The sequence below is a fragment of the Promicromonospora vindobonensis genome (assembly GCF_042685865.1).
Taxonomy (GTDB): Bacteria; Actinomycetota; Actinomycetes; order Actinomycetales; family Cellulomonadaceae; genus Promicromonospora; species Promicromonospora vindobonensis.
In genome coordinates, this window is the sequence record NZ_JBHUOG010000002.1 from 56,889 (window position 1) to 112,685 (window position 55,797).

The following is a 55,797-nucleotide window of genomic DNA, read 5'->3' on the forward strand; positions in this document are numbered from 1 at the left end:
GTCGTTCCCGGCGCTCGAAGGCCGCACGAAGGTCGTTAGGGGCGTTCTCGACTGCCTCGCCGAGGTGCTGGAGCACCCGCCGTTCCAGCGTCCAGCGGTCGTGGAAGGAGTCGATCGATACCTCGGCCGCCGCCTGTGTGACCGTCGCATTCAGGAACTGGCTCAGCCGGCCGTCCATCTCGATCGTGTCGGTGTCGTCGTAGCCCGCGAGGTCGTCGAATTCCTCGTCGAGGTCGATGTCCGCGATGAAGCGCAGGCAGTGCCAGGTGCCGTCCTCGCCCAGGAGCGCCAGGCTCTGTTCGACCTCGGCGTCTTCGCTGCCGTCCATCTTCGTCCACAAGGCGAGGGTCGGTCGAACGGCGTTCACGATGGCGATGGTGGCCCCGACCGAGCCCTCAGGCTCCAGGGAGATCGACACCAGCAGTTCTCCGCCCGCTTCGCCCTCGGCGACATGGACACCCCGCTCGGTCAGGTGCGCGGTCACGTGTTCCCTCCACACGGCCGGTGTGGTGTCCTCGCTGCTGTCGATGCTCGCTACAGCCATGCTCTCTCCCAGGTCGTCGTGCTTGGTACCAGCTCAGGGCAGGTTCGGTGACACCGTACGGACCACCACTGACATCTGACCTGCGTGCTGACGCTCGGTCGGCCGCAGCCGATCGCCGGTTGCTTCACCGCGAAGCCACGCAGCACTCCACCAGCACCAATAGACTCGCCCGGTGATCACTGGAGAGCTCAAGGGCAAGGTGGACCGCGTCTGGGACGCGTTCTGGTCGGGCGGTATCAGCAACCCGCTGGAAGTGATCGAGCAGATCACCTTCCTCCTGTTCATCCGCCGCCTGGACGACCTCCAGACCGCGAAGGAGAACCGGGCCAACGCCACCGGCGAACCGATCGAGAACCCGCTCTTCCCCGATGGGAACACTCCGTCCGGCGTGCCGTACAGCCACCTGCGCTGGAAGTACCTCAACGACCAGCCGCCTGCCGTGGCGTACAACCTGGTCGCCAACCACGTCTTCAAGTTCCTCCAGGCGATGGGTGGGCAGGACTCCACCTACGCGGGGCACATGAAAGACGCGCGCCTGACGATCCCGACGCCGGGCCTTCTTATCAAAGTCATGGAACTTCTGTCGGACATCCCGATGAACAAGCGGGACACCAGCGGCGACCTGTACGAGTACATGCTCAGCAAGATCGCATCGGCCGGGCAGAACGGTCAGTTCCGGACACCGCGGCACATCATCGAGCTCATGGTCCACCTGACGGAGCCGAAGCCGACCGACGAGATCTGCGACCCCGCGTGCGGCACAGCCGGCTTCCTCATGGCTGCCTCGGAGTACGTCCGCGCGGAACATCCCGACGTCATGCGCGACGCTGCGCAGCGCACCCACTTCCATTCCACGATGTTCCACGGCTACGACTTCGACAACACCATGCTGCGCATCGGCTCGATGAACATGCTGATGCACGGCGTCGACCGCCCCGACATCCGCTACCGCGACTCGCTATCGCAGTCGGCTGGGGAGGATGCCGAGAAATACTCCCTAATCCTGGCAAACCCACCGTTCGCCGGGTCGCTCGACCATGACACCGTCGCGACGGACCTGCTGAAGATGGTCAAGACGAAGAAGACCGAGCTGCTGTTCCTCGCCCTGTTCCTGAGGTTGCTGCGGCCGGGTGGCAGAGCGGCGGTAATCGTGCCAGACGGCGTTCTGTTCGGCTCGAGCGGCGCACACAAGGCACTTCGGCGCACGCTTGTCGAGGATCACAAGCTTGACGCGGTTATCAAGCTTCCCGCCGGTACCTTCAGGCCCTATGCAGGCGTGTCTACCGCGATTCTCGTGTTCACAAAGACCGGTACGGGCGGCACGGACGACGTCTGGTTCTACGACATCCGGGCTGACGGATTGTCTCTAGACGACAAGCGCCAGCCACTCCTGCCCGAGGGGCAACTTGGCGCCGCGCCGCGTGAGCCCTTCGTCGTGGCGAACCACGAGAAGAACAACTTGCCCGATGCTCTGAAGCGGTGGAAGCAGCGCGCGACGTCAGAGAGGTCCCGTGCGCGCACCGAGCAGTCGTTCCTCGTGCCGAAGGCCGACCTTGTTGCCAATGACTATGACCTGTCGCCCAACCGGTATCGCGAAGTTGTCCACGACGAAGTCGAGCACACCGCCCCTGCCGACATCCTTGCCGACCTCCGGGTACTCGAGGCCCAGATCGCTGCAGGCCTGGACAAGCTGGAGATGATGCTGTGAAGCCGGGCTGGACGACAGTCACGCTCGGAGACGTTGCTCGGATCACTGGACACATTGTCGATCCGGCCTCGCTGCCGGGCGACACGCCGTATGTCGGGCTCGAACACATCGAGAAGGGTGGGCGCCTGCTGGGAATGTCATCGGTCGCAGCGGCCGGCGTCAAAAGCACGAAGGTGCGATTCACGCAAGCCCACGTACTCTTTGGTAAACTGCGGCCAAATCTGTGCAAGGTGACGACAGCCAACGTCGCCGGAGTCGCCAGTACTGACATCCTTCCACTGCTGCCATCAGATCGCTTGGATCAGCGATACCTGCTGCAGCACCTCCGCCGCCCTAGCGTCACAGCAGAAATTGCAGGACTGACGAGTGGTGCAAACCTCCCGAGGATCAGTCCGAAAGCGCTCGCCACGGTGATGATCCCGCTTCCGCCGCTCGGCGAGCAGCGCCGAATCGCTGCCGTGCTCGACCATGTGGACACGATCCGCGCCGAGCGGCGAGCATCTATGGCTGCGCTTGAGAGGATGCCTGAGTCCGTCTATCGGAGCATGTTCGTCGAGAATTCCGATCCGGGTTGGACTACGGCACAGGTCGTCGATGTCGTCGCATCCGTAAAGGATGCGATGCGCACGGGACCCTTTGGTAGTCAGCTTTTGAAGGAAGAGTTCACGACCGAGGGTATCCCGGTGATCGGGATCGAGAATGTTGTTACGAATTCTTTTCGATGGACCGACCGTCGCTATATCTCGCGAGAGAAATACGAGACCCTCAAGCGTTACACTGTTCGACCTGGCGACGTGCTAATCACGATCATGGGAACCAACGGGCGCGTTGCTGTTGTGCCGGAGAGTATTCCGACTGCGATCAGCACCAAGCATCTCTGCTGCATCACGCTTGATCATGACCAGTGTCTGCCTGACTATTTGCGTGCTACTTTCCTTTGGAATCCCGTGGCGCGTCAGTACCTCGCCGCGACGGCGAAGGGGGCGATTATGGCCGGTCTGAACATGAGTATCATCAAAGGGCTTCCCCTTTCCTTGCCACCGGCCGCCCTTCAACGGGAGTTTGCTGCAACGGTTGCTCAAACTGACAGCTTGCGCGCCGCGGCCGAGCGTCATCTCGTCGAACTCGATACCCTCTTCGCATCGCTCCAGTCCCGAGCGTTCGCTGGCGACCTCGACGTCTCGAAGGTGGCGCTCTTCTCGTGACCAGGGTGTTCGCGCATCCACTCAAGGAGAGGCACCAGGTCGCCTTCTCGTGCTCGCTCAACGTCGGTGCTGCCGTCGATCGGCCACTGTCGCTTCTCGCATTGGTCGCTGCCGCCGAATCCGCGAGCGTGCGGAGCGGGTGAGCGCTTCACCCCTGCATTCGGTGCCGTGACCTGCAGGTTCTGGCATGCTGACGGCGTGGATCGTCTGTCGTCGCCAACCGCTAGGGAGATCGTGTGAGCAACTTCGGGTTCTTGAAGGACGAGTTCCCGCAGGTGTTCGGCGAGGCCGAGCGTGCCGAGCGCTACGTGCGCGTCGACCCGCGGGTGAGCGGCCTGTACGCGCGTCGGGCGCTGGAGCAGGCCCTGGGGTGGGCGTTCCAGGCCGACGGGTCACTCACGCCGCCGTACAAGACGGACCTGTCGGCGATGATCCATGAGCCGGGCCTGCGCGAGCTGGCCGGCAACGACGTGCAGTCGAAGATGAACCTGGTCCGCAAGAAGACCAACCGCGCGGTGCACGACGACGTCGTCGTGCAGCCTGGCGACAGCGAGGCGACGCTGGGGCAGTTGTTCCACGTGCTGGTGTGGTTCCACCGGACCTACACGCGGCAGTCCCCGATCACGTACGCCGCACGGTTGAACCCATCCGCGTTCCCGGACCCGGCGGCCGCGAAGGCACGGTCACGCGCTGAGGTGACGAAGCTTGCCGAGGAGCTCGCGGCCCGGGACGCGCAGATCGCCGCGGAGCAGGCGCGTAGTGCGGACCTGGAAGAGCAACTGACTGAGCTGCGCCGTGACGTCGCGAAAGCGAAGAAGGAGAACCTGACCCGGCCGGACACGCACGACTACGACGAAGCCACCACGCGGGCGCAGGTGATCGATGACCTGCTGATCGAGGCCGGCTTCCCGGTCCTCCCGCACCCGCACGAGGGCGTGCACGCCTCGATGGAGTACCCGGTGACGGGCCTGCCCGGTGGGAAGTCGGGCAAGGTCGACTACGTGCTGTGGGGCGCTGACGGTCTGCCGTTGGCGGTGGTGGAGGCCAAGCGCACCCAGCGGGACGCACGCGCGGGACAACACCAGGCACGCGCGTACGCGGACGCGTTGGAGAAGGCATTCCCGGGGCGCCGGCCGCTGATCTACTACACCAACGGGCACGAGCACTGGCTGTGGGACGACCACGAGCGTGTCGGCTACCCGCAACGGAAGGTGGCGGGGTTCCGGACCGCGGACCAGCTGGAGTGGCTGATCGGGCGCCGGCGGGACCGGCGGGACCTGAACCAGGTGCCGATCGATGAGGAGATCGCCGGCCGCTACTACCAGCTACGTGCCGTGGAAGCGGTCGACAAGGCGTTCCAGACCAAGAACGAGCGGGCCGCGCTGCTGGTGATGGCGACCGGGTCGGGCAAGACCCGTACCGTCGTCGCGCTGGCCGACCAGCTGGCCAAAGCCGGGTGGGTCAAGCGGGTGCTGTTCCTGGCGGACCGCAAGGCGCTGGTGCGCCAGGCGGTAGCGGCGTTCAAGAAGCACCTGCCGGACGCCAACCCGGTGAACCTGCTCGAGGAGAAGGACTCCGAGGGCAGGGTGTACGTCTCGACCTACCCCACGATGATGAACCTCCTGGCGACGCAGCCGGGCAAGTACGGACCGGGGTACTTCGACGTCGTCGTGATCGACGAGGCGCACCGCTCGGTGTACCAGAAGTACGGAGCGATCTTCGACTGGTTCGACGCGCACCTGGTCGGTCTGACGGCCACCCCGAAGGACGAGGTCGACCGCAACACCTACGACCTGTTCGGGCTCGAGGCAGGTGCCCCGACCTACGAGTACGGGCTGGACCAGGCCATCGCCGACGGCTACCTCGTCCCACCCGTCCCGGTGGACATCGAGCTCGGCTTCCCCCGCCGCGGTATCCGGTACGCGGACCTGTCCGAGGAGGAGAAGGACGCATGGGACACCCTGGACTGGGGTGAGGAGGACGACGACGTCCCCGACGAGATCGACGCCGAGGCCGTGAACCGGTGGCTGTTCAACGCCGACACCGTGGACAAGGTCCTGGAGGTCTTGATGACGCAGGGCATCAAGGTCGCCGGCGGGGAACGGGTCGGCAAGACGATCATCTTCGCGAAGAACGACGCGCACGCGAAGTTCATCGCCGAACGGTTCGACCACCACTACAAGCACTACCAGGGCAAGTTCGCCAATGTCATCACGTACTCCGTGGAGCGGGCCGACCAGCTCCTGGAGGACTTCTCCGAGCCGGCCAAGACCCCGCACATCGCGATCAGCGTCGACATGCTCGACACCGGCATCGACGTGCCCGAGGTCGTCAACCTCGTGTTCTTCAAGCGGGTCCGGTCGGTGACGAAGTTCTGGCAGATGATGGGCCGCGGCACCCGGCTGTCCGGAGGCCTGTTCGGGCCTGGCCAGGACAAGAAGGAGTTCTACGTCTTCGACTTCTGTGGCAACCTCGACTACTTCGGGCAGAACCCGAAGGGCACCGAGAGCAAGGCCGCGCCGTCCGTCCCGGAGCAGATCTTCACCGACCGGGTCGAGCTGCTGCTCACCCTGCGTGACCAGGTCGGCGCCGACGTGCTGGCTGCCGTCCCCGGCAAGGAGGACGGTACGACGTCGCTCGCCGCACTGCGGGCCGATGTCGCAGACGCCCTGACCGCGCGGGTTCGTGGCATGGACCCGGACAACTTCCTGGTCCGCCCGCACCGGCCCTGGGTCGCGACCTACTCCGACCGGGAGGCCTGGGGCGCGCTGACCGACCAGGCCGCCCCGGACGTCGTCGGACACCTGGCCGCGCTGCCGTCGGCGGCACCGGAGGGCGAGGAGCTGGCCAAGCGGTTCGACCTGACCCTGCTGCGTCTCCAGCTCGGCACCCTCAAGCCGGACCTGTACGCGATGCGGTTGCAGTCCCAGGTGCAGGAGATCGCCGGCGGGCTCCTGGAGGCCGTCGCGGTGCCCGAGGTGGGCAAGCAGGTCGCCCTCCTGGAGGCGATCGCCGGTGACGAGTGGTGGACCGATGCGACCGTCCCGCTGCTGGAGCTCGTCCGTCGTCGCGTGCGGGGACTGGTGAAGTACCTGCCCAAGCACAAGCGAGCCCCGGTGTACACGAACTTCGAGGACACCCTCGGGGACCTGCGCCTGGTCGACCTGAACCGGCCCATCGTCGGTGTCAGCCCCGAGCGGCTCCGGGAGAAGGCCCGCTCCGTCCTCCGCAAGCACGCCGACGACGTCGCTCTGCAGAGGGTGCGCCTGGGCAAGCAGCTCACTCAGACCGACCTCGACCAGCTTCGACGGCTGCTCGTGGACGCCGGAGCCGGGACCGAGCAGGACGTCGCCGCAGCAGGCGAACAGGCCGGCGGCCTCGGTGTATTCGTCCGGTTGATCGTCGGCCTAGACCGCGCTGCCGCAGCCGACGCCTTTGCCGAGTTCCTCCACGACCGGAACTTCGACGCCGACCAGATCCGATTCATCGACGCCGTCGTCGCTGACCTGTCGTACAACGGCGTCCTCGATCCGGGTCTGCTGTACCGGTCGCCCTTCACCGACGACGCCCCCGGTGGCCCGAACGATCTCTTCGACGAGCAGGACGTCGCCGAAATCATCAGGATCATCCGCGAGGTCAGCGACACTGCGAAGGTCTCTGTGACCTAGCCGTGCGGATGCCACGGTGCAAGAGATCTTGGTAGTGGCTCCGGGTCGTCGGCGACCGTCAGGCCTGAGTCGTGCCGGTTTAGTCACCCCGTAGCGCGGTGAGGATCTCGGCGGCTGGGGGCGGGATCTCGGGTTGGGCGGTGATGCGGTGGCCGGCGATCTCGATGACGGCGGTGCGTAGGGGCTGCAGGGTCTGGACGAGCTTGCGGATCGAGACGCCGGTGGCCTGCTGGAGGTGGCGGGCGACGGCCAGGGCGGTGAACACGATCGTCAGGTGGGCCTCGATCGACTCGCGGACGTGGTGGAAGACCGGCCGGGCGGCCAGGTCGTGCTTGGACATCCGGAAGGAGCGTTCGACCTGGTAGAGGTCGTGGTAGGCGTCGATCACGGCCTGCCCGTCCAGGGTCTCGACGGCGAGGTTAGTGACATAGCCCTTGAGGCCGGCCAGGTCGCGGGCGCGCTGGACGAGGCCCCAGTCCACGCCCCGGCTGGTGTTGTCGATCTTGACGAACCGGTCCTTCTTGAGCGGCTTCGAACCGTCGGCGACCTTCTCGGCGCGGGTGATCTGGGCGTTGATCGTGCGCTGGTCACGCTGCTGGCGGGCGAACAGGTACTGGTAGACCACCCGCCGCTGCCGGGCGTGCTTGCCGGTGCCCATCACGCGGTCGCTCTCGAGAACCTGCCGGTCGGCGAAGTGGGTGCCGTGGCGTTCGAAGTAGTCGGCCAGGTCGTAGGGTGCCTTGGAGATCCTTGAGCCGACGATGAAGGAGAACCCAGCTTCTTCCAGCGCGTTCAGGTTCGCTGCGGACAGCATCCCGGCGTCGGCGACCACGACCATGTCCTTCACACCCAGCCCGTAGGTCTCGGTGAACGCGGCAAGGACCGGCAGCAGGGTCTTGGTCTCGGCCTTGTTCCCCTCGAAGCAGTGGATCGCGAGCGGGAACCCCGTGGTCGTCACAAGCAGACCGACCAGGATCTGCGGATCGACGCGCCGTTCCTTGCTCATCCCGACCTTGCGTAGATCGTCCTCGTGCTCGGCCTCGAACCACAGCGTGGTGCAGTCGTACATGATCATCGCCAGACCCGCCCCGCTCGCGGTGACGTGCTCCAGGCACGCGGCCTGCACCACGGCCCGGTAGTCGTGGTCCTGGCACCGCTTCAAGCTCCGGAAGATCGTCCGCACGCTCGGTGCCGCAACTCCGAGTTCGGCCAGCACCCGGACCGTGTCGGCCTTCGACGTCGGCTCCACGATCCGGGCGAGCACGAGCCGCATGAACGTGTCGTCGTCCACACCGCCGAACCCGAGGTGCGCATACGCCCCGGCCAGGACGTCCCACAACACCTGCGACGCCCCGCCCACGACCCGTGCTCCACCGCCGGGTGGCGTGTCGGGCTCCAGATCGAGCGCGCCCTGACCGGGCCGAAGCCGTTGCTCGGCGATCTCCAGCAGCACCGCCAGCTGCGCCTCGTCGTGCGCAGACCCGATGTGCTCGATCCCGGTGACCTGCCGGCCCTGCTTGTGCATGACCTGCACCGCCGTCGCCCCCGACGCCGTGGGGACCTTCCGGATGAACGACGCCACCCGTGGACGCTACGACGAGACCGGCCGTTAGTCACCCCGAACAACCCACCCCGAGACCATCACCCCAGGCCACAACCCCGCCGATAACGCAACGCCGAGATGTGGCACGAGTCAGGTCAGGCATGTGGGTCTTCTGCTGCGCGGTGCGAAGGTCTGTGCCAAGATTCAGCAGCGAGGCGAAGTCCGACTTGCCCGTTCTGGGCTGGAGCTGCGAGACACTGAGGTGAGGCGGCCGATGGCCGGAGATGACGGGCAGGCCAGGGGTGGCCGTCTTGAGCAGAGCGCTGCGCAGACGATGGATGCTGCGGCAGGTGCGTTGCGGGAGCGCCGGTTCCTGTCGGGGCTGGTAGCCGGGATCGTGATCGGTGCATTAGCGACGGCGGTGATCGGTATTTCGACAGGCGCTGGGAGCGACGGCGCGCTCGAGGTCGCAGAGTCGCGGATCGATCAGCTGGAAGCCGAGAATTCTGACCTTCGCGCGCAGGTAGAGACCGGCGCGCCGGCCGCAGGAGGCACTGGTGAGGCCTCTGCGCAGCCGGGTGGACTCGTGCCGAGCGGAAGCGCGCCGACTCCGTCCACGGAGCCCGGCGCTCCGGCTCTCCATCGTGTAGGGAACAGCCCGCTGCGGCTTGAGGACGGTCAGTGTGTCGATCCGGACAGCAAGGCGGACGACTGGGGCATGAAGAAGGGCCCGGGGGACGGGCTGCTGTGCTTCACGAGCGCAGGTGACAACGACCGGTTCATTGTCAACGCGCCCGACATCGTCAACAGCACCCGCTTCGGCTCGGCGGACGAGTATGCGGACTGTGAGCCAGAAGGGGAGCCGAGCGGTTTCGTCGAGATCGAGATCGACGGCTACCAGAGCTACGAGCAGCGCTTCTGCTTCACGACCGGCGCAGGCAGGACAGGCCATGCGACGGTCCTCTCGCCGAAGACCTACCCGGACGATTTCGATACAGAGAATCCGGCATACGTCGACGTGCTGCTCAAGGTGTGGGACGACGCGTGAAGGATGTAGCTGATCTCGCCGGGCATGTCTGTGAGGTCAGCAGAACTGGCTGAGCGGCCGTCGGGGACCGGGGTTATCCCTGGTGGTGGGCTTGTAGGTCTCGCCACAGGGGGCGGGTTCTGACATTCTCTATGACCGTATGCCTGGTACGTGCGATGGCGCCTTCTACTTGGGGGAATGGGACGTGGAGCGCAGTACGACGAGCGGCGTGGTGCAGCAGGCCGAGACGGCTCGTACCCGGCTGGCGGAGCGGGTGTTCGTTGCTGAGGCGCGGTGCGGGTTCACGTACGTCGAGCCTCCGTCTCCGGTACCGAGCCCGCTGGTGGGGCAGCGTCCGGTCAAGGGGGTGCTGGAGCCGTTGGACCGGGAGGCACTCGACGCTGACCGCAGGGCGGGTGCGAAGAAGCTGGTGCGTCGCCTGGTGGTGACACTGGTGGTGACGCTGGTACTGTCGTGGACCGCGTGGGGGGACTGGCTGGCGCCGGCCGCGTTCGTGATCGGGACGACGTTCACGATCGCCGCGATCGTGGCACCGAGGTTGCGCTCTGGCGAGATCGAGGCCGCGCACGCACAACGTGCCGCCGACGCGGAGGCGCAGCATGAGGCGGCCCTGACCCGGTGGCAGGCTGACGTGGACGCGCATGACCGGGCCGAGAAGGACCGCTACGAGCAGGCGCCGCGCTGGTTCCCGGTGCCGTTGCGGCCCGGGTGGAGCCGGGCGGACGTGTTCGGAGGCACGAGCGACGGCTGGGCGAGCCTGCTGACGACACTGGGTCCGTCGATCATGGGTTCGGGCAAGGACATGCTGGTCCTGGACTTCAGCGAGAACGCCGTCGCTGCCGATCTCGCCGATTTCTGCCGGGCCCAGGATGTGCCGGTCTCTCAGGTCTGGTGGCCCTCGCCGACATCGGGTCTGGACCTGCTGGCCGGGCTTGACCCGGAGGATATAGGTGAGCTGGTCGCGAACGTCGCCAGTCCCGGGTCGGGAACCGAGCAGGCACATGTGCGTGATCTGGACGCGAATCTGATCGAGGCCGTGGCCGAGCGTCTTGAGCCGCCGTACACGTTCACGCGTCTGGAAGCAGGGCTGCGGGTCCTGCGCAGCAGCTACCGGGCCGGCCACGAAGAGCTCCTGACCGCGGGGGAGATCAAGGCCCTGCAGGGGCATCTCGATGCCGCTGGTGCAACCCCGACTGCCAAGGATCGTCTGCAGCACCTGGCCGGAGCGTTGAAGAAGCTGGTCGAGGGCAGCGACGACACGGTGCCGGAGCAGCCGCCCGACGGCACCAGGGCAGGGCAGGTGTGGGCGGAGCGGGGCCTGACCGTGATCTCTACCGGGTCGCAGTACGCGCGGCGCAAGCCGTTGTACGACCGGGCGGTGTTCCACCGGATCCTCCGGGACTTGCGCGCGTCCCGGCCACGGGTGCGGGACAACGGAGTGATCTTCGTGGCGGGAGCCGATGACCTGGGTGTGGAGAACCTGGAGGCGTTGTCGCACCAGGCGCGTCGGGTCGGGGTGCGGCTGGTGCTCATGATGAGGTCTCTGCGCGAGGAGTTTCAATCGCTGCTGGGCGGTGCGGACAGCACCGCGCTGATCATGCGGCTGGGGCCCGCCAAGGAAGCCGCTGCCGCGGCTGACTTCATCGGGAGGAACCACAAGATCACGCTGTCCCAGGTCACGGTCCAGGTCGGCAGAACCTTCACCGAGGGTTCCTCGTGGTCCGAGGGTGGCTCGGACTCGGTTACCCAGGGCACCTCCACATCGGTCACCGAGAACTCGTCGATCTCGTTCGGGACTAACAAGTCCACGGGCCAGGGCGCTGGCAGCTCGTCAGGGTCGTCGGGCAGCAGTATGGGCCGGTCCCATGGCACGAGCACGACCTGGTCGGAGTCGGAGTCCACGACTCGTGCCGCGACGTGGCAGGACACGGTGAACCACTCCACCGCGGACTCGACCTCTACGAGCGAGACCCACGGGCGAGGCTACGAGTACGAGGTCGAACCCAATCGGATCCAGGCGCTGCCCGAGACCGCGGCGTTGCTGATCGATCCGGACGGGCACGCGGGACGACGGATCGTTCCGGTCGACTGCAACCCCGGCATCACCCTCCTGGAGGGTGTCTCCAATGTGCCCCACGGACTGCCCGCCGGGCGAGATCGGTAGGGGCGCTGATGCCTTTCCTGGACGGGCACGAGCTCTTCCATCTGCGGGAGACGCCCATGGATGACCAGGACCGTCCACGTCTTCCCGCACAGTTGTTCGCTGCCCTGACCGCCGCGCACGCCCAGCTGGCGGCCATGCCGGCCGAAGGCCGGCCGGGCTTCGTCGTGGCGTGGGACCGGCCTCCCGGGCAGCGACAGATCCGTGTCCTTGCCGGTGGCCGCCCCACCTTCCCGCCCGGAGGGGACACGTCCGGGATGCGGATCCTCGGTGAGCGCGCCGGCCGCGACCCTGACCGTGGGGACCGTCTGGAACCGGTGCTGTACCCGCCGGGAAGCCGCGCGACAGTGATTGACCCCGCGACTGTGCACGACCAGTGGAGCCAGCTGCCGTACTGGACCCGGTGCCATGGCCAACCCGACCACCTCTGGGCCGACGACAACCGCCAGGACGTCTCGGGGCGCCAGGTCCGGGGAGGGTTCGACGACTACATCGCGCACCTTCCAGGCGCGTTCGCGTGGCTCGTGGTCGCCACACCGCGCACCAGCACGCAACTCCAGAACGATCTCGACCGCCTCGAGGTCACCATCCCGGGGCTACGGCTCGAAGAGTCGGTGGAGGCCAGCCGGATCGACCTCGTGCGGGCTGAGGGCAGGTTCCGGGAGCTGTCCAAGGCCCGTGCCGCCGGCACCTGGGACGTCCATGTCCTGGTCGGCGCGCAGACCGAGGCCGCCACCAGGTCGGCCGCCGCGTTGTTGTGCAGCGCGAGCGACCTAGACGAACTGCCCTACGTCCTGACGCCCGGCCAGGAGATCGCCGACCTCGAGTCGGCCTGGACCACGGTGACCTCGCCGACTCGTGGCGCACTGTCGGATCCGGCCTCACCGTTCACCGCGACGTCAGAGTTCCTGACGGCGATTGCCCGCCCGCCTCGACGCGAGTTGCCCGGCATCCGCCTGGTCGAGCAACCCCGGTTCGACCTCACGCCCGAGCACGACGGCGACATCCCCCTCGGCTGGGTCCTGGACGACGCCGACCTACCGGTCGGCGACCTCAAGATCGCCCTGGGCACCCTCAACCGGCACGCGTTCGTGGCCGGCGCGACCGGGTCGGGCAAGTCCCAGACCGTGCGCCACCTCCTGCAAGGACTGCACCAGCACGACGTTCCGTGGCTGGTGATCGAACCTGCCAAGTCCGAGTACGCCGGAATGGCCGGACGCCTGCACACCCCTGGCGGGGAGGGGAAGTCCGGTACAGAGGACACCAGTCGTGATGATGTGTTCGTGATCCGCCCCGGTGATCCCGACGCCGCACCGGTGGGGCTGAACCCGCTGGAGCCCGAGCCGGGCTTTCCCTTGCAGACTCACCTGGACCTCACACGTGCCTTGTTCATGGCCGCGTTCGATGCCCAGGAACCGTTCCCGCAGGTCCTCTCGCAGGCTCTGGCCACCTGCTACAGCGAGCTGGGCTGGGACCCGGTCACCGGCGACGCCCACACCGCGGCCGGCCGACCGAAGTACCCCGATCTGGCAGACCTGCAGCGAGTGGCCATGGACGTGGTCGACGGCATCGGGTACGGACCGGAGATCAGCCAGAACGTCCGCGGCTTCATCGACGTGCGGATCGGATCTCTGCGCCTGGGCACCCCCGGCCGGTTCTTCGAGGCTGCCATCCCTATCGACGTCGGCGAGCTGCTGCGACGCAACGTCGTGCTGGAGATCGAAGACATCGGCAACGACGCCGACAAGGCCTTCTTCATTGGCACGATCCTGATCCGCCTCTACGAGCACCTGCGCGTCCGCGACGAACAACGCACCCACCACGGGGACAGTACAGCCAGGGGCCTGGCGCACGTCACGGTGCTGGAGGAAGCACACCGGCTGCTTAAGCGCGCCGAGGAAGGCAGCCCTACCGCACACGCCGTCGAGCTGTTCACCTCTCTCCTGGCCGAGATCCGCGCCTACGGTGAAGGCATCATCGTGGCCGAGCAGATCCCGGCCAAGATCGTGCCGGACGTTATCAAGAACACCGCCCTGAAGATCCTGCACCGCCTGCCGGCCGCCGATGACCGAGAGACGGTCGGCGCGACCATGAACCTCGACGACGCCCAGTCCCGACACGTCGTAGCACTGCACCCCGGCAGGGCTGTCATCTTCACCGACGGCATGGACCGGCCGATTCGCCTGACCATTCCCCTCGGCGAGACCGTCGAAGATCGGACTCTTGCCCGTCAGTTCCCGCACACGGATACTCTGGTCGGTCCGCTCTCTTTTCCGGGAGGCACGCGGCGGGAGTGCACGCTCAGGGAGCTCAACCGGGCCACACGCCTCGCGGACGACCACCCTGAGCTGATGCTGTGGATCGAACTCCTTGTGCTGGCTCACGTCACCGGGCAGGCCGCTCCCTCGCCCAGGGCGCCCTGGCTGCAGGACCTGACGCAGCACTTCGAGGACACGCGCCTCCTCGAGCGCGGTGTCGCCCACCGCATCGAGGCGTCGATCGAGACCCGCTACACCGGACTCGCTGTCTACTACCGGCCCGAAGATCTCGCCGAACACCTCATGACCAGCGTCGCTGCGACCCTGACTGGCGAGGAGACCAACGGCTGCGACGGCAGCGAAGTCCAGTGGCAAGCCGGTCCCTACCGCTGGAACGACATCTTCACGTCCCTGCATGTCGCCACGGTGAGCGAACCGCACCCGGACACCATCCGCTGGGAAGCCAGGGGTGTCACCCTGCCGGGTAGCACCGCTAGCGAACAACTGACAGCGCTACGGCGTCATCCCTCGACGTGGCAGCCCGACCACACCATCATCACAGGCGGCAAAACGCCCGTGGTCGACAGTGTGATCGCGCGCCTGAGCAACGCGCCTGACCACTACGAACGGTTCCTGGCTGCAACCAGCTTTCTCTCGTTCGACGCCAAGCGGACGTTCAACACGCTGGAACTGTCAGCGGCCGCGCTGATGAGCGCACGATGAGCATTGACGGAGGCAGGCAGTCCGACGTCGGCAACGATGCGGGCAAGCCGGATTCGAACCAGCCGTCGGCATCCGACTCGCCCCGGTCCCAGAAGTCGGTGGCAGAGAAGCTCCTGGACGCAATGGCCGAGAACCGGATCATCGGGCGGGACAACCCGCGCAAGTTCGATGACGGCACTACCAAGCACGAGGCGCACGGAGCGTCCGACACCGACAACCCAGAGTCAACACCGTCATCAGCGCCTGATACGCCCCGAGTCCGGAAGCCAGTCAATGAGGAACTCCTCGATGCGATGGCCGAGGGCCGGGTCATCCGTCGGGAGGACTCGCGCGAGACCGGCAGCGACACGTCCCGATCCGAGGATCGGTCCGACACCGACGAGCAGGCCGGTGCGGCGGGTGACATCCCCAACGACGATCGGGACGAGCCCGCCGCGGAGATGGACACTCGCCCCGCTGCCAACGGACTTGACGAGAAGCAGCCTGACCACGATCTACTGCTCGGGGTCGAGACCGGGGACCTGCCCGAAGGCGACCAGATCGGCGAGGTCGTAGCCGATCAGACGACTGCAAACGATGCGACGGCCTGGGACGCCCAGGCATTCGAAGAGGCTGGGCAAGCCCCGGACACGGACGAGACCCCAGGGCCTGAAGAGGCCCCCGCCGTCACGAGTTCGGGCGCCGAGCGCGCCACCGTCAGAGAGAATCAGGACCAGCCTCTCCCCAAGAAGGACGCACATGCCGCTGTCGTCGACGAGTCCGGCGAACACGCTCGACCCGGCGAATCTGACGTACACCCTGGTGTCGACGTTGCGGTGCTCGGGGACGGCACCGAGGGGCGGCCTGTAGGCGACAGGTCCGGCAACAGCGTCGCTGCGCAGACGAGTGAAGACTCGGTTGGCAACAGCAGCTGGGATCAAGAGCGAGGGGAGCAAGAACCAGGTACGGACGAGACTTTAGACGTCGTCGACGAACCAGTCGACACGGGTGAGGAACGCAAAGACGTCGACCTGGTCGATCGGGACATCGATGCTCATGCTGGCTTCGTTGGCACTGAAGCGACCGGCTCGGCCCGGCTGTCCGACACCGAAATTGAGGGGCGTGAGGACTTCCCGGGGCAACCCGACCAGACCGATATGCGCGGCGAGGACAGCAATCTCAGCGAGTCCGCGGCGTTCGAAGACATGCAGGATCTCGACGTTGGCGGCGATGCCGAACCGTTCGAAGACATGCAGGATCTCGACGTTGGCGGCGATGCCGAACCTTCGCGACCCGAGGTACCTGATGTTGACGGCATCGATCAGCGTTTCTCTGCACCGGAAGTCGTTCAGCGCCTGTCGGGTGAGATGCCGTCTCCTCGCAAGCCCTTCGCGGCACTTGACAACCTCGAACCGAACGCGGCATATGAGGTTCCCAATCGGGGCACCTTCTACACTGATGACACTGGCAAAGTCGTGCACGTCGAGGCACAGTATGGACGCACAGGAGCTCTCAACTGGGACCTGATGAAACCTCAGCCGGACGTCACGTACGTCGTCAATGACCACGTGTTCGTCACCGACCACGCTGGTCGTACGATCGAAGCCTATGCAGATGATCTTCAGATTGGTGATGCAGATCGCTCTAGGAGCATCCAGGGCAGGATCGGAAATATCGGCGGTGAAGAGTACGACGGCGGCCACCTGCTCGCCAACATGTTCGCGGGTGGCCCGGAAGACATCAACCTCGTCCCGATGCTCTCCGATCTTAACCAAGGTAACAGTCCAGGCGATACGTTCTACGCAGTCGAGCAAGAGTTGCGCGCAAAGTTGCGACCACCGCCAGATGCGGGCCCCGACTGGGAGCCACCAAGTATTAAGTTCAAAGTCCTGCCTGAATACGAGGGAGAAAGTCGGGTCCCGATTGCAATCACGGTCGAGTATACGGTCGATGGCGACACGGAAAGAAGGAGATTTTTAAATGAGTGAAAATGTACCACCAATGATTCGTGAGGGTGAATTGGTGCAGAAGGCGGCCCGGGAGATCGCACGCCACGTATCTGATTCCGGGGACTGGCACACCATCGTATTCGTGAGCCGAAATCTCTCGCGATATGCAGAGGAAAAGCTCACTGTTGATCGACCGACCGGCACGGACAAGTCACTTGCAGCACCTCGTGTGACGTGGAAGAAGATCGTGGAGCTCCGCGACGTCATGTATCGAGATGGCGCTGGCACCTGGTTTTCAGTGAAGCTGACGATTATGAAGAAAGACGGGCGCGTCAGGATGCGCGCTGACTACAATTATGACGAAGTCCCCCAATGGGGCACCATGCCGGCTTCTGGTCTATACACCACCGACCTGATCAAGTACCCGCGGGACCAAGACAAGATGCCCGACTGGCTGGTTGAACAAGTCGCTCTAGCTCGGACTGAGTACCCGGAGGAATACGAGAAGTATGAGCAAGCCCGACGGCACCGTCGCGAATCGCCGCCTACTTCTGCGAACGAGGCCGATACCTGACCTCCGAGGGAGGGCATGCGGCGTTCCTGAATGGGCTTAGTGCTTGTCGTAGATGACATGACATCGGTCGCTGTTTGCAGGTCGTCGGGTGGCGGTCGCTGGAGGTGCAAGTGGGGCCGCCCCCAACGGTTACCGCAGACGGTGGCTCCGCCGCGTACGTTGACAGCAGCGATGGTGGCGGTCGAGCAGCGGGCTCAGACGCCGTCGCCCTCGAGAAGGGCCTCCGCGAGCTCACGGGACTTGGCTACAAGCACGCGATCCAAATCCGGGCGTTCCGGCCAGCGGCCAGCGACCTGGAAGAACAGCGCATCCATCTCGGCGAGCTGCTCCGCGGGTATGGTCATGCGATAACCGTAGAGTCCGGGCTCCGGGCCCGCCTCGCTCTGTCCACACCTCTCGACGTCCTCGTGAGACTGAGTGGGAACACGGCCGAGCGGAAACCGGGCCGGATCGTTCTTGACGGTGGCGCAGCCGTCGCCTCGCTCGTAGCGTTCGCCGAACAGATCTGAGGCCGGCATAGGACCTGGCGTTCACGTCACCCGACGTCACGCCCCGACGGACATCAGACGGGTGCCAGGGTGAACCGCCTCGACCTGAACCGAGTCGACGCCCAGCGAGACCATGAACCGGCGCGGTCGGCCGTCGCCTCGTGCTTGGCGGACGACGTCGTATCGAACCTGGCGCAGCCAGTAGTCACCGCCTTGTGGGCCGGACCATGCCGCGCGGTCGACACGCATACGTAGTGCCGCGTTCTCCCACGCACGGCGGGTGAGCAAGGTGTTGTTCTTTCGGCGGGCACGTGCCAGAAGCTGGCGCTGCTCGCTGGCGGTGAGCGCGACGTGTGGGCCGACGACGACCTGGTCGACGCCGTCGAGCAGCGCTGCGATGACCTCAGCACTGCGGCAGCGCGCATCAGGGATCATCAGGGCGTGCTCGAGGTCGACGCCCGCTTCGGACAGCGCGAGCGCGCGGCGTTCCTCGTGGGGCCGCCGCTCATCGGCCCCGTCGCGCACGCGACGGGCTACCGCCTCGCGGTGCTCGTACTCCTGATCCCCATGGTGCTCGCGCTGGTCCAGGCGCGCTCCGTGCGGCCGCTGCCTACCGCGCCCGGTGTGAAGAGGTAGTGCAGGGAGACGAGCGCACGGCTTCGGCGGCGGGGCCCGCGAGGTCGGGCATGGAACACGTTCGTGGGCGCTGGAAGGTTCCAGAATTGGCAGACATCACCCACGGCATGTCGGAGATGTCCACAAATCCAACGCGACAGGTAGATAGGCTCGCATGGTGAGTCCATACCCGGCAGACACCGTTCAGGCGCAAGCGGTGGCCCCCAGCCTCGCCGACCTCACCACACTCCGCGTGGGTGGCCCCGCAGCCTCGTTCGTCGAGGCTGAGGAAGAGGCCGCTCTGATCGAGGCGGTGAGCACCGCCGACGACGACGGTGTGCCGCTGCTGGTCGTGGGTGGCGGCTCCAACCTGCTGGTGGCCGACCAGGGCTTCGACGGCGTCGTCGTGCGCGACATCCGCAGCGGCATCACCGTCGAGTCCGACGACTCCTGTGGCGGCGCTGTGGTGAGCGCACCGGCCGGCCAGAACTGGGACGATCTCGTGGAGCGCGCCGTGGCCGAGGGCTGGGTGGGTGTCGAGTCGCTGTCGGGCATCCCCGGGACGGTGGGCGCCGCCCCGGTGCAGAACATCGGCGCGTACGGCCAGGAGCTCTCCGGCGTGGTCTCGCTGGTCCGCACGTGGGACCGGGGCGAGCGGCGCGTGCACACGTTCTCCGTCGGACAGCTGGACTTCGGGTACCGCACGTCGCTGCTCAAGCGTTCGATGCACAGCGAGGGCCGGGACGAGGACCCGCGTGCCCCCTGGTACCCGTCGCCGCGCTACGTGGTGCTGACCGTCCAGTTCCAGTTCCGGCTCGGCACGCTGTCCGCACCCGTCGGGTACGGCGAGCTGGCGCGTCGTCTGGGCGTCGAGGTGGGGCAGCGCGCCCCGATGAGGGAAGTCCGCGACACCGTGCTGGGACTGCGCGGCGGCAAGGGCATGCTGCTCGACCGCCCGCCCTTCGGCGCCGAGCCGGACCACGACCGCTGGAACTCGGGGTCGTTCTTCACCAACCCCGTGATCCCCGTGGAGCACCTCGCGCACCTGCCCGAGGACGCTCCCCGCTATCCCGTCCGCTCGGCCATGCCGGAGACCACCACCGGTCCCAGCCTTGGCACCATCGACCCGACGCTGGTCAAGACCAGCGCCGCCTGGCTCATCGAGCGGGCCGGCTTCGGCAAGGGTTTCGGCCTGGCGGGGGAGCACAGCCCGGCGCGGCTGTCGACCAAGCACACGCTGGCGATGACGAACCGCGGCGGCGCCCGGGCCGAGGACGTCGTGGCCCTCGCCCGCGCGGTGCGCGACGGGGTCCGCGACCGGTTCGGCGTCACCCTCGTGCCCGAGACAATCCTCGTAGGAGTGTCACTCTGATCAGTCCACGGTGGTCCGTTAGCGTGGTCCCTTAGCGCGATCAACTTGCGTGCGCTGTATGTCGAGGTACTCAACGCTCGGCATCGTGAGGACGCGCCGGCGGTGGCCCGGGAGACGCTGGCAGAGCGGGATGGACTCATCGCATAGGGAGGATCGGTCGCAGGCGTACATCGGTCCGCCGTCCTAACGTTGGGTCATGACCACGCGCTCGTCCATCGCGGTCATCGCGCGGCACATCCTCGGGCTACTGCGCGGAAGGCGCGATCCCAGCGCATCGCGAGGATCACCTGATCGGCCGTCCTTCCCGCTCGCGCTCGAGCCTCTCCTGCTTTCTGGTCGCCTCACGCACCCTGTCGCGGACAAACAGCGCGTCCTTGTGCGTGATCGGCGCGTCATGGACGTTGTGGGAGCCGCGCAGGAAGTTCTCCGTCCGGTCGGCGATGGAGTACGCCACAGCCTGCTCGATGGTGGCACCGGTCTGACGGACCATGGCGAGCTCGTCGCCGAGGCGGTGCAGCGTGTTGCTCTGGTCGTTCTCGAGCTGTTCGAGGCGTTCCAGCCGCGCAGCCACGCTGCCCAGCAGCGGGTCCCGGGAGCGGAACAGCTCCGCGGCGCGCTGGGTCGCGGCGTCCGCGGTGATGCGCAGGTCGAGCTGCGCCGCCAGGAACGCCGTCACGAGCGTGCCCTGGCTCAGCCGCCGGCTGAACTCGCGCGCGTCGGCGTCGCTCACGCTCAGCTCACGGACCGCAGCCGAGCGCAGCTGCTCGCGCAGCACGCTCATGATGACGTCGGGCAGCGATTTGATGTGCGGCTGGCTCTTCACACCCGAGAGCCGGAAACCCGACTGGGGGAGTGCCTCTGTGTCGTCTGCACCGCCCGAGCCACCCCTCGCCGACGACGCACCCTGCACAACCTCTTGGTGGTCAGTGAGCTGGAGCGAGGCCGGCGTCTCAGGTTCGGTCTCAAGATCGGGTCCTGATGCGGCGATGTAGCTGACGCCGACTTCGGCGCCGGCGTCCGCCAGTGTCTCGCGGGCGGGGGCGGCCACGCTCGCCGACGCCTCCGCCGGTCCGCCCGGGGTCATCTCGCCAGCTGCACCTCCTGCAGCGCTGGCGCCACCGGTGCCGCCGCGACGGCTGGTTCCACCGGCGCGCTCGGACCCCGCGGAGGCGGGTTCGGAATCCGGCCCCAGGGCCTCGGTCTCGCGGTCGCCGTCGTCGTACTGCGTACCAGCCTGCGGTTCGGCAGCTCGTGGCTGCGCCTCGGCTTGCGGCGCGTCTGCCTCTTGCGCCTGGAGCCGCTGCAGCTCGGAGCTCCCGCCATGTCGGTAGGCGTCGAGGAAGGGCATGTCGACATCCATCACCTCGTCGGTGGGTGTGGTCGTCTCCAGCATCTCCGAGAAGTCCCGGCTCATGACAGCTCTCCGTCCTCGTCGTCGAGCAGGTAGTTGTCGCCGCGGGTCAGTCCGATGAGGGAGTCGAAACCCTGGGTGACGACGCGCTCGAGGTTCGCCGAGTTCGTCGACAGGGCTTTGACCTCGTCGACGAGCTGGTTGAGTCGCGCGATCTCGAGTGTTGGAAGGTCGTAGTCGAGGTTTTCGCGCTGGATCTTCTCGACCACCGCTTCGGCCGCGTACTCACTCGCCGACGGGTAGCCGCGCTTGTCGGCCCAGTACTGCACCCGCTGTTTGTCGTCGGGCGACATCCGGACGAACATGCCGGGGCGCCGGCTGCCTGCGGGCGGCTCTGCCTGATCCGGCTTCTGTGTGAGGGTCATGACCGGCTCCTTGCTCCGTTCGATGCTCTGTCTTCGAGCGCTCCTCTGGGTCCTTGCGTGGCCTCGCGGGTGGCTCTCAGGATCCAGCCTCCGGGGGCAGGTCCGGGGTCACGTTCGTGCAGTCCACGAGACTGGTGGTGAACTCCGCCGACTCCCAGATCGCCTTGTCCTCGTTGCCCGGCAGGTGGTCGGCCACCGATCCGGTGCCGACGGGCGCTCCGCCGGCCAGGAAGCGCAGTGTCTTCTGTGTAAAGCCAGCGTCGAGCACGGCGCCAGACAGACACGGCCCAGCCGCCGCATAGGTCTTCTTCTGGTTCTCGTCCAGTGCGTAGGAGGAGAACATCGAGACCAGGCCGTCGGTCAACTGCGCGACCGAGGTGATCTGCTCGTCTTCGCCGACCTCGTACCTCGGCTTCAGGTTCGGCTCGTCGGCCACCGGCGCCAATGCCGGGTTCGGAGACTCGTAGGTCTGATGCCCGCTGCCATCGGGAAGCAGGTCCTGGTCGACACAGGCGTCGAAGTCCTCGCGCAGCCGTGGCGAGAGCAGGATCGCGACGTCGTCCTCGCTCACCTCACGCAAGCGGTCGATGATCGCGCCGAGGTCGTCACTACCCGTCTCGGTGAGGTAGACCAGCGCCTCGTCCGACAGTCCCGTAGTGCGCACGGCGGTGACCAGACACACCCCGCCGTCCGAGCTCGAACGCTGGGTGCCCTGGTAGACGAGCTTGTCCAGCGCCGTGCCGAGATCCTCGTCGGTGACCTCGACCGGCTCGGTCGTCGGACGCTGCGTGGGTATCGCCTGTTCGCAGGCCCTGCCACCGGAGCACCCGGGAAGCAGGAGGCCCAGGGCCGCAGCGAACACGACAGCTGGCAGCGCGGTCTTCCTGGTCGTCCTGGTCTGCATCGTCCTCGTGTCTCCTGTCCGACACCCTGTGCCCTGTCCCAGCCGAGCGCGCGGAATCGCCGACTCGACTGGTCCGCAGTGATCTATCGATCATCTCGACCGACGTTCCATAGCATCTTATCCGAAAGATCTATCGAATGGTTGTCTTCGATCAATCGGAATGCCATTGCCGGTGGTGCCGCCTGGTGAGGGGGAGCGTCGAGCGGGGAGCGAGCGCACAGGTGGTGTGCAGGCCTGGCCTGGTCTGGTCAGGGATCAACGGAGTTGATCCGGAGCGATTTCTGACACGTCATGTCGGGCATCTCGACATGCAGCGTGGGTAGCTCCAGGAGAAGCAGACACAGGACCTCGTCGTCCGGCTGCTGATCTCTCACGTCTGGCCTTGTCGCACTCGGTCGGACGACCGACGGTCGCGAGGTCAACACTCCGCTCATCCTTGCGTCGACCTGCATTCCTGGGTCGGGCGGGGAAGGCCGAGCAAGCCACCGCCGCCTGACGCCTCAGGCAAAGCAATGCCGCCACGCCCCAGTTTCCAGACCCGGACGTGACGGCACCACCAAAGGAGATCCTAATGCTCCGCAAGAACGAACGACGGTCGAAGGAACGACGGTCCCCGGTCCTGATCCAGTACGGCGCCATGGCCGTTGCGCTTCTCGTCTCCGGCGCCGCCGGGCACGGCTTGACCGTCGCCCTCACTCCCGAGCCTGAGCCCATCACCCACACCATCGCGACGGACACACCGCCGTGCCTGGCCGACCTGATCGAGTCCGGACGCGCCGAGCGCGCCCATCGCAATACGGCTGACCAGCACGACGCGCTGGCCAGGGTGCAGGCCTCCGAGCGGTACGACGCCGAGCGCACCCGTGACAACGACACGATCGCCGAGGCCGCCAGAGCCCTCGACGCCGAGATGGCGCTGGTGCAGCAGGCTGAGCTCGACGCCGCCGGCGCCGCCGCCGCGTTCAACAAGGCGGCCGAGCAGTGCGAGACGGACCAATGACCGTCCGCCGGCGCCACGAAACCTCGATACCCGTGCTCGCCTCCCACGTCCCGCGTGATCGTCCCGGCCCACGCACACCTGGTGTCCGGCCCGATCGGGGACCAGCGATGGTCGAGCACATCGACCGCAGACAGTGCAGGTCCTGTGGCAACTGGTACTGGACCGGCGACGAGCACACCTGCCCGCCTGCTGGGCAGATCGCCGCGGTCTACATCCCGCCAGCCGTCGCCGACCCCGCGACCATCCCCGACCCTGACCGCACTCACCCGGTGGGCCTGACCTGGTACGTACCGCTGGAGGCCCAACAGATCCAGCTTGGGTCGAGCACTCACCGACCCGCGCTGCACCCCGCGCTGCACCTGGACGCGGGGCGCTACTGGTCCGGCGCCAGACACGGCCTCGCCGTCGGTCAGGCCCTGATCGACATGGAGACCGCGGCCGTCCGGTACGCGCTGTCCGCCTCGTTCGACCGGGCCCCGCGGCTCGCCGTCGCTTTGGTCGAGGCCGCCAACAGGTGGGACCGCGCCAACACTGCCTATGCAGAGGAGTTCGCATCGTGAAGACCGCAATCTTGCTCAGGACGAACCTGCCTCAGTTCCATGGGATGGCAGCGCTGTATCGCCTCGACCCGCCGCTCCAGGGTCACGCGCACGTCGTGGTCTCCGCATTGGAGGCCCCGCACCACGACCCGGAGGCAGGCGGCACCAGCATGCACGCCGAGACCTACATCTACGGCGCCGACGCCGACGGGGTGCTCGCCGACCCCACCGAGCTGCCGGGCTCCACGGCCGGCACGCTCGACCACCGAGTAGCGCTGCTCGGCGCCGGATACGAGGCGACAGCATGACCGCCCGAAACACCCGGACCACCCGCCACAAGCCCCGGGTGCCGACGAAGGAAGAGCTGGCCCAGTACGAGGCGATGCGCGCCACGGCGAAAGCCGCCATGCGCCGGGCCGAGTCCATCAACGCAGCCCTCGCCGATCTGTTCAAAGTCGCAGAGCGCAACGTGAACTGCGGCCTCGGGGACAGGGACCTGCGAGCCGCCGTCGACGCGGTGACGGAGGCGCGGCGGAGCTGAGCCGAAGTACATCCAGATTCTCCGGCAGGTCCCTGGCGGGTCGGTCACGAGGCCGCGGAAAAAGAAGAACCCCGGTGATGCGCGAGGCATCACCGGGGTTCTTCTGTGAAGTCGGTCCTGACACCGGCGGAGTGCGTCAGCGAGCAGCTGCGCGCAGTCCGCGTAGTCGCTGCCAAAGGTTTGCGAACGACGGGTGCGGCGCCCATCTGCCGGTCCCGCCCGATCTCTGATCCACCAACCCGGGGCCGCACCACCGGCCCCGGACCCCAACGCCCAGGAGCACCCATGATCGACACCACGACCACCAGCATCACTGACGCCGAGGAGATCGCCCGCACGCCGATCCGAGTCGGCAACCTTCTCACCAGGTACGGGCCGAGTCGGATGGCCGACGAGGCAACTGCCGGCTCGTCGACGGCACCCGCCGCAGGTGCCACCTGGGGGAGCGGCACGCCCTGGCTGGACGACGGCACGGCTCTGCCACGAAGCGCCGAGCAGGAGTGGTGCGACCTGTGTTCCTACGACGAGACGTGCGAGCCGGGCATGCCCCGCGACGTCGTCGACTACTCCATCGAGCACGACCCCACCTGGGACGACCGCTGGGGCCAGGGCCCGCAGTACGAGGTCTGGCACCTCTGCTGTGGCCACACGCTCGCGCAGCTCTGCTGATGTGCCGAGCGAGGAGTCATCGCTACATCGGCTGGGCCTCCTCGGGGCGGACACGTCTGGGTGCCGTGGGGAAGGGCTTCTGACGCAGCAGGGCTGCGTCGGGGGTCTTCTCGACATCCGTTCGTCGAAGGGATCCCCCATGACACCGCTGCAGAGCTGGGCGTTCCTCGCCCTGGCCTTGTTCCTGCTCTTGTGCCTGTGTCTGAGCCTCGTCCGGCTCACCCGCAAGGTCGAGTACCGGAACACACACGGCCAGGACTCCGGCGTGCACGCGGACTCGCACGACCCCGACGAGCCCTACGACCACGAGAAGGACGGGCTCTGAGACCGGTTCACCCGGCCTCCACCGAGCACCCCCGAGCCGTCGCGCGAGCAGATCAGGTCCCGCGCCCGCCGCAACGCATCACCGTGCGCGCCGGCGACCTGGCGAAGCCGCGGCGGCCCGGGAGCACCAACCACCCCAGTACGCGCGCTCACGAAGGAGCCACCATCATGATCACGCCCACCACCAAGGACGACGTCACCATCGTCTTCGGCACCACCGAGCTGACCGAGCTGACCGGCTCGCTCCACCACGACATGGGGTACCAGGCGCTGACGCTCATGACCGACGAGGGCCCTGAGCGGCTCTCGGTGAACCTCTTGGACTACGGCTTTATCGCCAGGCCCGGCAACGTCTTCATCAAGGACTGGTCCGAAGGTGAGGGCCTGACCGCCCGGCTCGAGGCCGCTGGTCTCGTCAAGCGCGTGCACAAGGTGGTCGTCGGGCCGTTCTGCTCGACCGCCTACGAGGTCGAGGTGACGCTGGGATGACCGATCGGAACACGGATCTGGGGGAGAACCTCGACGAGATCAAGCGGTCCATCCACCTGATCGCCCAACGCGCCCTCGACCTCGTTGTGCTCCAGCAGAAGCAGCTCGAAGAGCAGCAGACGCAGAGCCTCATCGCCTACCTGCAGATGTCCCGCACGACCAGCACAGACCAGGGCGCGTCGTGCAACGACCAGCAGCTCGACCGCCTCATCCGCGAACGGCTGAACATCTGACACCGGGACGGACCTGAGCCCTGGAATCACAGCGTCCGACCAGCAGAGCTGATCCGGAACACGTGGTGCAAGGGCTTCTGGGATCGACGAAGTCGATCCGGAAGGTATGTGCAGGAGCACTCGATCAGCACGCCTGATCCGGAGCTCGTCCTGAAGACCATCGTTCGATCAGCGGAGCTGATCCGGATGGTGACTCGACAGACAACCGAACAGCTCAACCCAACCCACCCCGCGCGCGGATCGACGACATCGACCGCGCGCTCTCGTGTACCCGAGGAGCATCATCATGTCGAACCCCCGCAACAACGGCACCGTCATCGGCCGCCTCGCGAACGACCCGAAGGTCTTCGAGAACAAGGACGGCTCCAAGAAGGTCCTCCTCACGATCTTCGCCGACCGCAACTACACCAACGCGCAGAACGAGCGCCCGTCCGACGCCATCCCCGTCGAGGCCTTCGTCCGCTCACAGACCCAGGGCCTTGGCCCGTACTCGAACATCCACAAGGGCGACCAGGTCGCCATCGGCTACACGCTGCGCATGGACCGCTACTCGAAGAACGGCGAGCAGGTCTTCGACCTCAAGGTGACCGCCGAGGACATCACCTTCCTCGAGCCGCGCTCGGTGACCCAGGCCCGCCTGGCCGAGCGCGTCGTCAACGCGGAGGCCCAGAACCAGGCCGCCAGGCAGGACCAGGTGCACGTCGCCGCGGCGGCCGCACAGCCTGCGACCTCCAGCGCCGTGCAGGACGAACAGCTGCCCTTCGGAACCAGCGCAGCCAGCTAGCCGTGCGACCGGTGCCCTGCGGGGCAGCCCGCCACGAGCGACGAGGGTCGCAGGGATGGAAGCACCTCCCAGGCACCGGTCCAGGCTGCGCGTGCCACAACTGAATAGAGAGTCGTACCCGAAGATCCCCGTTCGAGAAGCCTCGTGCTCCTCGAACGGGGATCTTCTTTTTCTTCGCTATCTCGCCAGCCTCTGAAGCGCCAGGAGGGCCGTTCGCACCTGGAGCGCTTCTTGACGCAGCAGTCTGAGCCAGATTCGGAAACTACTTCTTCTTGACCTGCCGACCGTTGAGATCCTGCCTGATCTCGCGCTCTAGGTCGTCCAAACGAAGATGGAGCCGTACGTAGGAATTTCGAAGCGCCTTCTCATGACCGCCCATTTGCTGCACTTCTTGACGAGTGAAGTCCACCACCCGTTGGCCGAGGCTGGCGTTGCCGAACAGCGCGAGCGTCTCGGGTACGGCGGCACTACCTTCGTCGATTGCTTTGAGAAGGCGCAAACCCGAGATGCCTCCCATCTCGTTGTCGACCTTGGCCCACGCTGCACGGACGCCGGGTGAGGCGTAAGCGGCCATCTTGCTCTGAAGTGCAAGAGGAAGTTTTTCACCTTCCTCGATGTGTTTCGATGCCTCGCGCGCCCACTCGAGAACCTCCACGTACGTCTCAGCGCGTCTTGGCCAGACCTTCTCTTCCATCGCCAGCCGACGCTGCTCTTTGAGCGTGTTGCGGTTGTTGACAAAGCTCACGAACCACCCGATCCCGCTGGCCACCACAGTCCCGATGACGGCGACAAGCGCAGTGGCGAGCGCGACCTTGGTCTCGGCTTCCAGCGCGGACCAGTCGAAGCCGAACAACCTGCCGAGGAATTCCACGGCCCCAGCGTGCTGCACAGCCCTGTATCTGACCAGTTGACGCGCCTGCGAACCGCGAACTGGAACCGCTACGAGGTGGCAGCCTCCGCCGCCCATGCCCGCCTGCGCTGCACGCCGCCTTGCTGGCTGGAGCAGCAGGGATCAGCGGAGCTGATCCGGATCTGGCGTCGAAGAACATCTTCTCTCCCCAGGAGGCCACTATGCCCAGCTTCACCTGCCCCAACGACGGCGTCCCCATGGAGTCCGACGCCAGAGGTGTCCACTCCCACAAGGACGTCTCACACACGTGCCCGGAGTGCGGCTACAGCGAGACCCGCTGAGGACCCCGACATGCCCGCAGCGACCCGCAGAGACCGGGCCGACGCCCTCACCCCGGCCTTCTGCGAGATGTTCCAGAACCCGACCCCGGACTTCCTCGACGTCGTCTACCGCTCGACCGGGCGTCATCGCCTCTTCGGTGGCAAGAGCGCTCGCCTGCTGCGCGCCGGCGACATGGTCGCCCTGCGCGACCTGCCCCTGATCCGGGCCGATGTCCCGGGCGTAGCCACCGTCGTCGACGCGTCCGTCTCGTCCACGGGTACCGCATTCGTCATGACCGCCGAGCACGGACTGTTCCTGACCCCCGGCTCGCGCCTGGTTCTCGTGCACCGCGCGGCCGTCTGACCGAAGAAAGGAGCCCTGATCACCATGGCCTTCCTCGAACTCATCGGCTTCGTCGAGACCCCCGAGCAAGAGCGCGACCGGCTCGCTCAGGCCCCCGACGGTTCGATCAACCACTTCCTGTCCACACTGCCGGTCACGATCCCGGGCTGGCCCCTGGACCTGCTCATCGAGCTGCCCTGGGTCGCGCCGCGCACCGACCGCAAGTACCGGGTCGTGGTCGTGCCCATCGAGTACCAGCGAGACTTCCTGCCCGACGGCGTCGACCAGGAGCCGCTGCCGCGCCGGCGCCACTCCGGCTCCTGGACGTGTGCCGTCGTCGCCTCCGACCACCCGGCCTACCCGGTCGGCGGCCACCGGATCGTCGTCTCCGGCGCCGAGCTGGCGCGCGGCAAGAGAGTCAGCCTCGGCTGATCCATGTCCTGGTGATCCGGTCCCGTCCGTCCATCGAGGCGGGCGGCGGCCGCGCTTTTGCGTACCCGCACCCTCATCGAGGAGCACAGATGTCTCAGCAGACCCCTCAGCCATCCGCCGCGTACGCGCGCCGCACCTACTACATCCTTGAGCCACACAGTCACTGCGCGGGTCCCCAGACCGGCTACATCCCCATCGAGACGATCGTCGAGCGCGTCCACGGCAAGCCCTACAGCTCGCTGCGGGGCTGCCAGCGCGATCAGGAGTCGTTGCCCAACGACAGCGTGAAGCTCTACGAGCTGGAGTCGGACGACGACTACGAGCAGGCGCTCCACGACTTCGACCGGACCGAGATCTACCTCGGGTACGACCGTGCGCGGCAGGAGAGCGTCACCAAGGCCGGCATGACAGAGCTCGACTACTGGTTGAGCATCTCCGTCTCTGACGACCACGCGAAGGTCACGGCTCAGGCCAACCCGCCGGAGACTGCCGATCTGGAGGGCGCCGTGTTCGAGGCCTACTTCTACGCCGACCTCGCCTTCACACCGTCGCTGGAGGGAGTCCTGGCTGACCTCATCCGCCGAGGGGAACTGCCGAGAGGTAACTACATCTTCCGGCACTGGTGGTGACTGCTGGACGTATCGAGCATCCCGGTGATCGAACAGGCGCTACCCATACCTGAGACGAAGGACACCACCATGCCCACAGCACCGGCCGACCTCGCCGACCTACGGATCGGCGACCGCGTCGTCGTCAAGCGCAACCTCGACCACCCCGCGTGGATGAAGCAGGTGCCCGCCGACCTCCGGGACGGCGGTACTAGGTGGGTCCGGGACGAGAGCGTCGTCGAGACGATCGGCATCGCGGCGATCGTCGACCGCCGCCACCACCCAGCGATACCAGGATCGTGGCAGGTCTGCGAAGCGAAGACCCTCGTGAGGCTCCCCAGCGGCTTCTGGTACGACCTGGCCACCGGGCTCCAGGACGGCAGCGGTGCCACGCTCATCGAGCGCGTTCGCTGAGGCAGACTGAGCATGCACTGAAGACCCCACCGTACGGAGCGAATGCTCCGTACGGTGGGGTTCTTTTTTCTCTCCCGCCGGACCCTCTGCCCGTCACAGCCCGGAGCCGCCGGCTCGTCATGTCGGGCTGCGTTTCGTCAGTGCCTTCCGCTCGGCCCGGGTGAGGCCGCCCCAGATGCCGAAGCGCTCGTCGTTGCGCAAGCCCAGCTCGAGACACTGTTCGCGCACCGGGCAGGACTGACAGATCTTCTTCGCCTTGCGGCTGACGCCGCCGCCGGCGAAGAAGATCTCGGGATCCTCGTCCAGGCAGCTCGAGCGCTCATGCCAGGACGACGCAAGGGCTGGAAACTGGTCGTACACGTCGAACATCGTCATCGTTCTGTCCTCCCAGCCGTCGTGGTGCCGGGGAGCGCGGAGCGCTCACTGTCCTCGCAGGTGGCGTAGAACGTCCGGCCGATTCACTGGGGCGAGCATCAGCGACAGTCCTGCTCTTGTCGGTGCTGAGATGTCCGATCGTGAGGCAAGCCTTCGGCGACACGTCGCAATCCCGCCGAGACGGTGCCGATAGTCTTTCGGACGACGCGGTTGTTCCGGCGCAGCACGGCGTGCAGGTCCTTCTCGAAGTCACCTGGGTGCTCGCCTTCTGCGTCCTTGCTCACCACGCGACTACCTCTTCTCTCGGCACCTCGGCAAGTGCCGCCTGCGCGCTCTGCTCGACGTGGCGAGCCGCGATGTAGAGGCCTTCGCGGTTGAGGTGTCGCGAGTAGCTTGAGTCCAGGTAGAGCACGGGCACGTCACCGGCCGCCTTGAGCAGCGCAGGGTGCAGCAGGTCCTTGATCGCGCCCGAGCCGCCGCCGTAGACGTAGACGACCTCGGTCGTCGCGCCGGCCTGGGAGAGGACGTCCCCGAGGGCGGAGACGATCTCGTCGACCAGGTAGCTGGCCTCGACCTCGGCGAAGCCCGCCGCGCGGTCGTGGCGCGACTTCTGGAGGACCGACGGCTTCGCGTGCAGGAAGTCCGCCAGCTGCTTGCGCGAGGAGAACTGCAGAGTGTTGTCCGACTCGCTCATGCGCTCCATGGCGTTCATCAGCGCCGTGCCGTAGCCCTCGTCGAGCGTGGCGGCGGCCTCGGGATTGAACCGCCCGTCGGTAAAGACGGGGAAGTTCACAGTGCCTTCGCCGACGTCGACGCCGATCGTGTTCTGGACCGCCACCAGGTCCGCCGCCGTGACGCCCTCGACGAGCGAGGCATCGCGAGCACGCAGGTCCTGCAGGAGCGCCTGGGCGAGGACCTCGCCCTTTTCGGTGATGGCGAACTGCGCGGAGGCGCCCTCTGCCATCACCTGCACGTCGATGAACTCGAGGCGGATGCTGACGGGTGTGTTGAAGTTCTTGATCGTCACGAGGTGCACCGCGCGGTCGGTACCGCCTCGAGCGCCGGTGAACTCCGCGGCGTAGGCGTGGCGTCGTGCGACGTACTCCGAGATCGGCAGCGCCAGGCCGGCACGCACCAGTACGCGCAGCTCGTGATCCGGCAGCGAGCCGTGGGTGGTGACGTGGTCGCGCAGCGCCTTGGCGGCGAAGACGCCGAGCACGAGCACCTTCGACAGCTCCTGATCGGCCTTGGAGTGCTTGCCGATCACCTCGAACTCGGTGAACTTCGAGCCGCGCACGGACAGCGCGGCCCGGCCGAAGATCCGGCGATCCGAGGCGGCCACGAGCGGCGTCGTGAGTGAGCAGTCGAGATGGTTGTAGAAGTCGCCGGTGATCACCGCGAACGCGTCGCTGTCCGAGAGAGGCACCTTCGGGGAGGTGCGAGACGTCGAGACGACCGCGCTGGGCAGGTCGATCTCGTCGAACACCGCGGTCTTCGTGTTCCGGATGACGCCTTTGACGTAGCCGTTGCCGACGTCGATACCGCCGGTGAGAGTGATGATGTCGTTCGCGCTGCTGTTCATTTCTTCGACCCCTTGGTGTCGTTCACGAATGGTGTCCCTACCTGGAGAGCGACGATCACTCCGTTACCGCCGGGTGCTCGACATGATCTCGTCGATGGATACCTGCTTTGCGGGCTGTGTGGATTCCTCGGAATCGTCGGCCGGCGCGGGGGCTGACTCCTCGTCCCGCGGTGCGGGACTCGAGCTCGGCCCGTCATCGGACTGCTCTGCCTGCGTTGGGTGCCCAAGGTGTGGCAGCTGCTCAACGGGCTGGTAGACGACGTCTGTGTAGCCGTGGTGCTGGATCGCTTCCCGCACGAGCCACCGCAGCGATTGCGTGGGCTTGGTCTGCGCATCGAGCCAGGCGATCACCGAGGTGTCGACGGCGGGCACGGTCCAGCGAATCTTGCGGGGTTCACCCGACTGCGTTGCCATCGTGCTCACCTGACCCCCGAGCTCGCAGTCGACGCCCATCCGGCTGTGCAACCGACGTGGCTGTTGCCGTCATGCGGACTCACCTCACCTTCGTATTCAGGCTCAAGCATGGATCATTCCGGGCCGAGCATAGATGATCTATCGAGCCCTTTGCAATACCTATCGGATACGCGAGTCATCCACCATTGCGGTACGAATCGGGTACCAGTGAGGACACGCAGGAGACACCTCTGTGCCACTCACGGGCGATGGAACGCAGGGCGCCGGCCGCATGCGCCAGCGCGCCACGCGAGATACACGGGAGAGACGCGCACGGGACACCATCGAGCCACCCGGGACGACGGCGTCGTCCGACAGGAGCCGCTCCGGCGGCTTCATGACGCCCAGAGGTGTTCCCGCTGGGTCCTGGCGAAGCCCAGCCGCCTACCCGGGCACGGGTCGTGTCTTGTCCGTGTCCCGAGGAGCCGCTTGGTGCGACACATCGACGGCCCAGGATGGGAGCTCGCAGACGTCGAGAAGCGTGACGTGCACGCCTCGAGTGCGCTGTGCAACCGGGGGCCGGGTCGCTACCAAGCGTCGACTCCACCTTCTACCGGTCGTCTGCTCCACTGATCCAGAGGCTCGGTCGCCGTCCGAAGCGCCCATGTACAGCCGTAACGGCGCAGGTGACGAGGAGCACGGCGAGGACTTGCTTCGCCTGCCGGAGCACGCTGTGACAGGAGCGATAGACCAGGGCTGCGCCCCGCGTTCTGAGGGCAGCGCAGACTCGTACCCCCCGCTCGATCGTGCCTCACGAGACGGAATCAGCTTGGGGTACGGCTGTATCACGGTCGTCAAAAGAGCCGTACGACCAGAAGGTGCGATGACCAGGCGAAACGGCCGGACCCGTACCCCGCTGCGCGGAAAAGGGGGAGGGGTACGGGTCGAGAGGGTACGAGCCGTTTCCCCTGATGAACGGCGCATCGGTCCTCCGCCAAGGCTCCGGACGCGCTGCAGTGGAGGGAAGAAGCAAAGGGCATAAGGGAACCTGATAACACGTGTCCTGCGGACCCTCGCTCCGCTCGGCCTCTCCGCTGCGCTGCGAGGACGTGTTAGTCGGCATAGCCGACGGGTTCCGCCGCTCGCTTCGCTCGCCAGACCTTCGGTCGCTGCGCTCCCTCGGCTATGCCCAGCGCTGCGCTTGAGAGAGGAGGCCCCACCACTGCTCCGCTGCATTCATCCACAAGCCGGCCGCAGCAGGAGGGCGTAGCCGTGGCGGATGGCCCGGCGCTGCGCGCCGGGCTGACTGAGGACGGTCCGTGCGACCGCTCGCTGCGCTCCCGTAGGGGAGCAGATCGCACGAGAACGAGCAGTGGGCCGTCAAGCCAGCAGAGCTGGCACGGGTGCGCAGTCGCACATCTATGCGACGAGTCGGAAGTCGACGACGCCACTGGAAGAGGAGAGTGGAATGATGCCCGGAAAGATCTCAGACAGGTTCTCCCACGTCGTCCTCGTCACCGGTGCCCGCACCTGGACCGACGAGCCGACGATGCGCTCGGTCTTCCGCGAAGCCTGGCGAACCTGGGGTGCAGAGATCGTCGTGCGCCCGCTGCTCCTGTCCGGCAACTGCGACAAAGGTGCCGATGCCATGGCCGAACGGCTGTGGCGCGACGCCGGCTTCGAGGTCCTCACGTTCCCCGCCGACTGGTCCGCGCACGACCGGCCCGGCCTGCGACGCAACCAACACATGGTCGACGTCGCAGGGGACTTCCTCGACGCAGGAGCGAGCGTGCTCTGCACAGCATTCCTCGACCTGTGCCGCAAGCCCGCCTGTCCGCGGCGCAGCCAGGAGCAGCTTCTGCCTGCCGGCCCTCCAGGTCACTTCTCCCACGGCACCGTGCACTGTCGATCGCGCGCGCTGGCTGCCGGGCTCCAGGTCCTCGACGCCGTACCATCCAGCGTTTCGGCTCGCTGAGGCCGTGCGCGCGACTGGGTCGCCCATGACGAACCCCGGGCCGAGAAAATGGTCCGGGGCCATGCTGCGGCAGTTCCGCAGCAGGATCAGCGAATCAGCTGCTCTTGGTGGCCCGGTTGCGCGTCCTCGCGCGGGACCGATCGCTCTCCTTGTGAGCCTCGCGGTAGGCGGAGTAGATCCTCTTCGGGATTCGACCACGGTCAGCGAAGTCGTAGCCCTGCGCTCGGGCCCAGATCCGGATCTGCTCGCGTTCCTCGGGGGTCGTGTCTGACGGGACCCGATCGCCCGTCTTCTTCGAAGCTCTCCGGCCGGCCTCGCGATACGTCTTCAGGACTCGCTCGAGATCCTTCTGCTCTTCGTCCGTGAGGTCTATCTCGTACCACGTGTCTGCCAGTCCGAACACAACCGTACCTGCGTCCGGCTTCCCGCTGATGTCCGACTCGACGACAACGACGTTCCGAACAGTCACGTCTGATCGCTCTTCTTGTGGGCTTCCCGGTAGGCGTCGATGATCTTTCGCGGGATGCGACCGAACTCGGTGACCTCATGGCCTTGCTCTCGGGCCCAGGTGCGGATCTTCGCGCGCTCTTCGACGGTCGTCTCGGGCGTGGCCCGCTTCTTCTTGGTCGACTGCCCGGCCTTCCGGCCAGCCTTCACAAAGGGAGCCAGGGCTTGTTCGAGCTCCTTCTGCTCATCCTCTGTGAGGTCGACCTCGAACCAGGTGTTGCCCAGGCCAAAGGTGACCGTGGCGGCATCGGATTGCCCACTGATGTCTGACTCGACGATTGTCTTAATGGCCATGTTGCCGACACTAGCTCATGCGCGAGAGCCATGAGAAGCCTATCGAGTGATCAAGTGACAGATCTGTGCCATAGGCCCTCGTATAGTGCCATTGATGCTGCGATTCTAGCAGTAGAGACGGATCGCACTGCTAAAATCGCACTACGGGCTCGGATGGTTTCACGCCGCTCCCACGACTATCGACCCGATCGAGAGAGGCCACCAGCATGTCCATGCTCCAGACCGTCGGCGACCGCTACGGCAGCGTCGAGAACACCGACCTCTTTGCTCTGCTGTGCCGGCGCCGAGGTTGGTCGGACGGCTACCTCGAGGCCATCGAGTCCACCGAGCACGACGAGCTCCTGGATCTCGCCGAGATGGTCGAGGCTCTCGAGGACGCCCGGACCACAGGCAAGAAGGTCACGATCGCCCCGGACTTCGACATGGACGGCATCGCCTCCGGTGTCCTCGGCTACGCAGGGCTGTCCGAGCTTGGCTTCGATGTCGAGCTGCACGTGCCTGACTACCGCCGTGGTCACGATCTCACCATTGAGGACATCGACGAGATCCATCAGCGCTGGCCCGACACCCAGATCCTCCTGACCTGTGACGGGGGAGTGAACTCCCACCACGGAATCGCCGCCGCACGGGCTCTGGGCTGGACGACGCTGGTGACCGACCACCACGAGGAGCTCGAGCCCGGGTCCACCGCGGACATCACCGTCGATCCCTGCCGGATCGACGAGACCTACGCTCACACGGGCATCTGCGGAGCGCACGTGCTCTACCAGGTCGTCGAGGCCCACGCCCGCAAGCACCGTCCAGACAAACTCTGGGCGATCCACCTGCTGCGCCTGTTCGCCGGCCTCGGCACCGTCTCCGACGTCATGCCGATCCTCTACGAGAACCGTCAGCTGGTACGCGACTCGCTCTCGATCGCCCGCCTTCTCCGCGTGGCTGCGCCGAAGACGATCCCGAACCCCTGGGGCGGCTACGACCCGGACCCCGAGGCAATCGACATCGAGAAGTCGACCCTGATGCAGCTGCTGCGCACCGAGGCGCATCACCCGGCGTTCCTCTCGGCGTTCGAGGGCTTCGCGCTCATGCTGAAGGCCTTCGCGCAGCACGGCAAGATCCGCGACGCCGACGACCTCGACGAGGGCTTCTATGGCTTCTATCTCGCACCGGCGATGAACAGTCCCCGCCGGATCGGGGCGCCGCTGGACGACTGCTTCGAGGTATTTACGGCCGTCGGGACCGAGGAGAAGCTCAAGGCTGCTCACGCGGTCATCGCGAACAACGAACTGCGCAGGCAGATGACCGTCGAGCACCTCAAGGAGCTCACCGACGGTGACCAGCCGCTGGCTCCGTGGGTGTACTTCTCGGACGCACGGGCGGGCATGTACGGCCTGCTGGCCAGCCAGATGATGGAGCGCAGCGGCCACCCCGTCGTGGTCGTCAACCGCCCCAGCGGTTCCGACGACTTCGTTAGCGGTTCCGGTCGTGCGCCAGGCTGGTTCGACATCATCACCGGCCTCGAACCATACGACGGACTTGCCGCCATCGGGCACCAGCAGGCGTGCGGCGTGCGCATCGAGAGCGCGGACAAGCTCAACGTTCTCGTCGAGATCCTCGCCGACGCCACACGGGTCGCTCTCCTGGCCGTCGACCCCGATGCGCCTCAGGGTGATCTCGTCCTGGGGCCGGACGCCGACTGCGACGCCGGGCTCGACGACCTCGAGCCCCTGTTCGAGCTCGTGCGCCGGACCGAGACGCTCAAGCCCTTCGGGCACGGCTTCACCGCGCCGGTCGTCGAGATCGCGATCGAGCCGCTCGGGCTACGCGTCGACCGGATCGGGTCCGAGGCGCAGCACCTGCGCCTGGTCACCCGGTCAGGTCTGTCCTGCCTGTGGTGGAACGCCGCCGAGGAGAAGTTCGACGGCATCCGGGGACTTGTCCGCCGGGCAAGCCGCACCGACCTCGGGACGCTGCGCTTCACGGCCACGCTGCAGCTGAACACCTTTCGCGGTGACACTCGCGTCCAGGCCGTCATCACCCAACAGGTCGTGTCCTCCGCATGACCCTGCCAAGGAGGCAGCCATGGCCGTGCCACGAACCGATCACCGACTGCTCGCCGTCGCCTGGTGCGTCCTGGCGCCGCTCGGCGTCGTCACGGCCTACCTCGGTCTCGGCCTCGGGGCGGTATCCGTCGTTGGCGAGCCGATCGGCGCGACCGCCCTGCTCGGCGCGGTGGTGATCGTGCTGGTCGGCCTCATGCGTGTGGCCCGGCTCCGCTGGCTCGACTACACGCCCGCGCCGCATCCGACCTGTGAGACCTCGCACTTCGGTCTGTTCGTTGGAGCCTGCGCCGTGCTGGCCTTCCTGGCCGGTCAGTCGCTCGCGCTGTGGCTCTACACCACAGCCGGCTCGGCCGGCTTCGACGAGTCGCTGCGGGCCAAGGCGGACGCGGGCGCGGCCGTCACAGTCCTCCTCGCGCTGGTCATCGCGCCGATCGCCGAGGAGATGCTCTTCCGGGGCCTGCTCTACCCCCTGCTGCGCCGCCACGTGAGTGTCGTCGGCTCCGTGCTCGTCACGACCGCGGTGTTCGGCCTCGTACACGGCAACGCCGTCCAGCTCGTCGCGGTGCTACCCCTCGCCATACTGCTGGCGCTGGTCTACGAGCGCACCCGGAGGCTTTGGCCCTGCGTGCTCCTGCACCTGGGCTTCAATCTCGCGGCGATCCTCGTGCCCGCGCCAGCGCTCGTGGGGCTGTCCAACCCGGTCGCGGCGCTGCTTCTGGGCACCGTCTTCGCCGGGGTCGCAATGGTCCTCTGCCAGACGGTCGTCCTGGACCCACTTGCCCCCGCCGCCGCGGACGGACCGGGAGGCGACAGGTAGGGCTGCGGGCCTCGGAGTGCCCTCGTCCGAGAGCGACCTGGTCGCGTCGCGGAGGCAGCGATGACGCCCTCCGGTCATCAGGGTGACCGGGGCGATCCGGTCACCGGGGGAACGGCTGAGAGAATTCATTCAGTCAAACTCGACAAGAGGGGAGAGGAATCCATCATGGCTATCGTCAGCGCCTGCACGTACGACGCGCGGGGCCGGCTCGTCCGTCCCGACCAGCTCAACATCGGCCGCGCGAAGATCGGTCTCGATCTCGACACCGGTGGGTTCCCCACCTTCGATCCCGGCCACACGCACGTCTTCGTCGTGTCCGGCAGTGGCGTCACGCAAGACCACGCGCACGAGCGCGTGAGCGAGAAGCTGCGCCGCTTCTTCGAGCGGGCCGAGACCGTCCACGGCTTCCGCAAGATCGTGATGAGCAAGACCGCCGACATGAACCGGCTCAACCGCAACACCACGATCGCCTACGAGATCCTCTACGCCGTCGAACGGCCCGCGTGGTCCCGTAGCCACAGTCCCGAGCCCCCCTATGCGGGATACCACCGAGACAGAGGTGCTGCCGTCCACGTGTGACGGCCACCGTCCACGTCTCGCGCTCGTCAACACGATGCACAGAGGCCGGAGAGTTCCCTTCCCACGGGGACGCTCTCCGGCCTCTGTGTTTTCACGTTCCAGTGCAACAACGGCGACGACAGCCGCGTATCACCCGACGCCAATGCTACCAACCGCCAATGATCATTCGCAATGAGCAGGGACCACACACGACCGGTGAAACCATTCGCGACCATCGCGGCACTGCCGGCACCGGAAGCCACGATTCCGACTCGTCCTCGTATCGCAGGCGTCATCCATGTCCACCGCGACGCAGATGATCAGTCAGACCGTGCTGTCGTACGAGTCCGCCAGGCGGATGCTAGACATCGATACCTCGCAAGGACGCACCCGGGGGGCTCGTCAGAGCCCACCAGCGGAGCACGAGAGGCCACGGTGACGGGGGAACACGCACCGACGTGACCGAGGCTAAGTAACACCATGGTGTGCGAGCGGCTCATACGGAGGCATGGATCCCAAGGTGCTCGCCTGGGTGTCGCATCGAACCGGATGGGTACCTGGCGTCAGCTGCCCGGCGATCGCGCTCAGCTCACGCTCGGCGGCTGCGCAGAACCCGCGGCAACTGGACGGTGCACGACGGCGTCGGACGCCGAGGTCTCAGGTCGCCCAGGAAGAGAACCGGGCGTTCGGGCCTCGAGGTGTACCACCTGACGTGGTACACGCAGGGAAACCACACTTGACCTGGTCAAACGTCTGTATCGCGAGGGTCTGCTGGACGCTCCACGTACCACCTGCAACTGCCGACGTGGTACGCCGTCTTGCCTGCTCAACGGGCGTTTCTCGTCGATGTACCACGTGTACCACGATCTTCCGAGCACGTGTATAGGGACGCATCGAGTCGGCGACCCGACCCTATCCACCACCCGATCACCAGTCTGCTCTGGATCCCTCGCGCGTGTTTCTGGCCTTCATTTACTGGTACAAGTGGTACAGGGGGTATGTAATGCCTGCCTGACCAGGGGAAACGTGTGTACCACGTGCACATCTCCTCGTGGTACAGCCTCGCTGTGTCCTGTGAAATGGTCGCCCTGACCAGGCAGGACAGGTGTACCACCACACGTGGTACACGCCCCGATACCCCCGACGGGGTATGCGGTGCCTGTGGGGCGTCTGCCAGGCGTACGAGTGCCAGCCGAGGGCCGGGCCGAAGAACCCCTCCGAACCCCGACCGGACGGCCGGGCGGCTCACGCCGCCCGCGGGCGGCGTGGCCGGGAGTGAGCCGCCGGTCGCCCCGCGGTGCATGGCTCACGGAACCGCCGGTGCTCACACGGATCCGACGCCTCGACGCTCCGCGGTGTAGCTGAACCGCGGACCGTGCGCCTTCGCCGATCCCGTTCGAGGCGCGACCGAGTCTTCGACAGGCCGCTCCCGGAGCATCTATCGAATGATCATTCGATAGACCATCGCAATGATTGCGAAAGGAGGGTCGGATGGCATAGAGTCGCGTGCACGTTCCATTCGATTGCGAGTCCGATCGGCTTCCCACACCTTGCCGGCGGCGCTCGACACGATCGAGAAAGACGGCAGCATGACGACACCTGATGCCCGTACACCCGTCCCTGACGAGGCCACCGCGACGCGCAGCCCTGGCACCAGCCCCGCGGCCGACGCCCTCGCCCGCGTCACGGGGTACTTCTCGAAGCACGGCGGCATGGCCCTGCCGAACGAGATCGTCACGTACGTCACCGCGGCCTACCTCGAGGTGCTCGATCCAGCGGAACCTCCGGCCCCGCGTGTCCTGGAGAAGGAGCTGCTCGCGATCGTCAACGTCGTCTGCAAGGCAGAGAACGCCAAGGCGACCACGGCCACCGAGAAGCTCCATCCCGCCAAGTGCCTGACGAACTGGCAGGTCGCGCAGATCTTGCTGCACCTGCACCACGTCATCCGCATCGCGCCGAGCGCCAAGGACACCGACCGCGAGTACGACCTGCTGGCGATGTACCAGGCCACCGGCCCCGCTCGCGGCACCTACACCACGAGCGAGGACGACATCCGCACGACCGCGCGGAAGTACAACACGCAGCTGACCCTCAAGGAGTTCGCCGAGATCCTCGCCGTCCTGCGCGAGGACAGCCCGCGCACCCACCAGTGCAGCGACCGCGACCTCATCGCGGTGAACAACGGCGTCTTCTACTACGGCCGCGAGGACCGCGACATCACGATCGCCGGCACAGCATTCCACCTCAAAGCGAAGTCGCTGCGCCCCTTCGACCCGGCGCTCGTCTTCCTGGCCAAGTGCCACATCGACTACGTCGACGCACCCGACAACCCGGTGATCACCGACCCCGACGACGGCACGGTGTGGGACATCGAGTCCTGGGTTAACGACCTCTCCGACGACGAGGGCGTGCCCGAGCTGCTCTGGGAGATCGTCGGCGCGATCATCCGACCGCACGTCTCGTGGGGCAAGACGGCCTGGTTCTACTCCGAGCAGGGCAACAACGGCAAGGGCAGCCTGTGCTCGCTCATGCGCAACCTGTGCGGGCCGAGGTCGCACACCTCGATCCCGCTGTCCGACTTCGGCAAGGACTTCGCCCTCGAGCCGCTCGTACGCGCCAACGCGATCATCGTCGACGAGAACGACGTCGGGACCTTCATCGACAAGGCGGCCAACCTGAAGGCGATCGTGACCAACGACGTCATCCAGATCAACCGCAAGTTCCGGATGCCGATCGCCTACCAGTTCTTCGGCTTCATGGTCCAGTGCCTCAACGAGTTCCCGCGCGTGAAGGACAAGTCCGAGTCGTTCTACCGCCGGCAGCTCTTCGTGCCCTTCATGAAGAGCTTCACCGGCATGGAGCGCAAGTACATCAAGGGCGACTACCTCCAGCGGGCCGATGTCCTCGAGTACGCCCTGTGGTACGTGCTCAACCAGGCCGGCGCCGCCGATCCGGGCAACTACTACCAGCTGTCCGAGCCTCCGGCCACGAGGGCCGTCCTGGCCGAGTACAAGGAGGCCAACGACCCCGTGCGGGCCTTCTGGGAGGAGTTCCGGGAGCGGCTGGTGTGGGACCTGGCGCCGTTCACGTTCCTCTACGACCTGTACAAGTCCTGGTTCGCCGACGTCTCGCCCTCGGGTTCCCCGGTGAGCAACAAGCAGTTCATCACCGATGTCGTGGCGATCGTCCGGGCCGACGCCCTGTGGCACTGCCCGGACAAGAACCGCAAGATCCGCCCGGGCCAGATGATGCGCAACCCCGAGCCGCTCATCGCCGAGTACGACCTGAAGAAGTGGACGAACCCGATCTACACGGGCAAGGACCCGATGAAGATCTCGCAGCCACTCCCGCAGGCCAGCTATCGCGGCCTGCTGCGGCACGCCGGTGGCCCCACCCAGAGCGACGACACCACCGACGAGGAGTTCTGAGACGTATGCGTGCAGTCGTTCACACCATCGCCGGGCGCGCCCGGGCGGTGCTCGATCTCGCCGGCCAACCGAGCCGTACCAGCACGGTGCTGGCCGACATCGCGCGCGAGCAGAGGATCACCAAGCCCACCCTGCGCGCGCAGATCGCGACCGCCCCGACCGTGAAGGCCCGGCTCATGGCTGCGGCCACCCGGCGCGTGGACGAACGCCCCGGCGCCCACCCCACGACCTGCACTGAGAGCGGGCCTGACACCGGCGAACGCAGACGGCCGTGACGGCCGGAACGACGAAAGAGGTCCCCATCATGACCACCCAGCGCAGACCCGTCACGGCTGAGAACGCGCGTTTCACTTTCTACGACATCGAGTCGCTCAAAGACGTCTTCACGCTGTGCGCGTACACGCCCGAGCCTGACGGCGTCGTCGACCGGCTGGAGATCTTCTTCCTGACCGACGACGAGCAGCTCTCGGACGGCGTCGACCCGCAGGCGCTGTACGAGGCGGTCGTGCGATCCAACCCGGGCCTGCCCGCGGTGAGCACCCAACTGTGGAACCTGCGCTCCGAGCGGGGCAACATCCGTCTCGCCGAGCTCGTGGGCCTGTCCAACGCCGACCAGGTCAACGACCGCAGCGATGTCTCGAGCTACCCGGCGCACCTGCGCCCGGTCTGTGACACGGATCCCGACTACGACCCGAGCGCGCACCCGTTCCTGGCGGGGTACAACTCGATGAACTACGACACGGTCATGCTCGCGCTCTATCTCCACGAGGCGTTCCCGGCCCCGCACAGCGACCGGTTGTTCCAGCCGGCCACAGCGCGAGGGATGCGCGAGCACAACGACACGCTGTTCGGCGAGCACATCGAGTACATGCCCGGCTATCTCGGCTGGGACGGCCCGGCGGCCAAGATCCGCCGCGCGATGCTGCACTCAGGGCGTCACCTCGACGTCGCCCGCCTCAACGAGCAGCAGTTCAAGGTGAGCCTCAAGCGCCTGCTCGGGATGCTCGGCCACCAGATCAAGGAGTCCGACAAGCTCAGCCACGACACCTCGATCCGGACCCTCGAGGAGCTCTACGAGCTGCTGGCCTACAACGTCTCCGACTGCCTCGGTCTGGCGCAGCTGTTCACGCATCCGACCTACGCGAGCAGCTTCGACCTCAAGGCCAGCCTGCTCACGCAGTACGCCGAGACGGTCTACGCCAGGGACGGCTCGGCACGCCGCGACCGGCTGACCGTCGACTCGTCCTCGGCGAAGTTCGTCGGCCGCATCCTCGCGCCGTACACGCCGCTGAACGACATCGAGGCAGTCTCCTTCCTCTACCCGGCCAAGGAGGTGGCCGCCGAGCGAGGCGTCGCCCAGGTCAACGTCCTGGACGAGTGCGTGCGCTTCTTCGAGAACCACGTGGCACCCGACCCCAGGAAGAACCCAGGCACGACACCGGCGCAGAAGGCGGCGCATGCGCAGTTCATGCAGGTCGTCGGCTACTACCGCTCGGTCGAGGGGAAGAACTTCAACGACTCGGACGAGTACCAAGAGCTCTACTCCCTGCCGCCCAGGTCGCTGCGTGACGTGCCGAAGACACCGAACAACGTGCCCTACTTCCACTCCGACGCCTCGCCGTCCTCGTGCTTCGTGACGTTTTCCACCGGAGGGATCCACGGCGCCGAGGCCGACATGTCTGCCTACACCCTGGACCGGATCGCGCGCATCGAGGCAGACACGATGCTCCAGCGTGCCCGGATCGCCTTCCCGGACGCGAAGGACTTCGTCGCGGAGGCCAAGCGCCAGCACCACCTGCTGGCCCTGCCCGACGGCACATGGGTCGACAAGCGCCTCGTGCTGCTCGGCTCCGACACCGAAAAGGTCAAGTACCGCAAGCCGAAGAAGGACGACCCCGAGCAGACCGCGCAGCTCGCACGCGCGCAGGCCCAAACATCCGACCCCGCCGACCTGCTGGCCACCCAGCGCCCAGAGGCCGAGGCGCTGCACGTGCGTCTGGCCGACGGGACCGTGCTCGATGGGAAGGCCGTCCTGGCCGTCACCTCGGCGGCCAAGGCGGTCTACCGCGACGAACCGGCCAAGAGAGCACCGGCCCTGTTCACCTCGAAGGAGGACGGCTCCACCAGGCTGCACCCGAAGTACGCCCGCACCAGCGCGGGCCTGGTCATCCACGAGGACTTCACGAGCTACTACCCCAACCTGCTGCGCAACATGCGGGCCTTCTACAACCCCGAGCTGGGTGAAGACCGCTACACGACGATCTTCTTCGAGAAGGAGCGCCTGGGCCAGGAGATGAAGAAGCTCGGGATCACCCCTGAGGAGAAGGCCCGGCTGGCGACCCTGCGCAACGGCACCAAGCTGATCCTCAACTCGGCGTCCGGAGCCGGTGATGCCTCGCACCGCACTCCCATCCGGATGAACAACCGGATCATCTCGATGCGGATCATCGGCCAGCTGTTCAGCTGGCGCATCGGCCAGGCACAGACCCTCGCGGGCGCACGGATCATCTCGACGAACACCGACGGCCTCTACTCCGTCGTCGACGGCAGCAACGGCTTCGACGAGAGCACCAACAACCGCGTGCTCGCGCAGCAGCAGTCGGCCATCGGCGTCGAGATCGAGCCCGAGCTGATGTTCCTGATCAGCAAGGACTCCAACAACCGCCTCGAGCTGGAGGCGCCGACCCCCGGCCGGGCCGTCGCCGACAGCCCGATCATCACCGCCTCGGGTGGCACGCTGGCCTGCCACGCGGGACCCACCCCGACGAAGTCGCTGGCCCACCCCGCCGTGATCGACTTCGCCCTGGCCCGATACCTGCAGACCGTCGCCAGCCGGGGAGAGGGCGCCCTGTCCGAACCCTTCGACCCCGTGCTGGGCCGCAAGGCGATCGAGGAGGCGATCGACCCCGACGACCCGGTGCGCACGCTCGTGCTGTTCCAGAACGTCATCGCCGCATCGCGTGGATCGATCACCTACCCGTTCGCCGCGGACCCTCTCAGCGACGGTGACCAGGACGATGAGGATGCTGACGCCCGGATCGTGAACCCGCGAGCCCTGCAGATGGTCAACCGGGTCTTCATCGTCCTCGACGGCACCGACGGTGCCGTGAGCCTGCACAACGCCGGCGCCTGGAAGGTCAGCCCGGCCAGCCAGGCCAAGCGCCGCCAGAACGGCAGCGCCGGAGTGCGACGTGACGAGATCGCCGTCCAGGTCCTGCGCCACCACGGCTGGGCGAAGAACCGCAACGAGACCATCGCCACTGACGGCCTCATGTTGCTGCCCGACGACCAGGACGTCGTGATCCGCCGCATCAACGGCATCGACCCGACGTGGTCGATGGTCGTCGCCAACGACGATCTGAGGACGCTGCCGGCCCCGCGGGTCGAACGGCTCATCGCAGCGCTCGATCTAGGCACCTATACCCAGATGCTCGACGAGACGTTCACCAAGAACTGGATGAACGCCACCTGACGGCCCAGAGCAGCGAAGGAGACCAACCATGACCCCCACCGAGACGCTGACCATCATCACCCAGGTCGTCGGGGAGATCCCGTCCGACCGGTCGGTCTACGAGGACTCCGATGAAGAGGTCCGGGCTCTGGACGAAGCGCTCGGCACGATCAAGGCGACCCTGCGCACCTACCGCACAGGCCTGTTCTCGTGACCGTGACCTCGACCGAGGGTCGGTCAACGCTTCCCGAACGGGCATGCGCTGTTCAGCTCCCGCACCGCGTCCTTCAACCACGGAGAGAAACATGACCCGAGAACAGCTCCTCAAGATGATCCTCGAGACCGCACGCGTCGTCGCCGAAGAGCCCGGCAGACCGGCCGGGACCGCGCGCCACCATGCCCTCGCGCTGGCGCTGGACGCCGCAGCGGAGCAGGACCGTGCCCTCGGCATCGTCATCGCCGCCGCGAGATGGACGGATGGCCACGGCTCACCGGGCGCGGGCGAGCGCCTCGCCATGCTGCGGGAGGCCGTCGCCCGGACTGCCGACCCCCGGTGATCTCGCCTAGCGGCCGACGCGAGGGCATGGTGGCGCGCTACTTCCCGCGCCAGTGCAGGCGGCACGGTCTGCTGCGTTTTGGTCCCGGCCTACGGGGGAGTACCTGACCGGATCGTCGCCGGCCGGCCGGGATCGTGTCCGTCGAGCTGAAGCGTCCCGGCGGTGAAGTGCGCAAACGGCAGCGAACCAGGCACGCCAAACTGCGCCGCGACGGCGCACGCGTCGACGTCATCGACAACAAGGCGGCCGTCGACGACCTCGTCAACCACCTCGTTACGCGCCTGGCACACGGCGCCGCCGCCGACACCATCCAGAAGGGAGACCCCACCCCATGAACGCCCCCACGACGACACATCCGTCACCGTCCGCGATCACACTGAAGCCGCACCAGCAGCAGATCCACGACTTCCTCGTCGACCACCCCTTCGCCGGGGCATGGCTCGGCGTCGGGGACGGAAAGACCCTGACCACGCTCTCCGTGCTGCAGACGGTCCGCCCGATGGGCCACATCCTCGTCGTCGCCCCTGTCGCGATCGCGCGGTCCACCTGGCTCGACGAGATCGAGAAGTGGGGCTTCCCCATCCGGACGAAGTCGCTCATCGTCGACGAGAACGACCGGAAACTGCCCAAGGCCAAGCGCCTGGCGCGGTTCCGGGACGTCTTCACCGACCCGCCGACGATGTACTTCATCAACCAGGAGCTGCTCACCCGCTCCCCGCAGAAGACCTGCACGACCTGCAAAGGGGCAGGTGGCCACGGGAACCACCCCTGCCTGGGGTGCCAGAGCGGGCTCGTCGACCAGATGCCGATCCAGTCGATCAATGGCGAGGACACCATCATCTGGCCCTTCCAGACCGTCATCATCGACGAGTCCCAGGGTTTCAAGTCGCCCACGAGCAACAGGTTCAAGGCACTCAAGCAGGTGCGCCCGGCCGTCACGCGCCTCATCGAGCTGACCGGCACGCCGAGTCCCAACGGTCTGGACGACCTGTGGAGCCAGGTCTTCCTGCTCGACCAGGGCCAGGCCCTGGGGCAGGACATCGACGCGTTTCGCGACCGCTGGTTCGTGGCGAAGATGGTTCCGGGCACCACGAGGCCGGCGAGGTGGGATCCCACCGAAGGCGCCGAGGCGGAGATCCATCAGGCGATCTCGCATCTGGTGATGAGCGCGCAGAACACGAGCCTGCAGCTCCCGGCGCTCACGATTCAGGACACGAACGTCACGCTCCCGTCGGACTTGCTGCAGGCCTACAAGGACTTCAGGCGCCGCCTCGTCCTGGACGTCGTCAACGAGGCAGTCATGCGCAAGGCCGGCGCCGCCTACGACGACTGGCTCAGGACATCGCACGAGCCCGAGGCCCAGGTGATCCGGACGCATCTGAGCACGCTCGCCGGCGACGATCGACAGGTCGCCTACCGGGACTTCCGGCAGAGCATGATCGGGGACTTCGTCACTGATCCGGACCAGGCGCTCATCAGCACCGTCGTCGCCGGGAACCAGGGCGTGCTCACGAGCAAGCTCGCCCAGTTCGCCTCCGGCACGCTCTACACAGCGGATCCGGACGACCCCTCCACGGCGGGTCGATACGAGGTCATCCACGACAAGAAGCTCGAGATGGCCGAGTACCTCGTACGGAACAACGGCGGCGAGCCGGTGCTCGTCGCCTACCACTTCCGCTCGGACCTCGAGCAGCTGCTCGCGCGCTTCAAGAAGGCCGGACTCGATGCACGGGTTTTCGACGGATCGCGCGCCATGGTCCGTCGCTGGAACACCAAGCAGATCCCGGTGATGCTCCTGCACCCCGCCAGCGCCGGACACGGCCTGAACCTGCAGGACGGCGGTTCGACGATGATCTGGTACACGCTGCCGTTCTCGCTCGAGCACTACCTGCAGACCAACGGCCGGCTCTACCGCACGGGCCAGACCCAGCCGGTGACCATCCACCGGCTCATCGCCAAGGGCACACAGGACGAGCGGATGCCCGCGGTGCTCGCCGGCAAGCAGCAGATCCAGGACGACCTCATCCGGGCGGTCTCCGGCGACGATGCCGCTGAGCAAGCCTTCCTGGCTGCCCTGGAGGCGGAGATCCGCGAGGACCTGAGCGATCTCTGGGCCATCGAACGAGCCTGAGGCTCATCCCCCGACGTCCCCGCTGCGCACCAGTGGGGATGTCGCCGCGGTTGCCGACCCCGCCCATGTCGTCTCCGCGTCGCGTCGAGAGGAGTGGTCGGGCTGAGAAGAGGAGACGTCATGTTCATGCGCAAGTCCGTGTGCCACTCCTGCGGTCGCACCGGGTTCCGGTACGACCAGGGCCTCTACGACCCCGTCGCCGGCAGGCTGCTCACCCGATCCACCCACGACCCGGGGGACTTCGAGGAGCGGTACACCTACCTCCCGCACGAGTGCCTCGACGAGGACATCGAGGAGTACCAGCGCAAGATCGACGCCGTCGTGCAGAGTCTTGAGAGGCTGCGCGAGGAGACCACCTCGCCCTGGGACCAGGCCAGCTACGCCGACGCCCGAGTAGCCGCGAAGGGCACCCGGCAAGAGCTGCAGGAACTCGTGGCGCGCCACAGCCTCGAGCGCGACTGCCCCAGGTGCGGAGCAGGGCGGGCCGAGCCGTGCGAGAACCTCGTCCAGCGCCGCAGCGGCAGGCACGTGCCGACGAAGCATCCGCACGACGAGCGCGTGCCCGCCGTCGAGACCGTCGCCGGCCGGGAGATCGCCGCACTGCGCGACCAGGTCCTCGACGAGCACGACATCGTCTCGGAGATCTACCACGCGCTGTCGCGGGACGAGTCGATCGACAAGCTCTTGCAGATCGCTCGTCGTCGGCAGTGATCTGCGCCTGATCCGCACAACGACCACGGAGAATCCCGGACCCACGTCCGTCCGGTGGCCTGAGCACATCGCACCAGCGTCGACGAGTAGCTGGGTGAGCACGACGAGGTCGCGGTCACCCCTCGGTGTCGCGCCCTGCGGGCGCTGACCCTCGGAGGTCGGCGGCGCCGACCCGGGTGGCAGGCCGATGGCGCAACGGGTCGGGTATCGGGCGCCCCCCCAGGATCACATCGGTGTCTCGTCAGGGACATCGACAGCCCCCGCAGGAGCTTCGGACGAGACGGACTGCGCACTCGCGACCTACATGAGTCGCTGATGCGGCCTGCCGGAGTCCTCGCCGAGAACCACGAGCGCGTCTACGTGCGGCACCGCCGAGGCAACGCGGACTGAACGCCCAGCCACCAAACGATCTGGCACGCACGCGTGCCCGAGGGAGCAGAGCGACCCATGAGCACCGAGAACCGGACCATCACCGTCGACCTCACGATCGACAACTTCTACCCCGGCGAGACCGTGCAGACGTTCGTGCTGTCTGCTGTCGTCGGGGCACCGGAGAGCTTCGTCGAGGACGAGCTCCAGGACTGGGCGACAGACGAACTCTTCGAGTTCACCGGCACCGGCCGCACCCACGGCGACTCCAGCTACGACGTGACCATCACGGGCTCGTCGGAGGCAGCGCTTCTGGGCCGCAGCTTCGAGTTCGGCTGATCATCCGTACAACCTCCGAGGTCGATGACCCGGAGAACCATGCGAGCGCGTCCGCAAGATCCTCTCCGGCCGCGCTGCGCTCTTGACCAGCGACGACCTGTGCCCTGGCGGGGAGCGCAGCGACCACGACCGATATCCACGCCCGGGCCGTGTCGTCCGGCCTGGGCCCCATACCAGGAGCACACCATGAACGCATTGATGCAGGACCTCCTGCTGAACGACCGCGACGTTGAAACTGCCACGGTCCCTGTCCCCGCACTGGATGTGCACGTCGTCGAGGACGGCGACGTGATGGTCGCCGAGCACGTCCGCTCCGGCGCCTGGGTCTGCTTCTGCATCGACTCGCGTCACCGTGACCTCGACCGCAGGCCCCACGTCGGCCATCTGCCCGACGGTGCTCACCCGGTCACCGTCCACCTGTACGCCGTCATCGCGGAGGACCGCTCATGACCAGCTTCAACGGCCGCAGCCAGCGGCTCAAGCCGTGCGCCGGCGGCTGCGGGCGCAAGACCCGCGCCGTCCACTGCCGGGAGTGCTTCGCGAAGATCCCCGCCCGGGAGCGTGCGGGTGCGTTCGGGAGGTTCCAGCTCCGCCAGAGCCATCTCGTCACCGTCACCGACGGCGACGTCGACGTCGACGTCCTGCCGTCCATCACCCCGGCCCGGGCAGCCAGCGCACGCCTCACCATCGCCGAGCTCGCTGTGCGAAACACCGACACGGACGCCGCGGCCGTCGCTGCCACACGCGAGGTGATCAACATGCTCGAGATCGCCGACTCGGCAGGGCAGGAGACCACGGGATGACGGCGACCGACTCCAACCTCGGCATCACGGTGACCCCAGTGCAGCAGCGCCTCGTTCTGAGCGCGCTCCACGAGAAGGCCGTCGAGTCCGATCACTACCTTCGTGGCTACCAGGTCGACGAGACGCCCGGTCCGCTGGATGTCTGCTGCAACGCACACCTGGCCCGATATGAGGAGCGCAAGGTTCAACGCGACGCACTCCTGGTGCGCCGCAAGCAGATCAACACGCTGATCGAGGTCTTCCAGGGGACTGCACCCCAGCCCGCTGCCACGACGCCGACGACGGTGGGCGCCGAGCACATTGCGCTCGTCTACCTCGACGAGCACGGCACCGCTCACCATCAGCCCCTTTCCGACGTCGTCTCGGTCGGGACGCTCATCGACCCGGAGACCGGCGCCGATCTCCAGATCTCGGCCGCCGTCGTCGACGCCCGAGCAGACCAACGCGGTGCCTGGGACAACGCGATCCCCCGTGAGCTGGCCAACGCGCTGCGCGACCGCGGGGACCCCGAATCCCTGGCGGCTGCCCAGTGGCTGGCCGAGCACGAGAACGACGACGAGGCCTGGAGCCTGATCGGCGGCCTGCTCGACCGCATCACCCGCACGGCCAAACAGCGCAACAGGTCGTGAGCACGCCGGCCGACAGTGTGCGCGACGTCGTGGGTGCCGCCGGCTGCGGGATATCTGCACCAGCAGGGCACTGGGCGAGAAGACCTGGCAGTTCTTGCTCAACTCCGAGAAGTACTCCGCATGTACCCCGTGTGCCCGATGCGCGCCGAGGGCCCAAACAGATCCGGGTGATCCAGCCTTGGCACAGAGCAAGCGCGCACGCGCGCCGAAAAAGTACACCGACTCCCGACGCACCCAGGTCACGCCCGAGTGGCTGGACTGGTACGAGTCCCGTCGTGCCAAGGCCTCCGATGACGGTTGGTTCGAAGCAGCATCAGCGGGCATCGAGCCATCGATGTACTTCCCCGAGCAGGAGGGCAAAGAGATCCCCGAGGATGGAGCGTGGGTCATCGTGGTCGAAGAGCCCTTCACCGAGCTGCGATCGCGATTCCGGATCCCACCGCTGAGCATGTGGCGAGCCCGCGCGCACGAGCTGAACTCCGGAGCGTTCACCACCAACGGTGTGAAGGTCTACCCGAAGCAGGCCATCATCGCCACCCCGGCAGGCGACCTGCACCTCTGGCCGCACGAGTACGTCGTGGCCGAACGGCCCATGGAGCTCGCGTCTGATCCCGATGCGACCCTCAACGCGCTCGGCGGGCAGCCGGTCCTCGACGAGGACGAGCTGTTCTACCTCATGAGCCGGGGCATCGCGCGCCACGAGGCCGTGATGCTCCTGTTCGACAAGGTGACTTCCCTGGACTTCGTTTTCGTCACGTTCCCCGAGGAGATCACCGACCTCCTCGCCGGGGCGGGACAGAGCCTCCGACGCCACCTGGCAGTGCACTCGCGAAGGCACACACCATGAGCCGCTACTAGCGCAGCCGTCAGCCCATCGAGGGCTTCCGTGCTGCGCCGAACTCCGATCTGGCGCATTGGATGCACCGAGCTCGGAAAGTCCAGCGCCACGTAGCGACCCACCCCGAAGCGACGGAAGAGCACCAGGCGTGTGCGCAAGTGTCAGCCGCGATCAGCACAGACCGCAGCGGGACCGACCCGAGACCGAGAAGGAGACCGCCATGTCATCCAGGTTCGACCCCGCGATCTTGTCGGGTGATCCCGTGCACGACGAGCCTTGTCCACGATGCCGCCACGTCGGAACCGTCGTCTACGACGGCAACTACTGGTGCACGCGATGCCCCTGGGCGATGGCCGAGGGCGGACGGCCGAAGCGCATCATCGGCGCCTACCTCCGCCAGCTGAAGGCCGAGTACCTCGCCCGTGACGACGCCCGGAACGCCGCACTCATGGAGTCCTACCTCCAGGATATCGGCATGGCCACAGCCAGAGACCAGAACCCGGCCGAGGCTGCGGAGAAGGAGAAGACCGCGACCGATCCGACCAACCTGCCTCCGCGCAGGCACGGCATCAGCCTCGACGCAGATTCGGTTCGCGCCGAGCCGGACGATGCCCCTGCGGAGGCTCACGATCTGACCCCTCAGCAGGCCGCGCTGATCCAGCACCTGGGCGACGACGAGATCAACCGCGCCATCACCCAGGCAGTCGACGACGACTTCTGGGCACAGTACGACGCGGTCCGCCGCTGTGCCATCGCGACGCTCGCCCAGACACACGCAGCAGGTGCCTGAACCGTCGCCAGCAAAGCGAGCGCGGTCCAGGGCCAACGGCGGGAAGCTGGGACAGGAGCAGTCATGTCCGAGATCGACGTCGACGAGGGCTGGCGTGACCAGGCCCTGTGCGCGCAGACCGACCCGGAGACATTCTTCCCCGAGAAGGGCAGCAATAGCGCAGACGCCAAGCGCGTCTGCGACAGCTGCGACGTCCGAGCTCAGTGCCTGAGGTACGCGCTGCGCAACGACGAGCGCTTCGGTATCTGGGGCGGGCTCTCCGTCTCGGAGCGTGACCGCATCACGAGCGCTCTGCCCGGCCAGCGCCTGGGTCTCGCTCGTGCACGCAGGCAGACGCGTGACCAGGCCATCCTCGCGATGGTCGACACAGAGGTCGGCGCACCTGTCGTTGCCGCGAGCTTCGGTGTCTCCGACCAGACCGTGTACCGAGCGATCAAGGCGCGCAGGGCGCGCGAGCGCGAGCGCCTCGCGAACACGGGCTGACACTGGCCCTCGAGATCCAGGAGCAGCACCATGACCGGGAACGCACCACTCGGCGCGCGCATGCGGCCGACCGTACTGAGTGAGGTCGTCGGACAGAACCACCTCATCTTCCCCGGCTCGCCGCTCGAGCAGCTCGCCAGCGGTCAGGGTGCGCCCGCTGTGTCTGTCCTGCTCTACGGTCCTCCCGGCTGCGGCAAGACAACCATCGCCAGCGTCATCGCGCTCGAGACGAGGCGGCGCTTCGTCGAGCTCTCGGCCACCTCCGCCGGAGTCGCCGACGTGCGCAGGACGCTTGCTGCTGCGCAGAAGGCGCTCGACGTGGACGGCACCCAGACGCTGGTCTTCATCGACGAGATCCACCGCTTCTCCAAGGCACAGCAGGACGTCCTGCTGCCCGCCGTGGAGTCCGGGACCATCTCGCTGATCGGCGCGACAACGGAGAACCCGAGCTTCTCGGTGAACCCGGCTCTGGTCTCCCGGTCCATCCTCATGGTGCTGCGCCCGCTGAGCAGCCGCGACATCGTCGCTGTCCTCGGAAGAGCGCTCGAGCACGACCCTCAGGTCAGTGCAACGGGCATCGGCTTCGAGGACTCCGCCCTCGACGTGATCGCCGACTCTTCGAGCGGCGATGTCCGCCAGGCGCTGAACCGCCTGGAGACCGCCGTCGCCACGGCGCAGGCTGCCGGCAAGCACAGCATCGACCACGAGATCCTCGAGCAGACCGCGGGCTCCGCGCTGCAGCGCTACGACCGCGACGGCGACCAGCACTACGACGTCGTCTCCGCGTTCATCAAGTCGATGCGGGGAAGCGACCCCGACGCAGCGCTGCACTGGCTCGCCCGGATGATCGAGGCGGGGGAGGACCCGCGCTTCATCGCGCGCCGGCTCGTCGTGCACGCCTCCGAGGACGTCGGCATGGCGGACCCGTCCGTCCTGTCGATCGCCGTCGCCGCAGCGCAGGCCGTGCAGCTGGTCGGCATGCCCGAGGCACGGATCAACCTTGCCCACGCGGCGATCGCGATCGCCACCGCACCGAAAAGCCCCGCAGTGATCAGGGGCATCGACAGCGCGCTCCGGGACGTCCGGCAAGGGATGACCGGCGAGGTGCCCGTGCACCTGCGCGACGCGCACTACCCGGGAGCGAAAGCTCTCGGCCACGGCCAGGGCTACCTGTTCCCGCACGACTACGACCACGGGGTCGTCGCGCAGCAGTACCTGCCCGACCAGGTCCGGGACCGGGAGTACTACACGCCGACGACCAACGGCTTCGAAAACACCGTGCGAACACGGCTGGATGCGATTGAGCAGCTCGCCGACGAACAGTCCGCCTGACGAGAAAGAAGCTTTGACCCATGGGATCTGACACCTACTTCAGCGGCAGTCTTACGATCGTCCCGCCGTTGAACGACGACGAGACCGCCTACCTCATCGACTTCGCCGCGACCCGCCGGTGCCAGCGCATCGAGGGCCCTCTCGCGCTGGACGGTGTGACCGTCGACTTCAACCGGCCGCCTGCCGGACAGCCGGGCGTCTGGTGCCACTTCGAGCCCGACGAAGACGGAACGACCATCGTCTGGAACGAATCGGAGAAGACCTACCAGGGCGCCGAGTGGATCGCCTTCCTCGTCACCCGTCTGCTCGCGCCCAGCGCCAAGGAATATCTCGACGCGCATCGCGACGAGGACCCGAGGCTCGCCGAGTTCACGACTGACCACGTCGTGAACGGCTCCTTCACCGCTCAAGGCGAGGAGTACCTCGACCTCTGGGGCATCACCGTCGAGGACAACCAGGTCACCAAATGGCAGGCCGGCCTCACACCTGAGAACCACAAGCCCGTCGTGCTGCCGAAGTAGGCACGCGAGGTCGAACAGCACACAACATAAGGAGCCGTCCCATGAGCACTCCCACCACGGGCCCAGCGGTCCGCCGAGGGGGCTCGGGCGTGAAGACCAGGATCACCACCATCGCCGCGCTCGCGCTTGCCCTCGTCGCCGGCTTGGCCGGCTGCCGGTCAGCGGAACCCGACGAGATCACGTGGACACTCGTGGCCGAGGGCGACATCGTCGCCATGGACGCCACCACCGGCGTCTACGTCGAGGGATACGTCAACACCGGCCTGGTCGGGGGCCGCGGCGAGATCCGGAGCCGCGGAGTCATCGACTACAAGTACGCCCGTGAGCTCGACGAAGGCGGCTTTCGCCAAGACCTCATGAGCTCCACCTACGAGCGGATCGCCGACTACGACGCGTATCCCGGATCGAATGTCGTGACCATCTACCAGGACGCCGAGCCCGACGGCACCAGCGCACGCATCGAGATCTACCGGTGCGAATTGCCCGACGACTGGCAGGTCACCGAATGCGTCATGCCAGACGGACAAGCCATGGACAGCACCCGCCACCGTGTCGCGATCCATGTGCCCCCCGGCACGGTCATCCAGACCTTCGACGAATCCGGCGCCGACACTTCCGACCCTGAAAGCGAGGACCACCATGGTCGACGACAGCACTGAGGACACGTCGAAGCGCGTGGACGACCTCTCGGATGATCTCGGCTTCGACGTCCTCATGCTTGAGCAACACGTCCGCTTCCGTCTCGACCTCACACGCATGCAGCGCGGCGAACCGGCCAAGCTGGGCTATGTCC

59 protein-coding genes (2 of these 59 running past the window's edge) are annotated in these 55,797 nt (G+C 66.8%); 46 read left to right on the forward strand and 13 right to left on the reverse strand.

The window, feature by feature from the left end; translation table 11 throughout:
* Nucleotides 1–484, reverse strand: the 5' portion of a protein-coding gene (locus ACFS27_RS13495; protein WP_377183780.1) for a hypothetical protein. The gene continues 272 nt to the left of window position 1, outside the view; the window shows 484 of its 756 coding nt (coding positions 1–484); it begins with the start codon at nt 482–484; its stop codon lies off the left edge, out of view.
* A 232-nt stretch (nt 485–716) separates the two neighbouring features.
* On the opposite strand from ACFS27_RS13495, the gene ACFS27_RS13500 reads away from it, so the two are divergent.
* The 3 genes from ACFS27_RS13500 to ACFS27_RS13510 all read left to right on the forward strand — a co-directional run bounded on the left by ACFS27_RS13500 (nt 717) and on the right by ACFS27_RS13510 (nt 7,125).
* A complete protein-coding gene (locus tag ACFS27_RS13500; protein WP_377183782.1) occupies nt 717–2,252 on the forward strand; it encodes a type I restriction-modification system subunit M in 1,536 nt (511 codons plus the stop codon).
* Entirely contained in the window at nt 2,249–3,457 is a 1,209-nt protein-coding gene (locus ACFS27_RS13505; protein WP_377183784.1) for a restriction endonuclease subunit S, read from the forward strand. Before ACFS27_RS13500 ends, ACFS27_RS13505 begins: the two co-directional genes overlap by 4 nt.
* Nucleotides 3,458–3,693: 236 nt before the next feature.
* Nucleotides 3,694–7,125, forward strand: coding sequence for a DEAD/DEAH box helicase family protein (locus ACFS27_RS13510; protein WP_377183786.1), 3,432 nt, complete (start codon nt 3,694–3,696; stop codon nt 7,123–7,125).
* A gap of 79 nt (nt 7,126–7,204) precedes the next feature.
* Here ACFS27_RS13510 and ACFS27_RS13515 read toward each other — a convergent pair whose 3' ends face one another.
* Nucleotides 7,205–8,650 (reverse strand): IS1634 family transposase, encoded by a 1,446-nt coding sequence (locus ACFS27_RS13515; RefSeq protein ID WP_377183613.1) that lies wholly within the window; start codon nt 8,648–8,650, stop codon nt 7,205–7,207.
* 292 nt (nt 8,651–8,942) lie between these two features.
* On the opposite strand from ACFS27_RS13515, the gene ACFS27_RS13520 reads away from it, so the two are divergent.
* The 5 genes from ACFS27_RS13520 to ACFS27_RS13540 all read left to right on the forward strand — a co-directional run bounded on the left by ACFS27_RS13520 (nt 8,943) and on the right by ACFS27_RS13540 (nt 17,360).
* Complete coding sequence (locus tag ACFS27_RS13520) at nt 8,943–9,716, forward strand: hypothetical protein (RefSeq protein WP_377183788.1); 774 nt, start codon at nt 8,943–8,945, stop codon at nt 9,714–9,716.
* Between the two features lie 184 nt (nt 9,717–9,900).
* Complete coding sequence (locus ACFS27_RS13525) at nt 9,901–11,880, forward strand: hypothetical protein (RefSeq protein ID WP_377183790.1); 1,980 nt, start codon at nt 9,901–9,903, stop codon at nt 11,878–11,880.
* Nucleotides 11,881–11,888: 8 nt separating this feature from the next.
* A complete protein-coding gene (locus ACFS27_RS13530; RefSeq protein ID WP_377183792.1) occupies nt 11,889–14,858 on the forward strand; it encodes an ATP-binding protein in 2,970 nt (989 codons plus the stop codon).
* Nucleotides 14,855–16,825, forward strand: coding sequence for a DNA/RNA non-specific endonuclease (locus tag ACFS27_RS13535; protein ID WP_377183794.1), 1,971 nt, complete (start codon nt 14,855–14,857; stop codon nt 16,823–16,825). Before ACFS27_RS13530 ends, ACFS27_RS13535 begins: the two co-directional genes overlap by 4 nt.
* Nucleotides 16,818–17,360, forward strand: coding sequence for a hypothetical protein (locus ACFS27_RS13540; protein ID WP_377183796.1), 543 nt, complete (start codon nt 16,818–16,820; stop codon nt 17,358–17,360). The genes ACFS27_RS13535 and ACFS27_RS13540 overlap by 8 nt, the downstream gene beginning before the upstream one ends.
* Before the next feature lie 194 nt (nt 17,361–17,554).
* Here ACFS27_RS13540 and ACFS27_RS13545 read toward each other — a convergent pair whose 3' ends face one another.
* Nucleotides 17,555–17,704, reverse strand: a complete 150-nt coding sequence (locus ACFS27_RS13545; protein WP_377183798.1) for a hypothetical protein — start codon at nt 17,702–17,704, stop codon at nt 17,555–17,557.
* A gap of 201 nt (nt 17,705–17,905) precedes the next feature.
* Nucleotides 17,906–18,283: a hypothetical protein gene (locus ACFS27_RS13550; protein ID WP_377183800.1), complete on the reverse strand. Its 378-nt coding sequence runs from the start codon at nt 18,281–18,283 to the stop codon at nt 17,906–17,908.
* A 6-nt stretch (nt 18,284–18,289) separates the two neighbouring features.
* Here ACFS27_RS13550 and ACFS27_RS13555 point away from each other — a divergent pair, with 6 nt between their 5' ends.
* Both ACFS27_RS13555 and ACFS27_RS13560 read left to right on the forward strand, forming a co-directional pair.
* Nucleotides 18,290–18,484, forward strand: a complete 195-nt coding sequence (locus ACFS27_RS13555; RefSeq protein ID WP_377183802.1) for a hypothetical protein — start codon at nt 18,290–18,292, stop codon at nt 18,482–18,484.
* A gap of 157 nt (nt 18,485–18,641) precedes the next feature.
* Entirely contained in the window at nt 18,642–19,835 is a 1,194-nt protein-coding gene (locus tag ACFS27_RS13560) for a UDP-N-acetylmuramate dehydrogenase (RefSeq protein WP_377183804.1), read from the forward strand.
* 283 nt (nt 19,836–20,118) lie between these two features.
* Here the strand turns inward: ACFS27_RS13560 and ACFS27_RS13565 are convergent, their stop codons facing one another.
* From ACFS27_RS13565 to ACFS27_RS13575, 3 genes are all read right to left on the reverse strand, one after another.
* A complete protein-coding gene (locus ACFS27_RS13565; protein WP_377183806.1) occupies nt 20,119–21,249 on the reverse strand; it encodes a hypothetical protein in 1,131 nt (376 codons plus the stop codon).
* A complete protein-coding gene (locus tag ACFS27_RS13570; RefSeq protein WP_377183808.1) occupies nt 21,246–21,611 on the reverse strand; it encodes a hypothetical protein in 366 nt (121 codons plus the stop codon). The genes ACFS27_RS13565 and ACFS27_RS13570 overlap by 4 nt, the downstream gene beginning before the upstream one ends.
* Nucleotides 21,612–21,687: 76 nt before the next feature.
* Nucleotides 21,688–22,515 (reverse strand): hypothetical protein, encoded by an 828-nt coding sequence (locus ACFS27_RS13575; RefSeq protein WP_377183810.1) that lies wholly within the window; start codon nt 22,513–22,515, stop codon nt 21,688–21,690.
* Nucleotides 22,516–23,086: 571 nt separating this feature from the next.
* Between ACFS27_RS13575 and ACFS27_RS13580 the strand changes: the two genes are divergently transcribed.
* The 9 genes from ACFS27_RS13580 to ACFS27_RS13620 all read left to right on the forward strand — a co-directional run bounded on the left by ACFS27_RS13580 (nt 23,087) and on the right by ACFS27_RS13620 (nt 27,094).
* The gene (locus ACFS27_RS13580; RefSeq protein WP_377183812.1) at nt 23,087–23,515 is read left to right on the forward strand and encodes a hypothetical protein; all 429 of its coding nucleotides are present in this window, start codon (nt 23,087–23,089) and stop codon (nt 23,513–23,515) included.
* 107 nt (nt 23,516–23,622) lie between these two features.
* On the forward strand, nt 23,623–24,075 hold the full coding sequence (locus ACFS27_RS13585; protein ID WP_377183814.1) for a hypothetical protein: 453 nt from the start codon (nt 23,623–23,625) through the stop codon (nt 24,073–24,075).
* Complete coding sequence (locus ACFS27_RS13590; protein ID WP_377183816.1) at nt 24,072–24,362, forward strand: hypothetical protein; 291 nt, start codon at nt 24,072–24,074, stop codon at nt 24,360–24,362. Before ACFS27_RS13585 ends, ACFS27_RS13590 begins: the two co-directional genes overlap by 4 nt.
* The gene (locus ACFS27_RS13595) at nt 24,359–24,595 is read left to right on the forward strand and encodes a hypothetical protein (RefSeq protein ID WP_377183818.1); all 237 of its coding nucleotides are present in this window, start codon (nt 24,359–24,361) and stop codon (nt 24,593–24,595) included. Before ACFS27_RS13590 ends, ACFS27_RS13595 begins: the two co-directional genes overlap by 4 nt.
* A 285-nt stretch (nt 24,596–24,880) precedes the next feature.
* The gene (locus tag ACFS27_RS13600) at nt 24,881–25,264 is read left to right on the forward strand and encodes a hypothetical protein (protein WP_377183820.1); all 384 of its coding nucleotides are present in this window, start codon (nt 24,881–24,883) and stop codon (nt 25,262–25,264) included.
* Nucleotides 25,265–25,403: 139 nt separating this feature from the next.
* Nucleotides 25,404–25,589, forward strand: a complete 186-nt coding sequence (locus ACFS27_RS13605; protein ID WP_377183822.1) for a hypothetical protein — start codon at nt 25,404–25,406, stop codon at nt 25,587–25,589.
* A gap of 167 nt (nt 25,590–25,756) precedes the next feature.
* Entirely contained in the window at nt 25,757–26,077 is a 321-nt protein-coding gene (locus tag ACFS27_RS13610) for a hypothetical protein (protein ID WP_377183824.1), read from the forward strand.
* The gene (locus ACFS27_RS13615; protein WP_377183826.1) at nt 26,074–26,310 is read left to right on the forward strand and encodes a hypothetical protein; all 237 of its coding nucleotides are present in this window, start codon (nt 26,074–26,076) and stop codon (nt 26,308–26,310) included. The genes ACFS27_RS13610 and ACFS27_RS13615 overlap by 4 nt, the downstream gene beginning before the upstream one ends.
* A gap of 286 nt (nt 26,311–26,596) precedes the next feature.
* Nucleotides 26,597–27,094 carry a single-stranded DNA-binding protein gene (locus ACFS27_RS13620; protein WP_377183828.1) on the forward strand — a complete coding sequence of 166 codons (498 nt, stop codon included), beginning with the start codon at nt 26,597–26,599 and terminating at the stop codon, nt 27,092–27,094.
* A 262-nt stretch (nt 27,095–27,356) separates the two neighbouring features.
* Here ACFS27_RS13620 and ACFS27_RS13625 read toward each other — a convergent pair whose 3' ends face one another.
* Nucleotides 27,357–27,965, reverse strand: a complete 609-nt coding sequence (locus tag ACFS27_RS13625) for a hypothetical protein (protein WP_377183830.1) — start codon at nt 27,963–27,965, stop codon at nt 27,357–27,359.
* Nucleotides 27,966–28,295: 330 nt separating this feature from the next.
* On the opposite strand from ACFS27_RS13625, the gene ACFS27_RS13630 reads away from it, so the two are divergent.
* From ACFS27_RS13630 to ACFS27_RS13645, 4 genes are all read left to right on the forward strand, one after another.
* Complete coding sequence (locus ACFS27_RS13630) at nt 28,296–28,628, forward strand: hypothetical protein (RefSeq protein WP_377183832.1); 333 nt, start codon at nt 28,296–28,298, stop codon at nt 28,626–28,628.
* 24 nt (nt 28,629–28,652) lie between these two features.
* Nucleotides 28,653–29,039 (forward strand): hypothetical protein, encoded by a 387-nt coding sequence (locus ACFS27_RS13635; RefSeq protein WP_377183834.1) that lies wholly within the window; start codon nt 28,653–28,655, stop codon nt 29,037–29,039.
* 89 nt (nt 29,040–29,128) lie between these two features.
* Nucleotides 29,129–29,668, forward strand: coding sequence for a hypothetical protein (locus tag ACFS27_RS13640; protein WP_377183836.1), 540 nt, complete (start codon nt 29,129–29,131; stop codon nt 29,666–29,668).
* Nucleotides 29,669–29,737: 69 nt separating this feature from the next.
* A complete protein-coding gene (locus ACFS27_RS13645) occupies nt 29,738–30,061 on the forward strand; it encodes a hypothetical protein (protein ID WP_377183838.1) in 324 nt (107 codons plus the stop codon).
* 117 nt (nt 30,062–30,178) lie between these two features.
* Here the strand turns inward: ACFS27_RS13645 and ACFS27_RS13650 are convergent, their stop codons facing one another.
* From ACFS27_RS13650 to ACFS27_RS13660, 3 genes are all read right to left on the reverse strand, one after another.
* Nucleotides 30,179–30,436 carry a WhiB family transcriptional regulator gene (locus ACFS27_RS13650; protein WP_377183840.1) on the reverse strand — a complete coding sequence of 86 codons (258 nt, stop codon included), beginning with the start codon at nt 30,434–30,436 and terminating at the stop codon, nt 30,179–30,181.
* A 280-nt stretch (nt 30,437–30,716) separates the two neighbouring features.
* Nucleotides 30,717–32,018, reverse strand: a complete 1,302-nt coding sequence (locus ACFS27_RS13655; protein ID WP_377183842.1) for a hypothetical protein — start codon at nt 32,016–32,018, stop codon at nt 30,717–30,719.
* Between the two features lie 63 nt (nt 32,019–32,081).
* Nucleotides 32,082–32,432 carry a hypothetical protein gene (locus tag ACFS27_RS13660; RefSeq protein ID WP_377183844.1) on the reverse strand — a complete coding sequence of 117 codons (351 nt, stop codon included), beginning with the start codon at nt 32,430–32,432 and terminating at the stop codon, nt 32,082–32,084.
* 1,450 nt (nt 32,433–33,882) lie between these two features.
* On the opposite strand from ACFS27_RS13660, the gene ACFS27_RS13665 reads away from it, so the two are divergent.
* On the forward strand, nt 33,883–34,386 hold the full coding sequence (locus ACFS27_RS13665) for an SLOG family protein (protein ID WP_377183845.1): 504 nt from the start codon (nt 33,883–33,885) through the stop codon (nt 34,384–34,386).
* A gap of 94 nt (nt 34,387–34,480) precedes the next feature.
* Here the strand turns inward: ACFS27_RS13665 and ACFS27_RS13670 are convergent, their stop codons facing one another.
* Both ACFS27_RS13670 and ACFS27_RS13675 read right to left on the reverse strand, forming a co-directional pair.
* A complete protein-coding gene (locus ACFS27_RS13670) occupies nt 34,481–34,855 on the reverse strand; it encodes an Lsr2 dimerization domain-containing protein (protein ID WP_377183846.1) in 375 nt (124 codons plus the stop codon).
* Nucleotides 34,852–35,187: a histone-like nucleoid-structuring protein Lsr2 gene (locus ACFS27_RS13675; RefSeq protein ID WP_377183847.1), complete on the reverse strand. Its 336-nt coding sequence runs from the start codon at nt 35,185–35,187 to the stop codon at nt 34,852–34,854. Before ACFS27_RS13675 ends, ACFS27_RS13670 begins: the two co-directional genes overlap by 4 nt.
* Nucleotides 35,188–35,393: 206 nt before the next feature.
* Here ACFS27_RS13675 and ACFS27_RS13680 point away from each other — a divergent pair, with 206 nt between their 5' ends.
* The 22 genes from ACFS27_RS13680 to ACFS27_RS13785 form a co-directional block, all read left to right on the forward strand.
* Nucleotides 35,394–37,247 (forward strand): DHH family phosphoesterase, encoded by a 1,854-nt coding sequence (locus tag ACFS27_RS13680; RefSeq protein WP_377183849.1) that lies wholly within the window; start codon nt 35,394–35,396, stop codon nt 37,245–37,247.
* 19 nt (nt 37,248–37,266) lie between these two features.
* Nucleotides 37,267–38,064 (forward strand): CPBP family intramembrane glutamic endopeptidase, encoded by a 798-nt coding sequence (locus ACFS27_RS13685; protein WP_377183851.1) that lies wholly within the window; start codon nt 37,267–37,269, stop codon nt 38,062–38,064.
* Nucleotides 38,065–38,229: 165 nt separating this feature from the next.
* Nucleotides 38,230–38,643 carry a hypothetical protein gene (locus ACFS27_RS13690; protein WP_377183853.1) on the forward strand — a complete coding sequence of 138 codons (414 nt, stop codon included), beginning with the start codon at nt 38,230–38,232 and terminating at the stop codon, nt 38,641–38,643.
* 1,568 nt (nt 38,644–40,211) lie between these two features.
* Nucleotides 40,212–42,050, forward strand: a complete 1,839-nt coding sequence (locus ACFS27_RS13695; protein WP_377183855.1) for a DNA primase family protein — start codon at nt 40,212–40,214, stop codon at nt 42,048–42,050.
* 5 nt (nt 42,051–42,055) lie between these two features.
* The gene (locus ACFS27_RS13700; RefSeq protein WP_377183857.1) at nt 42,056–42,325 is read left to right on the forward strand and encodes a hypothetical protein; all 270 of its coding nucleotides are present in this window, start codon (nt 42,056–42,058) and stop codon (nt 42,323–42,325) included.
* A 29-nt stretch (nt 42,326–42,354) separates the two neighbouring features.
* Complete coding sequence (locus ACFS27_RS13705; RefSeq protein WP_377183859.1) at nt 42,355–45,522, forward strand: hypothetical protein; 3,168 nt, start codon at nt 42,355–42,357, stop codon at nt 45,520–45,522.
* Nucleotides 45,523–45,550: 28 nt separating this feature from the next.
* Nucleotides 45,551–45,715, forward strand: a complete 165-nt coding sequence (locus ACFS27_RS13710; protein WP_377183861.1) for a hypothetical protein — start codon at nt 45,551–45,553, stop codon at nt 45,713–45,715.
* 91 nt (nt 45,716–45,806) lie between these two features.
* The gene (locus ACFS27_RS13715) at nt 45,807–46,058 is read left to right on the forward strand and encodes a hypothetical protein (protein ID WP_377183863.1); all 252 of its coding nucleotides are present in this window, start codon (nt 45,807–45,809) and stop codon (nt 46,056–46,058) included.
* Between the two features lie 134 nt (nt 46,059–46,192).
* Nucleotides 46,193–46,393 carry a hypothetical protein gene (locus tag ACFS27_RS13720; protein WP_377183865.1) on the forward strand — a complete coding sequence of 67 codons (201 nt, stop codon included), beginning with the start codon at nt 46,193–46,195 and terminating at the stop codon, nt 46,391–46,393.
* Entirely contained in the window at nt 46,390–48,189 is a 1,800-nt protein-coding gene (locus ACFS27_RS13725) for a DEAD/DEAH box helicase (protein WP_377183867.1), read from the forward strand. Before ACFS27_RS13720 ends, ACFS27_RS13725 begins: the two co-directional genes overlap by 4 nt.
* Nucleotides 48,190–48,309: 120 nt before the next feature.
* Nucleotides 48,310–48,900: a zinc finger domain-containing protein gene (locus ACFS27_RS13730; RefSeq protein ID WP_377183869.1), complete on the forward strand. Its 591-nt coding sequence runs from the start codon at nt 48,310–48,312 to the stop codon at nt 48,898–48,900.
* Nucleotides 48,901–49,347: 447 nt separating this feature from the next.
* Nucleotides 49,348–49,608 (forward strand): hypothetical protein, encoded by a 261-nt coding sequence (locus ACFS27_RS13735; protein ID WP_377183871.1) that lies wholly within the window; start codon nt 49,348–49,350, stop codon nt 49,606–49,608.
* 186 nt (nt 49,609–49,794) lie between these two features.
* Nucleotides 49,795–50,058: a hypothetical protein gene (locus ACFS27_RS13740; protein WP_377183873.1), complete on the forward strand. Its 264-nt coding sequence runs from the start codon at nt 49,795–49,797 to the stop codon at nt 50,056–50,058.
* Nucleotides 50,055–50,411 (forward strand): hypothetical protein, encoded by a 357-nt coding sequence (locus ACFS27_RS13745; RefSeq protein ID WP_377183875.1) that lies wholly within the window; start codon nt 50,055–50,057, stop codon nt 50,409–50,411. Before ACFS27_RS13740 ends, ACFS27_RS13745 begins: the two co-directional genes overlap by 4 nt.
* Entirely contained in the window at nt 50,408–51,040 is a 633-nt protein-coding gene (locus ACFS27_RS13750) for a hypothetical protein (RefSeq protein ID WP_377183877.1), read from the forward strand. Before ACFS27_RS13745 ends, ACFS27_RS13750 begins: the two co-directional genes overlap by 4 nt.
* Before the next feature lie 178 nt (nt 51,041–51,218).
* Nucleotides 51,219–51,887, forward strand: coding sequence for a hypothetical protein (locus ACFS27_RS13755; RefSeq protein WP_377183879.1), 669 nt, complete (start codon nt 51,219–51,221; stop codon nt 51,885–51,887).
* Between the two features lie 211 nt (nt 51,888–52,098).
* The gene (locus ACFS27_RS13760) at nt 52,099–52,668 is read left to right on the forward strand and encodes a hypothetical protein (RefSeq protein WP_377183881.1); all 570 of its coding nucleotides are present in this window, start codon (nt 52,099–52,101) and stop codon (nt 52,666–52,668) included.
* Nucleotides 52,669–52,731: 63 nt separating this feature from the next.
* The gene (locus ACFS27_RS13765) at nt 52,732–53,151 is read left to right on the forward strand and encodes a WhiB family transcriptional regulator (RefSeq protein ID WP_377183883.1); all 420 of its coding nucleotides are present in this window, start codon (nt 52,732–52,734) and stop codon (nt 53,149–53,151) included.
* Nucleotides 53,152–53,181: 30 nt separating this feature from the next.
* Nucleotides 53,182–54,483: a replication-associated recombination protein A gene (locus tag ACFS27_RS13770; protein WP_377183885.1), complete on the forward strand. Its 1,302-nt coding sequence runs from the start codon at nt 53,182–53,184 to the stop codon at nt 54,481–54,483.
* 20 nt (nt 54,484–54,503) lie between these two features.
* On the forward strand, nt 54,504–55,004 hold the full coding sequence (locus tag ACFS27_RS13775; protein ID WP_377183887.1) for a hypothetical protein: 501 nt from the start codon (nt 54,504–54,506) through the stop codon (nt 55,002–55,004).
* Nucleotides 55,005–55,093: 89 nt separating this feature from the next.
* Nucleotides 55,094–55,663 (forward strand): hypothetical protein, encoded by a 570-nt coding sequence (locus tag ACFS27_RS13780; RefSeq protein ID WP_377183889.1) that lies wholly within the window; start codon nt 55,094–55,096, stop codon nt 55,661–55,663.
* Nucleotides 55,644–55,797, forward strand: the 5' end (the start) of a protein-coding gene (locus tag ACFS27_RS13785; RefSeq protein ID WP_377183891.1) for a hypothetical protein. 182 nt of this gene lie beyond the right edge of the window; the window shows 154 of its 336 coding nt (coding positions 1–154); the start codon lies at nt 55,644–55,646; its stop codon lies off the right edge, out of view. Before ACFS27_RS13780 ends, ACFS27_RS13785 begins: the two co-directional genes overlap by 20 nt.

What these genes read in the sequence shown, in the direction of transcription:
- ACFS27_RS13700 (WP_377183857.1), top strand. Translation starts at nt 42,056, where the DNA reads ATGCGTGCAGTCGTTCACACCATCGCCGGGCGCGCCCGGGCGGTGCTC.
- ACFS27_RS13635 (WP_377183834.1), top strand. Translation starts at nt 28,653, where the DNA reads ATGGCCTTCCTCGAACTCATCGGCTTCGTCGAGACCCCCGAGCAAGAG.
- ACFS27_RS13530 (WP_377183792.1), top strand. Translation starts at nt 11,889, where the DNA reads ATGCCTTTCCTGGACGGGCACGAGCTCTTCCATCTGCGGGAGACGCCC.
- ACFS27_RS13545 (WP_377183798.1), bottom strand. Translation starts at nt 17,704, where the DNA reads ATGACCATACCCGCGGAGCAGCTCGCCGAGATGGATGCGCTGTTCTTC.
- ACFS27_RS13640 (WP_377183836.1), top strand. Translation starts at nt 29,129, where the DNA reads ATGTCTCAGCAGACCCCTCAGCCATCCGCCGCGTACGCGCGCCGCACC.
- ACFS27_RS13650 (WP_377183840.1), bottom strand. Translation starts at nt 30,436, where the DNA reads ATGACGATGTTCGACGTGTACGACCAGTTTCCAGCCCTTGCGTCGTCC.
- ACFS27_RS13645 (WP_377183838.1), top strand. Translation starts at nt 29,738, where the DNA reads ATGCCCACAGCACCGGCCGACCTCGCCGACCTACGGATCGGCGACCGC.
- ACFS27_RS13620 (WP_377183828.1), top strand. Translation starts at nt 26,597, where the DNA reads ATGTCGAACCCCCGCAACAACGGCACCGTCATCGGCCGCCTCGCGAAC.
- ACFS27_RS13690 (WP_377183853.1), top strand. Translation starts at nt 38,230, where the DNA reads ATGGCTATCGTCAGCGCCTGCACGTACGACGCGCGGGGCCGGCTCGTC.
- ACFS27_RS13570 (WP_377183808.1), bottom strand. Translation starts at nt 21,611, where the DNA reads ATGACCCTCACACAGAAGCCGGATCAGGCAGAGCCGCCCGCAGGCAGC.
- ACFS27_RS13695 (WP_377183855.1), top strand. Translation starts at nt 40,212, where the DNA reads ATGACGACACCTGATGCCCGTACACCCGTCCCTGACGAGGCCACCGCG.
- ACFS27_RS13585 (WP_377183814.1), top strand. Translation starts at nt 23,623, where the DNA reads ATGGTCGAGCACATCGACCGCAGACAGTGCAGGTCCTGTGGCAACTGG.
- ACFS27_RS13535 (WP_377183794.1), top strand. Translation starts at nt 14,855, where the DNA reads ATGAGCATTGACGGAGGCAGGCAGTCCGACGTCGGCAACGATGCGGGC.
- ACFS27_RS13515 (WP_377183613.1), bottom strand. Translation starts at nt 8,650, where the DNA reads ATGCACAAGCAGGGCCGGCAGGTCACCGGGATCGAGCACATCGGGTCT.
- ACFS27_RS13725 (WP_377183867.1), top strand. Translation starts at nt 46,390, where the DNA reads ATGAACGCCCCCACGACGACACATCCGTCACCGTCCGCGATCACACTG.
- ACFS27_RS13680 (WP_377183849.1), top strand. Translation starts at nt 35,394, where the DNA reads ATGTCCATGCTCCAGACCGTCGGCGACCGCTACGGCAGCGTCGAGAAC.
- ACFS27_RS13705 (WP_377183859.1), top strand. Translation starts at nt 42,355, where the DNA reads ATGACCACCCAGCGCAGACCCGTCACGGCTGAGAACGCGCGTTTCACT.
- ACFS27_RS13775 (WP_377183887.1), top strand. Translation starts at nt 54,504, where the DNA reads ATGGGATCTGACACCTACTTCAGCGGCAGTCTTACGATCGTCCCGCCG.
- ACFS27_RS13565 (WP_377183806.1), bottom strand. Translation starts at nt 21,249, where the DNA reads ATGAGCCGGGACTTCTCGGAGATGCTGGAGACGACCACACCCACCGAC.
- ACFS27_RS13630 (WP_377183832.1), top strand. Translation starts at nt 28,296, where the DNA reads ATGCCCGCAGCGACCCGCAGAGACCGGGCCGACGCCCTCACCCCGGCC.
- ACFS27_RS13770 (WP_377183885.1), top strand. Translation starts at nt 53,182, where the DNA reads ATGACCGGGAACGCACCACTCGGCGCGCGCATGCGGCCGACCGTACTG.
- ACFS27_RS13760 (WP_377183881.1), top strand. Translation starts at nt 52,099, where the DNA reads ATGTCATCCAGGTTCGACCCCGCGATCTTGTCGGGTGATCCCGTGCAC.
- ACFS27_RS13730 (WP_377183869.1), top strand. Translation starts at nt 48,310, where the DNA reads ATGTTCATGCGCAAGTCCGTGTGCCACTCCTGCGGTCGCACCGGGTTC.
- ACFS27_RS13710 (WP_377183861.1), top strand. Translation starts at nt 45,551, where the DNA reads ATGACCCCCACCGAGACGCTGACCATCATCACCCAGGTCGTCGGGGAG.
- ACFS27_RS13580 (WP_377183812.1), top strand. Translation starts at nt 23,087, where the DNA reads ATGCTCCGCAAGAACGAACGACGGTCGAAGGAACGACGGTCCCCGGTC.
- ACFS27_RS13745 (WP_377183875.1), top strand. Translation starts at nt 50,055, where the DNA reads ATGACCAGCTTCAACGGCCGCAGCCAGCGGCTCAAGCCGTGCGCCGGC.
- ACFS27_RS13665 (WP_377183845.1), top strand. Translation starts at nt 33,883, where the DNA reads ATGCCCGGAAAGATCTCAGACAGGTTCTCCCACGTCGTCCTCGTCACC.
- ACFS27_RS13600 (WP_377183820.1), top strand. Translation starts at nt 24,881, where the DNA reads ATGATCGACACCACGACCACCAGCATCACTGACGCCGAGGAGATCGCC.
- ACFS27_RS13575 (WP_377183810.1), bottom strand. Translation starts at nt 22,515, where the DNA reads ATGCAGACCAGGACGACCAGGAAGACCGCGCTGCCAGCTGTCGTGTTC.
- ACFS27_RS13740 (WP_377183873.1), top strand. Translation starts at nt 49,795, where the DNA reads ATGAACGCATTGATGCAGGACCTCCTGCTGAACGACCGCGACGTTGAA.
- ACFS27_RS13615 (WP_377183826.1), top strand. Translation starts at nt 26,074, where the DNA reads ATGACCGATCGGAACACGGATCTGGGGGAGAACCTCGACGAGATCAAG.
- ACFS27_RS13750 (WP_377183877.1), top strand. Translation starts at nt 50,408, where the DNA reads ATGACGGCGACCGACTCCAACCTCGGCATCACGGTGACCCCAGTGCAG.
- ACFS27_RS13520 (WP_377183788.1), top strand. Translation starts at nt 8,943, where the DNA reads ATGGCCGGAGATGACGGGCAGGCCAGGGGTGGCCGTCTTGAGCAGAGC.
- ACFS27_RS13685 (WP_377183851.1), top strand. Translation starts at nt 37,267, where the DNA reads ATGGCCGTGCCACGAACCGATCACCGACTGCTCGCCGTCGCCTGGTGC.
- ACFS27_RS13550 (WP_377183800.1), bottom strand. Translation starts at nt 18,283, where the DNA reads ATGATCCCTGATGCGCGCTGCCGCAGTGCTGAGGTCATCGCAGCGCTG.
- ACFS27_RS13660 (WP_377183844.1), bottom strand. Translation starts at nt 32,432, where the DNA reads ATGGCAACGCAGTCGGGTGAACCCCGCAAGATTCGCTGGACCGTGCCC.
- ACFS27_RS13765 (WP_377183883.1), top strand. Translation starts at nt 52,732, where the DNA reads ATGTCCGAGATCGACGTCGACGAGGGCTGGCGTGACCAGGCCCTGTGC.
- ACFS27_RS13655 (WP_377183842.1), bottom strand. Translation starts at nt 32,018, where the DNA reads ATGAACAGCAGCGCGAACGACATCATCACTCTCACCGGCGGTATCGAC.
- ACFS27_RS13715 (WP_377183863.1), top strand. Translation starts at nt 45,807, where the DNA reads ATGACCCGAGAACAGCTCCTCAAGATGATCCTCGAGACCGCACGCGTC.
- ACFS27_RS13540 (WP_377183796.1), top strand. Translation starts at nt 16,818, where the DNA reads ATGAGTGAAAATGTACCACCAATGATTCGTGAGGGTGAATTGGTGCAG.
- ACFS27_RS13610 (WP_377183824.1), top strand. Translation starts at nt 25,757, where the DNA reads ATGATCACGCCCACCACCAAGGACGACGTCACCATCGTCTTCGGCACC.
- ACFS27_RS13675 (WP_377183847.1), bottom strand. Translation starts at nt 35,187, where the DNA reads ATGGCCATTAAGACAATCGTCGAGTCAGACATCAGTGGGCAATCCGAT.
- ACFS27_RS13595 (WP_377183818.1), top strand. Translation starts at nt 24,359, where the DNA reads ATGACCGCCCGAAACACCCGGACCACCCGCCACAAGCCCCGGGTGCCG.
- ACFS27_RS13605 (WP_377183822.1), top strand. Translation starts at nt 25,404, where the DNA reads ATGACACCGCTGCAGAGCTGGGCGTTCCTCGCCCTGGCCTTGTTCCTG.
- ACFS27_RS13735 (WP_377183871.1), top strand. Translation starts at nt 49,348, where the DNA reads ATGAGCACCGAGAACCGGACCATCACCGTCGACCTCACGATCGACAAC.